The organism is Pseudomonas sp. SLBN-26, assembly GCF_006715895.1.
Classification (GTDB): domain Bacteria; phylum Pseudomonadota; class Gammaproteobacteria; order Pseudomonadales; family Pseudomonadaceae; genus Metapseudomonas; species Metapseudomonas otitidis.
Map to the genome: position 1 here is coordinate 1452826 of NZ_VFOB01000001.1, position 57671 is coordinate 1510496.

45 protein-coding genes and 2 pseudogenes (2 of these 47 only partly in view) are annotated in these 57671 nt (G+C 69.1%); 8 read left to right on the top strand and 39 right to left on the bottom strand.

The window, feature by feature from the left end; genetic code table 11:
* Positions 1-299, bottom strand: the 5' portion of a protein-coding gene (locus FBY21_RS06655; RefSeq protein ID WP_142009689.1) for a CitMHS family transporter. It extends 1006 nt beyond the left edge of the window; 299 of the gene's 1305 nt are visible here — the first part of the coding sequence; the start codon lies at positions 297-299; the stop codon falls past the left edge of the window.
* Positions 300-526: 227 nt separating this feature from the next.
* Positions 527-1624 carry a 4-oxalomesaconate tautomerase gene (locus FBY21_RS06660; RefSeq protein ID WP_222119517.1) on the bottom strand — a complete coding sequence of 366 codons (1098 nt, stop codon included), beginning with the start codon at positions 1622-1624 and terminating at the stop codon, positions 527-529.
* Positions 1625-1762: 138 nt separating this feature from the next.
* Here FBY21_RS06660 and FBY21_RS06665 point away from each other — a divergent pair, with 138 nt between their 5' ends.
* Positions 1763-2707 (top strand): LysR family transcriptional regulator, encoded by a 945-nt coding sequence (locus FBY21_RS06665; protein WP_074971267.1) that lies wholly within the window; start codon positions 1763-1765, stop codon positions 2705-2707.
* Positions 2708-2746: 39 nt separating this feature from the next.
* Here the strand turns inward: FBY21_RS06665 and FBY21_RS06670 are convergent, their stop codons facing one another.
* From FBY21_RS06670 to FBY21_RS06685, 4 genes are all read right to left on the bottom strand, one after another.
* Positions 2747-3280 (bottom strand): AraC family transcriptional regulator, encoded by a 534-nt coding sequence (locus FBY21_RS06670; RefSeq protein ID WP_142009693.1) that lies wholly within the window; start codon positions 3278-3280, stop codon positions 2747-2749.
* An 86-nt stretch (positions 3281-3366) separates the two neighbouring features.
* Positions 3367-8778, bottom strand: coding sequence for an AAA family ATPase (locus FBY21_RS06675; RefSeq protein WP_142009695.1), 5412 nt, complete (start codon positions 8776-8778; stop codon positions 3367-3369).
* A complete protein-coding gene (locus FBY21_RS06680; protein WP_142016308.1) occupies positions 8775-9131 on the bottom strand; it encodes a response regulator in 357 nt (118 codons plus the stop codon). The genes FBY21_RS06675 and FBY21_RS06680 overlap by 4 nt, the downstream gene beginning before the upstream one ends.
* A 55-nt stretch (positions 9132-9186) precedes the next feature.
* Positions 9187-10164, bottom strand: a complete 978-nt coding sequence (locus tag FBY21_RS06685) for a response regulator (RefSeq protein WP_142009697.1) — start codon at positions 10162-10164, stop codon at positions 9187-9189.
* A gap of 431 nt (positions 10165-10595) precedes the next feature.
* On the opposite strand from FBY21_RS06685, the gene ycaC reads away from it, so the two are divergent.
* Entirely contained in the window at positions 10596-11219 is a 624-nt protein-coding gene (ycaC, locus tag FBY21_RS06690; RefSeq protein ID WP_074971261.1) for an isochorismate family cysteine hydrolase YcaC, read from the top strand.
* Here ycaC and FBY21_RS06695 read toward each other — a convergent pair.
* The 15 genes from FBY21_RS06695 to FBY21_RS06765 form a co-directional block, all read right to left on the bottom strand.
* Entirely contained in the window at positions 11200-11643 is a 444-nt protein-coding gene (locus FBY21_RS06695; protein ID WP_160158572.1) for a helix-turn-helix domain-containing protein, read from the bottom strand. The genes ycaC and FBY21_RS06695 overlap by 20 nt on opposite strands.
* A gap of 170 nt (positions 11644-11813) precedes the next feature.
* Positions 11814-12764 (bottom strand): GlxA family transcriptional regulator, encoded by a 951-nt coding sequence (locus FBY21_RS06700; RefSeq protein ID WP_142009703.1) that lies wholly within the window; start codon positions 12762-12764, stop codon positions 11814-11816.
* Positions 12765-12877: 113 nt separating this feature from the next.
* Positions 12878-13231, bottom strand: a complete 354-nt coding sequence (locus tag FBY21_RS06705) for a RidA family protein (protein WP_074971255.1) — start codon at positions 13229-13231, stop codon at positions 12878-12880.
* Positions 13232-13322: 91 nt separating this feature from the next.
* Complete coding sequence (locus FBY21_RS06710) at positions 13323-14741, bottom strand: aldehyde dehydrogenase family protein (RefSeq protein WP_142009704.1); 1419 nt, start codon at positions 14739-14741, stop codon at positions 13323-13325.
* Positions 14742-14757: 16 nt separating this feature from the next.
* On the bottom strand, positions 14758-15801 hold the full coding sequence (locus FBY21_RS06715) for a homoserine dehydrogenase (RefSeq protein WP_142009706.1): 1044 nt from the start codon (positions 15799-15801) through the stop codon (positions 14758-14760).
* Between the two features lie 218 nt (positions 15802-16019).
* Positions 16020-16457, bottom strand: coding sequence for an Lrp/AsnC family transcriptional regulator (locus FBY21_RS06720; protein WP_044403893.1), 438 nt, complete (start codon positions 16455-16457; stop codon positions 16020-16022).
* Between the two features lie 13 nt (positions 16458-16470).
* Positions 16471-17841, bottom strand: coding sequence for a pyridoxal-phosphate dependent enzyme (locus FBY21_RS06725; RefSeq protein ID WP_044403895.1), 1371 nt, complete (start codon positions 17839-17841; stop codon positions 16471-16473).
* A 13-nt stretch (positions 17842-17854) separates the two neighbouring features.
* On the bottom strand, positions 17855-18745 hold the full coding sequence (locus tag FBY21_RS06730) for a LysR substrate-binding domain-containing protein (RefSeq protein WP_044403897.1): 891 nt from the start codon (positions 18743-18745) through the stop codon (positions 17855-17857).
* A 38-nt stretch (positions 18746-18783) separates the two neighbouring features.
* On the bottom strand, positions 18784-20166 hold the full coding sequence (locus tag FBY21_RS06735; RefSeq protein WP_142009708.1) for an amino acid permease: 1383 nt from the start codon (positions 20164-20166) through the stop codon (positions 18784-18786).
* Positions 20167-20367: 201 nt separating this feature from the next.
* Positions 20368-21645 (bottom strand): cystathionine gamma-synthase family protein, encoded by a 1278-nt coding sequence (locus FBY21_RS06740; protein ID WP_142009710.1) that lies wholly within the window; start codon positions 21643-21645, stop codon positions 20368-20370.
* Between the two features lie 187 nt (positions 21646-21832).
* Positions 21833-23671, bottom strand: coding sequence for an amidohydrolase (locus tag FBY21_RS06745; protein ID WP_142009712.1), 1839 nt, complete (start codon positions 23669-23671; stop codon positions 21833-21835).
* 115 nt (positions 23672-23786) lie between these two features.
* Positions 23787-24395, bottom strand: coding sequence for an antibiotic biosynthesis monooxygenase (locus FBY21_RS06750; RefSeq protein WP_044403904.1), 609 nt, complete (start codon positions 24393-24395; stop codon positions 23787-23789).
* Entirely contained in the window at positions 24392-25405 is a 1014-nt protein-coding gene (locus FBY21_RS06755) for an alpha/beta hydrolase (protein ID WP_142009715.1), read from the bottom strand. The genes FBY21_RS06750 and FBY21_RS06755 overlap by 4 nt, the downstream gene beginning before the upstream one ends.
* Positions 25406-25418: 13 nt before the next feature.
* Positions 25419-25847, bottom strand: coding sequence for an organic hydroperoxide resistance protein (locus FBY21_RS06760; protein WP_074971238.1), 429 nt, complete (start codon positions 25845-25847; stop codon positions 25419-25421).
* 1 nt (position 25848) lies between these two features.
* The gene (locus FBY21_RS06765; protein ID WP_107330051.1) at positions 25849-26502 is read right to left on the bottom strand and encodes a hydrolase; all 654 of its coding nucleotides are present in this window, start codon (positions 26500-26502) and stop codon (positions 25849-25851) included.
* A gap of 208 nt (positions 26503-26710) precedes the next feature.
* Here FBY21_RS06765 and FBY21_RS06770 point away from each other — a divergent pair, with 208 nt between their 5' ends.
* Entirely contained in the window at positions 26711-27274 is a 564-nt protein-coding gene (locus FBY21_RS06770) for an ankyrin repeat domain-containing protein (RefSeq protein WP_142009718.1), read from the top strand.
* Entirely contained in the window at positions 27274-27681 is a 408-nt protein-coding gene (locus FBY21_RS06775; RefSeq protein ID WP_142009720.1) for a glycerate kinase, read from the top strand. Before FBY21_RS06770 ends, FBY21_RS06775 begins: the two co-directional genes overlap by 1 nt.
* Before the next feature lie 11 nt (positions 27682-27692).
* Here FBY21_RS06775 and FBY21_RS06780 read toward each other — a convergent pair whose 3' ends face one another.
* The 14 genes and pseudogenes from FBY21_RS06780 to FBY21_RS06840 all read right to left on the bottom strand — a co-directional run bounded on the left by FBY21_RS06780 (position 27693) and on the right by FBY21_RS06840 (position 48418).
* Positions 27693-29621, bottom strand: a complete 1929-nt coding sequence (locus FBY21_RS06780) for a hypothetical protein (RefSeq protein WP_142009723.1) — start codon at positions 29619-29621, stop codon at positions 27693-27695.
* A gap of 96 nt (positions 29622-29717) precedes the next feature.
* Positions 29718-30086: a VOC family protein gene (locus FBY21_RS06785; protein WP_142009725.1), complete on the bottom strand. Its 369-nt coding sequence runs from the start codon at positions 30084-30086 to the stop codon at positions 29718-29720.
* Between the two features lie 87 nt (positions 30087-30173).
* Complete coding sequence (locus FBY21_RS06790; protein ID WP_142009727.1) at positions 30174-30863, bottom strand: helix-turn-helix transcriptional regulator; 690 nt, start codon at positions 30861-30863, stop codon at positions 30174-30176.
* A complete protein-coding gene (locus FBY21_RS06795; protein WP_142009729.1) occupies positions 30853-31992 on the bottom strand; it encodes a site-2 protease family protein in 1140 nt (379 codons plus the stop codon). Before FBY21_RS06795 ends, FBY21_RS06790 begins: the two co-directional genes overlap by 11 nt.
* A gap of 15 nt (positions 31993-32007) precedes the next feature.
* On the bottom strand, positions 32008-32505 hold the full coding sequence (locus FBY21_RS06800) for a DinB family protein (RefSeq protein ID WP_142009731.1): 498 nt from the start codon (positions 32503-32505) through the stop codon (positions 32008-32010).
* 122 nt (positions 32506-32627) lie between these two features.
* A complete protein-coding gene (locus FBY21_RS06805) occupies positions 32628-34310 on the bottom strand; it encodes a BCCT family transporter (RefSeq protein WP_044403924.1) in 1683 nt (560 codons plus the stop codon).
* 207 nt (positions 34311-34517) lie between these two features.
* Positions 34518-35024 (bottom strand): annotated as a pseudogene (locus tag FBY21_RS30195) (methyl-accepting chemotaxis protein); the annotation flags it as partial.
* A 348-nt stretch (positions 35025-35372) separates the two neighbouring features.
* Positions 35373-36458 (bottom strand): annotated as a pseudogene (locus FBY21_RS30200) (cache domain-containing protein); the annotation flags it as partial.
* Between the two features lie 185 nt (positions 36459-36643).
* Positions 36644-37267, bottom strand: a complete 624-nt coding sequence (locus tag FBY21_RS06815) for a hypothetical protein (protein WP_142009736.1) — start codon at positions 37265-37267, stop codon at positions 36644-36646.
* A gap of 35 nt (positions 37268-37302) precedes the next feature.
* Complete coding sequence (locus tag FBY21_RS06820; RefSeq protein WP_142009738.1) at positions 37303-37875, bottom strand: DUF1993 family protein; 573 nt, start codon at positions 37873-37875, stop codon at positions 37303-37305.
* Positions 37876-37950: 75 nt separating this feature from the next.
* Positions 37951-39603 (bottom strand): ShlB/FhaC/HecB family hemolysin secretion/activation protein, encoded by a 1653-nt coding sequence (locus FBY21_RS06825; protein WP_142009740.1) that lies wholly within the window; start codon positions 39601-39603, stop codon positions 37951-37953.
* Between the two features lie 2 nt (positions 39604-39605).
* Entirely contained in the window at positions 39606-45575 is a 5970-nt protein-coding gene (locus FBY21_RS06830) for an MBG domain-containing protein (protein ID WP_142009742.1), read from the bottom strand.
* A gap of 114 nt (positions 45576-45689) precedes the next feature.
* A complete protein-coding gene (locus tag FBY21_RS06835) occupies positions 45690-47264 on the bottom strand; it encodes a sensor domain-containing diguanylate cyclase (protein ID WP_142009744.1) in 1575 nt (524 codons plus the stop codon).
* A 191-nt stretch (positions 47265-47455) separates the two neighbouring features.
* On the bottom strand, positions 47456-48418 hold the full coding sequence (locus tag FBY21_RS06840; protein ID WP_142009746.1) for a DMT family transporter: 963 nt from the start codon (positions 48416-48418) through the stop codon (positions 47456-47458).
* 98 nt (positions 48419-48516) lie between these two features.
* Between FBY21_RS06840 and FBY21_RS06845 the strand changes: the two genes are divergently transcribed.
* The 3 genes from FBY21_RS06845 to FBY21_RS06855 all read left to right on the top strand — a co-directional run bounded on the left by FBY21_RS06845 (position 48517) and on the right by FBY21_RS06855 (position 52175).
* Positions 48517-49401 carry a LysR substrate-binding domain-containing protein gene (locus tag FBY21_RS06845; RefSeq protein ID WP_074971212.1) on the top strand — a complete coding sequence of 295 codons (885 nt, stop codon included), beginning with the start codon at positions 48517-48519 and terminating at the stop codon, positions 49399-49401.
* A gap of 64 nt (positions 49402-49465) precedes the next feature.
* Positions 49466-49972, top strand: a complete 507-nt coding sequence (locus FBY21_RS06850; protein ID WP_074971210.1) for a thioredoxin family protein — start codon at positions 49466-49468, stop codon at positions 49970-49972.
* Positions 49973-50096: 124 nt separating this feature from the next.
* Positions 50097-52175, top strand: a complete 2079-nt coding sequence (locus FBY21_RS06855; RefSeq protein ID WP_253543666.1) for a PAS domain-containing sensor histidine kinase — start codon at positions 50097-50099, stop codon at positions 52173-52175.
* A gap of 7 nt (positions 52176-52182) precedes the next feature.
* On the opposite strand, the gene FBY21_RS06860 is transcribed toward FBY21_RS06855, so the two are convergent.
* Positions 52183-53052, bottom strand: coding sequence for a LysR family transcriptional regulator (locus FBY21_RS06860; protein ID WP_142009748.1), 870 nt, complete (start codon positions 53050-53052; stop codon positions 52183-52185).
* Positions 53053-53156: 104 nt separating this feature from the next.
* Between FBY21_RS06860 and FBY21_RS06865 the strand changes: the two genes are divergently transcribed.
* Entirely contained in the window at positions 53157-53582 is a 426-nt protein-coding gene (locus FBY21_RS06865; RefSeq protein ID WP_074971132.1) for a VOC family protein, read from the top strand.
* A 6-nt stretch (positions 53583-53588) separates the two neighbouring features.
* Here the strand turns inward: FBY21_RS06865 and FBY21_RS06870 are convergent, their stop codons facing one another.
* From FBY21_RS06870 to peaD, 3 genes are all read right to left on the bottom strand, one after another.
* A complete protein-coding gene (locus FBY21_RS06870) occupies positions 53589-54614 on the bottom strand; it encodes an AraC family transcriptional regulator (RefSeq protein ID WP_142009751.1) in 1026 nt (341 codons plus the stop codon).
* 90 nt (positions 54615-54704) lie between these two features.
* A complete protein-coding gene (locus tag FBY21_RS06875) occupies positions 54705-56405 on the bottom strand; it encodes an AMP-binding protein (RefSeq protein WP_142009753.1) in 1701 nt (566 codons plus the stop codon).
* Between the two features lie 223 nt (positions 56406-56628).
* On the bottom strand, positions 56629-57671 hold the 3' portion of the coding sequence (gene peaD, locus FBY21_RS06880; RefSeq protein WP_074971126.1) for a quinohemoprotein amine dehydrogenase subunit beta. 79 nt of this gene lie beyond the right edge of the window; 1043 of the gene's 1122 nt are visible here — the last part of the coding sequence; its start codon lies beyond the right edge, outside the window; its stop codon occupies positions 56629-56631.

Below are 57671 nucleotides of genomic sequence, written 5' to 3' on the forward strand. Positions count from 1 at the left end.
CCGATGGCGATCTTCACCGGGTTGCCGTTGACCGTCTGGAGGATGCGGCGGATCAGCGGGTCGAACAGCCCGGCGTCGATCATGATGCCGAAGAACAGGATGGCGAAGAGCAGCAGCGCGGCCGAAGGGGCGACTGTCTTCAGACCGTCGAGCATCATCTTGCCGAGTTCGGGGGCGAAGCCGCCGGCGAGCGCGAAGGCAATGGGGACCAGGGTCAGGGCCACGACCGGGGAAAGGCGTTTGGTCATGATCAGGTAGGTGAACACGACCACCATGGACAAACCGAGCAGAGAAAGCATGGCGTTGGACTCTTGTAGTTATTAGGTTCCTGCCTCGGGCGGGCGGCGCGAACCGCCCGCCATGAAGCCGCTGATCGAGGGAGCGGGCAAGGGCCCGTCAGGCTGTCGCGTCGGGATACGGCCGCAGTGGCCGGCTGGATCGGAAGGGGTGTGCGAAGGCTGTGGCATGCATGTCGGCTACCCGTCTTGTGTTTGTTATGTCGGGGGTGGGAGGTGAGGCCCGGCGGTCAGTGCAGGGCCTCTGGAAGGCGGTAGAACAGGCGCCCGTCCATGATCTTGCGGGCCGTCCGGATCAGTGAGACGCGGGCGATATCCAGGGGATTGCCGCCGCGCAGCTCGACCTGCAGGTCGAGGTGGCCGGCGGGGTGCTCGATGCGCACCGCCTCCAGCGTCCTCCCCGCTTCGGTACGGCCGCTGTCCAGGGCCAGGCGCTGGGCGAGGCTGCCCGGTACGTTGACCGCCGCGCCCAGGGCGATGGCCCCCGTCACCGCCAGCGCCTTGTGGCAGCGCTGGGGCACGAAGTAGCGGGCGCAGAGGGTGGCGTCGCCGTGGCGGGCGGGGCTCAGGAGGATGGGCTTGGGCAGGACCGAGCCGCTCACGTCGCCCATGCCCATGCGCCGGCCGGCTTCCAGGCGGATGCGTTCCAGCCGCGCGAGCAGCGCCCCGTCGGCATCCAGCACGGCGGGGTCGGCATGGCCGTCCACCCCCAGGTCAGCGGCGCGGATCAGCACCGTTGCCGTGGCGGCGTCGATGCAGCTGACCTCCACCCCGTCGATCCACTCCAGGGCCTGGCCGGTGGGCAGCAGCGCACCGGTCTTGGCACCGGCCACGTCGAGGAAGCTCAGGCGGATCCCCGCCGCGCGGCCCGGCACGCCGCTGATGCAGGTTTCGCCCTCGTACTCCACCCGGCCACGGGGCGTCGGCACGACGCACTCGATGATGCGCTGGGTGTTGAGGTTGAACACCCGCACCCGCGTCTCGCCGTAGGTCGGCGCCACCAGGCCGGTCTCGATAGCGAAGGGGCCGACGGCAGAAAGCATGTTGCCGCAGTTGGGGGTGTAGTCGACCCGGCGCTCGATGACGTCCACCTGGGCGAACAGGTAGTCCACGTCAGCGTCCTGCCGGGAGGAGCGGCCGACGATGGCCACCTTGCTGGTGAGCGAGTTGCCGCCGCCGATACCGTCCACCTGGAGCGGGTGGCCGGAGCCCATCAGGTCGAGCAGGACCTCGGTCCGCGCCTCGACGGATTCGGGCAGGTCGTTCATGTGGATGAAGGGGCCGCGGGAGGTGCCGCCGCGCATGATCATGCAGGGGATGCTGTTCATCATCTTGGTCTAACCCATGACCGTTTCAACGATGGACAGAGCTTGTCAGCGCCGTTTTAATGCTTCAAATGCAAATATCGACCCCGATAAATAACCAAATCGGATTAATGCACAAACCAGCAAACGGGCTGATTTTTCATGCATCGAATAGAGTTCCTTGACCTCGCCGCCTTCGTCCGGGTGGCCGAATCACAGTCCTTCCAGGAAGCCGCCCAGGCCCTGCACCTGTCCCAGCCCGCCCTCTCCCGCCGTTTGCAGAAGCTGGAGGAAACCCTCGGCGCCAAGCTGCTGGAGCGCACCACACGGCGCACCTGGCTGACCGAAGTGGGCAAGGACTACCTGCCCCGTGCACGGCGCATGCTGGAGGACTACGAGTCGTCGCTGCAGGGCATCCGCGAGCTGAAGACCCACCAGAAGGGCACCGTCACCATCGCCTGCATTCCCACCGCAGCGTTCTACTTCCTGCCCAGTGTCATCCGCGTGTTCAACGAGGCCTATCCGGGCATCCGCATCCGCATCCTCGACGTCAGTGCCAACGAAGGGCTGGAACGGGTGGTGAGCGGCGACGCCGATTTCGGCATCAACATGATCAGCGCCCAGCACCCGGACGTGAGCTTCACCCCGCTGCTGCGGGACCCCTTCGTCCTCGCCATGCGCAGCGACCACCCGCTGGCCGCGCTACCGGAAGTGGGCTGGCCGGACCTGCAGAACGTCCGGCTGATCACCGTCAGCCGCGACAGCGGCAACCGCATGCTGCTGGACAGCGCCCTCTCCGGCCACGGCATCCGCCTCAACGGCTTCTACGAGGTGCAGCACCTGTCCACCTCCCTGGGCCTGGTGGAGAGCGGCCTCGGCGTGGCCATCCTGCCGCGCATGGCGATGCCCGACGCCGAGCACGAGAACCTCTGCTCACGGGACCTGCCACCCCCGCATATCGAACGCACCATCGGCCTGGTCCGCCGCGACGGCGAGCCGCTTTCCAGCACCGCCGAGCTGTTCATCGAAATGCTGCTCAGGCGCTGGCGCGAGACCGGGGAGCCACCGCAACCCGAACCCCGCAAGGGCCGGCGGCAACGGACGTGAACCGCCACCCTATCCCCAGGGCCATATCCCTGAAGGCAGTCAGGCGCGGGCCTGCTCGCGATTGAGCTGGCGCCAGTGCTTGGGCGTCATGCCCACCAGGCGGCTGAAGGTGCGGCTGAAATGGGCCTGGTCGGCGAAGCCGCATTCCAGGCTGACCTGGGCGATGGACAGGCGGTCCTCGGCCAGCAGCTGCTTCGCGGTGCGCACGCGCAGGTCCAGGGTCCACTCCTGGGGCGAGAGGCCGGTGGTCTTCTTGAACGCGCGGGAGAAGTGGCTGCGGGACATGGCGCACTGCTGTGCCACGTCGGCGATCAGCAGGCGGCTGTGCAGGCTGCGGGCGAGGATCTCCTTGGCCCGCTTCTCCTGCCAGGGCGACAGCGCGGCCCGTTCACCAGAGGTGCGCTCGGCGCCCCGGTAGCGCGCCAGCAGGTGGTCGCAGAGCTGCCGGCTGAGGGACGAAAGCACCGAGCCATCGCCTTGGGGCGTGCCCTCCAGGGCGGACTGCAGGCGTTGGGTCAGGCGGTAGGTTTCGGCATCCAGGGCGGTGTCGGCGACGAGCGTCAGTGCGGTCATGGCGGCTCTCCTTGGGGATGGGCAGAGCCTCGCCCGGCAGCAGCCGGGGCGTCCTTTGGCGAACCTGAAAAACCCTTAAACCGCCCTCACCCGGCCGCCAGCGGCAGGGTGAAGAAGAACAGGCTCTCGCCGCGCCGGCCACGGGTCGCGCCGAGCCGACCACCATGGGCGCAGAGGATCGACTCGCAGATGGCCAGCCCCATGCCCATGCCGCTGGCCTTGGTGCTGAAGAAGGCCTGGAAGATGCGCCCCTGGGCTTCCTCGGCCACGCCCGGACCGCTGTCTTCCACCAGCACCAGCACCTCGCTGCCGAGGACCTGGCTCTCCAGCACCAGCCGACGGGTGCTGGGTGGCTGGCACTGCATGGCCTCCACGGCGTTCTGGATCAGGTTGCGCATCACCTGCTGCAGCTGGATGGCGTCGCCCTCGACGGTGACGCCGCTGGCCAGGCGCAGGCTGACGTCCACGTGCTTGTCGTCCAGCTCGGCGCGGGTGATCGCCAGCACCTGGCGGATGACCTTGGCCAACGCCAGGGGGCGCCGCTGGCTCGGTGCCTGGCGGGCCAGGGCGCGGGTGGCACGGACGATGTCGGCAGCGCGACGGCATTCGGCGAGGATGTCGCGCAGGCCCTCCAGGGCCTCCTCCACCGAGGGCGAGTCGCGCTCCAGCCAGCGGATGCTGGCGCCGGCATTGGAAAGAATGGCGGCCAGGGGCTGGTTGATCTCGTGGGAGATGGAGGCTGCCAGCTCGCCGAGGATGGTGGCCTGGGAGGTGCGGTCCAGCTCGCTGCGCGCCGCACGCAGCTCGGCTTCGGTGCGACGCCGCTCGGTCACGTCGGAGACCACGCCGATGAAGGTCTCGTGCTCGGCGGGCTCCAGCACCAGCTCCAGATAGCGCGGCGAACCGTCCATGGAGACGCTGCGGAACTCCAGGCGCGCGCCCTGCCGCTCGGCCAGGGCGGTTTCCAGGGCCTGGCCGAAGCGCGCACGGTCGTCGGCATGCACCAGGGCGCCGGGCTGGCTGAGGTAGGCGCCGTCGGCCGGGGCTTCCAGGCGCAGTTCGGCCACCAGCGCGGCGGACCAGAACGACGGCTCCCGCCCCACCCGCCAGACGAAGGTGCCGTAGCGGCTCACCTCCTGCCCCAGGGCCAGCAGCGCCTGGGTACGCCGCAGGGTGCTCTCGCTGTCGCGGCGCCGGCGGTTCTCCGCCAGCAGGTCGCCATAGAGCCGGGCATGGCTGAGGGAAATCGCCGCCTGGGCCGCCAGCAACGCCAGCAGGTCGATGCGAGCCGGGTCGATGGCGCCGGTGGTGAGGCGGTTCTCCAGGTACAGCGCGCCCACCACCTCGCGCTGCTTGAGCAGCGGCAGGCACAGCACGGTGCCGTTCTCCAACTGCCCCAGGTAGGGGTCACCGGTGTAGCAGCGCAGGGCGTAGGGGCCTTCCACCAGCACCGGTTCGCGCCGTTCCAGGGCCTCGCGCACCAGGCCCAGGGGCGCCAGCCGGGCGGCCTCCGCCTCGGGCTGCAGGCGCACCGTCACCCCGTCGTGGTCGGCCTGGCCGCAGGCTTCCACGTGCAAGTTCCCCCCCTCGTGGAGCAGCAGCGCGACGTAGCCGGCACCGGCGTGCATCGCGGCGTTGGCCAGCAGCGTCTCGATCAGCGCGGCGGGCTCGATCTCGCGGGACAGCGCCTGGCAGGCGCGGGTGATGGACAGTCGGTCCAGCTGCTCGGCAACCGGTCGGGGCCCATCCCCCACGCTGCTGCCTTCGCAGAGGAAGGGGTGGGCCTGCTCCAGTTGCACCGCCAGGGTGTGGGCGCCCCAGCGCCGCCAGGCGGCATGGGCCTGGCGCAGGTGCTCACGGGCGGTGCCGGGCAACTCCAGCGCTTCGTGGCAACGGGCCGCCAGCTCGTGGCTCAGGCCCTTGAGGTGGATGGCGCCGCAGGCTTCGGCACAGGCGATGGCGCGCTCGTAGAGGCGCAGCGCCCGCACCGGGTCGCCTTCGGCGCGGGCCACCTCGGCCTCGGCCAGGGCCAGGCGGTCGGCGAAATAGCGCGGGTTCAGCCCCGCCCACAGGCGCAGGCGGCGCAGCGGCTCGGCATAGTCCTGCGGCCGGCCGGTGGCGGTCTGCAGGGCGGCGCGGTTGAGCACGCTGAACATCGCCAGGTCGATCTGGTGGATGTGCACCGGCGCGGACCAGGTCAGCGCCCAGGCGGCGTCCAGGTGCACGGCCGCCTCTTCCAGCTGCCCTTCGAGGAAGGCCAGCAGGCCTTCGAACAGGCTCCACCAGAAGCGCAGCGGGCCCATGTGGCTCCACGCCACCCGCTGGCGCAGGATCTCCACGTCCGGGATCGGCAGGTGGCCGCCGCCCTCCCCGGCCAGCCGGCGGATGTAGCGGGCCTGGGCGTGGAGGATGGTCTGCGCGTCGAGGAACTCCAGGTTGCGCGCCAGCTCCAGGCCGCTGTCGATCTGCCCCAGCATGCGTTCGATGGGGGCGCCCAGCACCAGCAGGTCCGAGACGATGTGGTTGTTGGCGTAGCAGGCGAAGCTGGGCGAGCCCTGGGCCAGGCTGGCGCGGTAGGCCTGCTCGGCGCATTCCAGGGCGAAGGGCAGCGACTGGGTCCAGACGCTCACCTGGTCCAGCGCCACCAGGGCCGAGACACGGCTGGCGGCGTAGGCCGGCTGCTCCGCCAGTCGCCGCGCCACGGCACTGAAGGCAAAGCCTTCGGCATGGCATTCGAAGCGCTCGGCCGCTGCCACGCCGAGCCACGCCAGGGCCTGCACGGCCGCTGTGCTGAGCCCGTGCTGCAGGGCCATGCGGGCGATACACGCGGTGGCCAGCAGCATCAGGTTCGGCTGGATGAACGACCCGGGCACCACCAGCGCGGCCAACAGCTCCATCACCGCCAGTGCCTCGGCATCCTGCGCCTCGGGCAGCTCGGCGAAGCACGCCGGCGGACGGCCGTCCAGTTCGGCCAGCAGGGCCTGCCAGGCTTCGGCGGCCTGCTCCGGCGTGGGCGCACAGGGGAACACCACGTCACGCTCGTCCAGGGCGGCGGCGACACACGCAAGGGCACCGGGGTAGTCACCCCGCAGGCAGTGGATCTCCACCCGCAGGCGCTGCAGGGCGATGCGCTCCAGGGCATCCGCCGTGTCGGCCAGCCGCGCTTGCAGGCGGGTATCGGCCGCCAGGTAGTCGGCGCCGAGAATGAGCCCGTGGACGTGCAACAGCTCCACCTCGCGGGCACGGGCCGGGTCGTCCAGCCCCTGCAGCAGGGCCCCGGCCTGGTGCAGGTAGTCCAGCAGCGGGCCGGGGGCGACGGCGTCGGCGGCCAGGCAGGCGGCACGCAGCAGCAGGTCGACGAAGCGGCGCCGGTCCTCGGCATCCAGCGTGGCCGGGGTCACCCGCAGCACCTGGGCGGCCACCCGGAACACCGCCGCAGCGGGGGCCTGCGTGGCCAGCCCGGCCAGCAACTGGCGGGCGAAGCCGGCGTGCATGCCGGCCTGGTGCTGCGCCGGCAGTTGCCCGCGCACCGACTCCAGCAAGGCGTCGTGGGCGAAGGCCAGACCTTCTGCCTGTTCCTCCAGCAGGCCGGCCTCCCGCGCGGGGTGCAGGTGATGGGCCACGGTATCGGCGGGCAGGCCGCTGGCCTGGGCCAGTTCGTCCAGCGGCGTGCGGTTGCCCAGCAGGGCCAGCGCACCCAGCAATTCCCGGGTGCTCTCCGGCAGGCGCCGCAGGCGCACCTCCAGCAGGCTGGCCACGTCCACCACCGGGCCGTCGGCCATCAGTGGCGTATCGCCGGCCTCGCGCAACAGGGCGGCGAACTGGGTGAGGTACAGCGGGTTGCCGTGCCCCTGTTGCTCCAGGTGCCCGGCCAGGCGGGCATGGACCTCGGGCTGCAGGCTCAGACCGGCGCCCAGCAGGTCACCGATGCCCCGTGCGCCCAGGGGCGCCAGGTCGATACGCACACAGCGCTCGCCAAGCCCCTCGCATGCGGCCAGCAACGGCGCGGCAAGGCTGCCCGCCCGGCATTCGGCAGGCCGGTAGGCGAGCACCAGCAGGCAGTGGTCGAAGGCCGACGGGGCCAGCTCGCAGAGGAAGTCGCGGCTCTCCTCGTCGATCCACTGCAGGTCGTCGACGAACAGCAGCAACGGATGCTCCCGCCGGGCCAGGGCGCCCAGCAGCCGTTGCAGCACGCCGTGCAGGTAGCGTCGCGCTTCGCTGGGCGGCAATGCCTCGGCCGGCAACCGGCCATCCCCCAGCAAGGGCGCCAGCGGCGGAATGAGGCGCACCACCCGCTGGGCATGGGTGCCCACCACGCCTTGCAGGTGTTCGCGCCAGCGCTGGGCCTGGGTCGGTGTTTCGGCCAGCAGGCGCTCGCACAGGCCGCCGAACAGCCCGGCCAGGGCCTCGTAGGGCGCGCGGCGGCGGGACAGTTCGCATTTGGTGCTGGCGAACAGCACGCTGGCGTCATCCTCCTCGCGGCGGAAGCGGCGCATCAGCGAGGTCTTGCCGATGCCGGCCTCGCCCGCCACCAGCACGGCCCCGCCCTGCCCTTTGCGCAGGCGTTCGCGGGCGGCGGCCAGGGTCGCCAGTTCGGCCTCACGGGCCACCAGCAACGCGGCACCGCCTGCCGTCCGGTGCAACGCGGCGCCTTCGCGCCAGGCCTCCAGGCAACGGCGCAGTTCGCTCTCCACCTGGGCCGCCTGGCGCGGCCGGGCGTCGGCCTGCTTGGCCAGCATGGCGGCCAGCAGCGCATCCACTGCGGCGGGCACGCCGGGCCGCAACTGCGAGGGTGCGGGCGCGGCGACGGCCGCATGGCGGTGCTGCCACTCCAGCGGGTCGCCCGCGACGAAGGGGTAGCGCCCGGTGAGCCACTGGAAGAAGCACACCCCCAGGGCATAGAGGTCGGCCTCGGGCGTGCCGTCGCGCTCCGGCGGCAGGTAGGCCAGTTGCCGATCGTTGAGGGCCGGGCTCCCGGAAACGGCGTTTTCCAGGGCGCCGGCCTGGCCGAAGCCGGTGAGGCGGATGCGCCCGTCGGGCATCAGGAACAGGTTGTCCGGGCACAGGTTGCGGTGCGCCAGGCCGCTGCGATGGACCTTGCCCAGCGCCTGGGCGGCGGCCAGGGCGAGGCGCAGGAAGGGCTCCACCGCCAGGGGCTCGCGGCAGGTGAGGGAGAGCGGCATGCCAGCGTCGTCGTCCAGCACCAGCAGGGTGCCGTCGGCGCCACCCAGGCGTGCCACCGGCAGCAACGCCCAGGCCGGGTCCAGGCGCGAACCGAGTGCGTATTCGTGATCCAGCCCGGCCAGCTCCCAATGGGCGGCCTGGGGGCCTGCACGCACCACCAGCCACTGGCGGCCGGTACGGCTGTCGCGCACCCGCCAGCGGCTCAGCTCGCCGTTGCGGTCCAGGGGCTGCCAATCGACACGGGCCAGCCAATGCTCGTCGAAGCAGGCGGCCAGGGCGTCGGGCAGGTCATGCAGCAGCGGCGGCGGGCTCACGCAGCCCACCCGGGCAGGCCGGCCAGCGCGGCCAGCAACGCCTCGGCACTGAAGGGCTTGGCGAGAAAGGCATGGGCGCCGCGGGCCAGGGCCGACTCGGCGCCCTGCGCGCCCGCCTCGGCGGACATGCAGATGACCGGCAGCGGGCAGCCGCGCTCGACCAGCAGCGCCTGCACCTCAGCGCCCTTCAGGCCGGGCATGCGCACATCGAGCAGCAGCGCATCGGCCTGCTGCGGCCAGCGTGAGGCGAGGAAGGCCTCGCCGGACTCGAAGCACACGGCGCGCAGACCGACCGAGCGCAACAGGTTGTCGAGGCTCTTGCGGACCTTGGGTTCGTCGTCGACGACGCACACGACCTTCATGGCTAGCCCTGGGCAGAGGACAGGGGATGGCGGCGTGCATGCCGGGTCAGGCCGGTTCGGCGACCGGGTCGAACTGGGGCAGCATCCCCAGCGTGCGGCCCGCCACGAGCAGGTGTATCAGGTTGCTCGCGCCGAGTTTTGTCATGACGTGCTTTTTATGCATCTTCACCGTCACGTCCTGCAGGCCGAGCTGCTGGGCGATGTCGCGGTTCTGGCGGCCCTCCAGCAGCAACCGGAACACGTCGCGCTCCCGTGGGGTGAGGCTGGCATAGCGCGCCTGCACCGCCTGCCGGGCATGGCGCTGCTGGTGGAGGATGCAAGCCCGGCCCATGGCCTCGCCCACCGCCGCCAGCAACTGGGCCTCGTCCACCGGTTTGGTGAGGAAGCCCTCGGCGCCGGCCTTCATGGCCTTGACCGACATGTCGATGGTGCCGAAGCCGCTCATGAACACCACCGACAACGGCACGCCGCGCCGGGCCAGCTCGCCCTGCAGGTCGAAGCCGCTGCCCTCGCGCAGGCGCACGTCCAGCAGCAGGCAGCCGGGGCGATCACAGGGGCAGCGGGCGAGGAACTCGGGCGCCGAGGCATAGGCCGTGGCTTCGATACCCGCCGAGCGCAGCTGGCGGACCAGCGCCGTGCGCACGGCCGGCTCGTCGTCGATGACATGCACGTCGGCGCGCCCGACCGGCGCAGCGGGCGCCGGTCGGACAGGCGGCTCGGCGACCGCCACCACGGCTGCCTGCAGGTTGAGGCGATAGCCCCGGCGCGGCACCGTTTCCAGCAGGCGCGCATCCAGGCCCAGGTGCTTGCGCAGGGCCGAGACCTGCACCTGCAGGTTGTTCTCCTCCACCACCAGGTCGGGCCACGCCGCCTGCAGCAACTCGGCCTTGGTCACCAGGCGGTTGGGGGCGGCGAGCAGGGCTTCCAGCACATCGAAGGCGCGGCTGCCCAGGCGCACCGGAGCACCGTTCAGGAAGGCTTCTCTTCGCTCCAGCGAAATCCAGGCGTCACCCAGGCGGATCATGGTGGCAACTCGTCGTCGAACAGGCGGAAACAGGGCCGCTTTTCAGCGGAACTTTTTCAACCTAGATGAAAGAAATTCCCATCTCAAGCGTTAACCACGCGATACGGAAATAAGAACAAATGTACAAGCCAGGGTGTCGCGCACCTGCTTCAATGACGTGCCACCCGAACCATCCAACCCCTCTGGAACGGGCCTTTCAGCCCACCCCGCACGCTTCCGGAAAACGCCGGAACCGCCTCAGGGCACACCCGCCCTCCCCGCGTCCGCCGCCGTCGATCCCCCGCCTTCCCAATCGAGCACATCGATGCAAGCCGACGCCCTGTGCGCTCACCGATAGTGGCGGCAGCGCCCGTACCCACCCGCCGACGACCCGGGGGTGATACGGCGCCCCAATCGCCCCGCTGCGGGCCACCGCCACAAGGAGAAACACCATGTCCAAGCCCTACAACCGCCTGAACAAGGACGATGCGGTCGTCCTGCTGATCGACCACCAGTCCGGCCTGATCTCGCTGGTGCAGGACTTCACCCCCAGCGACTTCAAGAACAACGTCCTGGCCCTGGGCGACGTCGCCAAGTTCTTCGGCCTGCCGACCATCCTCACCACCAGCTTCGAGCAGGGTCCCAACGGCCCGCTGGTGCCCGAGCTTAAGGCCCAGTTCCCCGATGCGCCCTACATTGCCCGCCCCGGCCAGATCAACGCCTGGGACAACGAGGACTTCGTCGCCGCCGTGAAGAAGACCGGGCGCAAGCAACTGATCATCGCCGGCGTGGTGACCGACGTGTGCGTGACCTTCCCGGCGCTGTCGGCCATTGCCGAAGGCTTCGAGGTGTTCGTGGTGACCGATGCCTCGGGCACCTTCGACAAGACCGTGCAGCAGGCCGCCTGGGCGCGCATGAACGCCGCCGGCGTGCAGCTGATGAACTGGTTCAGCGTCGCCTGCGAACTGCACCGTGACTGGCGCAACGACATCGAAGGGCTGGGCAACCTGCTCTCCGAGCACATCCCCAACTACCGCAACCTGATGACCAGCTACTTCACTCTGATCGGCAAGTAAGCCGCGACGGGCGCGGGGCCGGGTGCTCGATGCCCCGGCTCATGCGCGCCCCGCTCTGCTCCCGCAGGCGCGCCAGCCGCCATTGGCTGGGCGGCGTGCCCACATGACGGACGAACACCCGGGCGAAGTGCGCCTGGTCGGTGAAACCGCAGGCCTGGGCCACCTCGGCAACGGTGCGCTCGCCCAGCAGCAACTGCCGGGCACGGTCCAGCCGCGCGCGGGTCAGCCACTGGTGGGGCGACAGCCCCGTGCTGCCCTGGAAGGCGCGGGAGAAATGACAACGCGACAGGCCGCACTCACGGGCCAGCCAGGCCACCGTCAGCGAACGGTCGAGGTGGGCCGCGATCAACTCCCTGGCCCGTTGCAGCTGCCAGGGCGCCAGGTGGATCGCCGTGCGGGCGCGGTCCTGCTCCTGTGTCTCCATGGCCCCTCCTCCCTTTTTCTGCCGACGCCGAAGCCCCATCCGGAAGGGATGGAGGGCGGCGCGCAATCGTGGAAGCCATGATGCCGCCCGGCCCTGCGGGCGAAAACGAAACCATGGGGAGCCAGGCGGACAACGAGGGGCGTAATTCGGACATGCCCCGGGTGAGGCCACTAGCCGAACTGGTGGCGGTACTGCGCGGGGGTGAGCCCGAGGCGTTCGGTGAACAGCTCGCGCATGCAGCGCACGCTGCCGAAGCCGCTGCGGAAGGCGATGGTCTTGAGCGGCAGGTCGGTGCTTTCCAGCAGGCGCCGGGCGTGGTCGATGCGCGCGTCGTGGATGAACGCGGTGGGGGTCATGCCCACCTCGCGGGTGAACAACCGGGCGAAGTGGCGGCTGCTGAGCCCGGCGACCCCGGCCAGCGTCTCGACGTTGAGGTCTTCCGCCAGGTGTTCCAGCACATGGCGCTGGGCACGGGCGATGGGGGTGTCCTCCCGCGCCACCTCTGCCAGCAGCGGGCTGAACTGGGCCTGGCCGCCCTGGCGCTTCATGGCCACCAGCAGCACCTTGGCCACGTCCACGGCGATCTTGCGGCCGTGGTCGTCGGCGAGGATCGCCAGGGCCATGTCGATGCCGGCGGTGATGCCGCCGGAGGTCACCAGCTCCCCGTCCTGCAGGTAGATCCGGTCCACCTCGACCTGGGCCCGGGGGAAGCGCCGCGCCAGGCGTTCGGTGTAGTTCCAGTGGGTGGTGACGCGACGCTCGTCCAGCAGCCCGGCCTCACCGAGGATGAACGCACCGGTGCAGATGGAGCCGTGCCGGGGCGTGCGCGCCACGGTTTCGCGCAGCCAGGGCAGCATCTCCGGCTGGTCGAAGTTGTAAGCGCCGGGACCACCGGGAACCAGCAGCAGGTGCAGGTCGCGGGGCGCATCGTCCAGCAGGTGGTCCGCCACCAGGCGCATGCCGTTGGAGGCCCGCACGATGGCCTCGCGGGTGCTGACGGTGAACACCCGGTACTGCTGCTCGGGCGGCAGGTAGCGATTGGCGATGGAGAACACCTCGACCGGGCCGGAGACATCCAGCATCAGCACGTCGGGGTACACGAGGACGGCGACATTCTTCATGTTCTTTTCGGGGGAGCGTGTGCAACACAAGGAGCGAAAGCATACCTGCCCCTTGTGTTGCCGGCCTCCCCCGGTGTGACCGCGCCGTGCCCTGCGTCACGGCACGCCTCCCGCTAGGCGCCGGGCGACTGTCGATAGGCCAGCACCTGGACCTCCACCGCGTAGCCGCCCAGGGCACTGCCCACACAGGCACGGACCGGCTTCGGACCTGCCGCCAGCCAGGCGTCATAGACCTCGTTGAAGGCGTCGAAGTCGCGGTAGTCGGCCAGCCAGGCCTGCACCCGCACCAGGTCCCGGCGACCGAGGCCGGCCTCCGCCAGCAAGGCGTCGATGTGCGCCAGGGCCTGGCGCGCCTGGGCGCGGATGTCCAGCGTCGGGTCGTCGGCACAGATGCCCGCCGTCTCGAAGAACGGCCCGTAGGCAACGGCCTGGGCCATGCGCGGGCCCTCGTGGAATCGCGTGATCATGCAAGGCTCCCTGAAAAAAACGCACCGGGCGGCGCGGCGAGCGGCGTCGTCCGGTGCAAAGGACGACCGCAAAGGGTCGTCACCTGACGGTTCAGTTGAGGTCGTTGATGCAGACCACCTTGGGCTGCGTCATGTCCTCGTAGGCGAAGCGCACGCCCTCGCGGCCCAGGCTGCCGTACTTGAAGCCGCCGAAGGGCATGGCGTCGAAGCGGTAGTCGGAGGAGTCGTTGATCATCACGCCGCCGGCCTCGATGCGCCGGGCCGCCCAGAGGGCGCGACGCAGGTCGCGGGTGAAGATGCCGGCGTGCAGGCTGTACTCCGGTTCGTTGGCCAGTGCCACGGCCTCCTCCAGGGTTTCGAAAGGCTCCAGCACCACCACGGGTGCGAACACTTCCTGGCGCCACAGGCGGCTGCGATGGTCCACCCCTTCCAGCACCGTGGGGTGATACAGCGCTCCCTCGCAGCGTTGGCCGCACAGCAGGGTCGCTCCCTCGGCGAGGGCTTCGGCCACCACCTGTTCGGTGGTGCGGGCGGCCTGCTCGGTGATCATCGGGCCCATGTCGCTCTCGGCACGGGCCGGGTCCCCCACCACCAGCGCGCGGGTACGGGCGACGAAGCGCTCACGGAATTCGGCGTAGATCGAGGCCTGCACCAGCAGGCGCTGGGTGCCGATGCAGTTCTGCCCGGCGGCCCAGAACGCACCGGAGACACAGGATTCGACGGTGGCTTCCAGCTCGCAATCGTCCAGCACCAGGACCGGTGCGTTGCCGCCCAGGTCCATCGCCAGCTTCTTGAGGCCGGCATTGCGGGCGATGTGCTCGCCGGTGACGAAACCACCGGTGAAGGAAATCATCCGCACCTCCCGGGCCGAGGTCAGCGCCTTGCCCAGTTCCGCGCCGCCGGTGGCGATGGTCACCACGGCCTCCGGCAGGCCCGCTTGGCGCAGGCAATCCACCAGCTTGCAGGCCGACAGCGGAGCCAGCTCGGACGGCTTGAGCAGCACGCCATTGCCCCCGGCGATGGCCGGCCCGAGCTTGTGCGCCACCAGGTTGAGCGGGTCGTTGTAGGGGGTGATGGCGACGATCAGCCCCAGGGGTTCACGGGTGAACCAGCCCTGGCGGGACTCGGAGCCCTCGTAGGATTCGAAGGGCACCACCTCGCCGGCATTGCGCCGTGCCTCCTCGGCGGAAAGCTTGAGGGTGTTGATGCAGCGCTTCACCTCCTTCTGAGCCTGGCGCAGGGTCTTGCCAGCCTCGGCGACGATCAGCGCGGCGAAGGCGGCGGCCTCCTGCTCCACCCGGCGGGCGGCCTCCTCCAGGATGGCGGCGCGACGGTGCCGGGGCAGCGCCGCGCACTGGCGCACACCCTCGCGGGCACTGGCCAGCAGGGCCGGCACATCGGCGGCGCCCAGGCAGGGCACACTGCCGACGAGGCTGCCGTCGAAGGGGTTGTGGACGTCGATGCCGGAGGGCTCGACAGCGGTGGCCAAGGCCAGGGACGAAACGGTCATGGGCAGGCTCCTGGGCTTACGGGCGGCCGTGGGTGGCATGGAGGGCGACGATGTCGGAGAGCAGCGCGAAGGCGGTCTCGATACGGCCGGCACCCGGTCCGGACACGGTGACCGCGCCCAGCAGTTCGGTGTTGAAGGCCACCGCGTTGGTGGCGCCGCTGATCCCGGCCAGCGGGTGGCCGAGGTCCAGCTTGCGGGCCTCCACCCGCGCAGCCACCGAGCCATCGGCCTGGCGCTGGGCAGAGCCGATGAGCTTCCAGCGAGCCCCCTCCTCCCGGGCCTGGGCCAGGTCCGCCGGGGTCAGGGCGCTGATGCCGCTGCAGGCGACGTCGCTCACCGAGAGGTGGGCATCCAGCAGCTCGTTGGCGAGGATCACCACCTTCAGGCGCACGTCGTGGCCTTCCACGTCCGCCGTCGGGTCGGCTTCGGCGTAACCCAGTGCCTGGGCCTTGGCCACCGCCTCGTCGAAGCCGAGGCCTTCCTCCATGCGGGTCAGCACGTAGTTGGAGGTGCCGTTGAGGATGCCCTCGAAGCCGACCATGCCGGCTCCCGCCAGGGTCTGTCGTGCCATGCGGATCACCGGGGTGCCGCTCATCACCGCGCCCTCGTACTCGAAGGCCACGCCGTTGCGCTTGGCCAGGGCCTTGAGCTCGGCGCCATGCAGGGCAATCGGCCCCTTGTTGGTGGTGACCACGTGCTTGCCGCTCTCCAGGGCCCAGCGGCAGAAGGTGGTGGCGGGTTCGCCGTCCACCGGGTTGGTGAAGGTGGCCTCGGCGATCAGGTCCGCGCCGGACTGCTTGATCACGGCCTCGTTGAAGGCCTCGGCGGTGCCGCCCGGCAGGCTGGCCAGCGCCCCCTGGGTGGCGGGCAGGTTGGCCAGCTGGGCGGCGTCGAGGCCGTTGCGGTCGATGAGAGAGCCGAGGAACAGGTCGGTGACCCCGACGATCTTCAGGCTGAAGCCCAGCTCGCGCTGCCAGGCCCCGTTGCGCTCGGCCACCAGGCGGGCCAGGCCACGGTTCACTCCACCAAAGCCCACGAGGGCGATCTTGTATTCGGTCATCAGGTGCCTCCAATCCGGCGTTTGCTCGATGGGGTCAGCCTAAGAGCCGGCCTGTGGCAGTTGAATAGGCCAATCTGCTGTATTCATTGGGCGTTCTGCCCAGTGCCGGAGCGGCCCCACGGCCCGCCCCCTGGGGCCGCGGCGGCGTGCACCGGGCGCAGACGAAAAGGCCCCGGCACGTGTGGCGTGCCGGGGCCCGGGTCGTGGAGCGAGGGGGGTCAGATGACGGCGGAAAGCACGAACGAGGTGACGGTATTGGCCACGCCGGGGATCCCGGCGATCTGCCGCCAGACGCCATGGACGCGATCCGGCGTAGCGGCCTCGACCCGCAGCATCAGGTCGAACTCGCCACTCATCACGTCGCACTGGGTCACCTCGGGAATGGCCCGCAGGTCCCGCAGCACCTCTTCACCGCGCATGCGGTCATGGCGGTAGACGAAGATCACTGCGCTGATCAGTGCCGCTGCACGCCGCCCCTCACCCACCTTGAGGGTGTAGCCCTGGATGACCCCGTCGCGCTCCAGGCGCTCGATGCGCTGGCGCACCGCGTTGCGCGACAGGTTCACCTTGGTGCCCAGCTCGGCGTGGGCGATCCGCGCATTGGCGGTCAGCTCGGCCAGTATCCGCTCGTCCAGCGGGTCGAGGATGCGTTTCATCGCGGTCGCGTCCTCAGGCCCTGGCCAGGGCCTGGCGCAGGCCCTCCAGGTCCGTGCGGGCATGGCAGCGGGCGTGGGCGCGCGGCGCCGCCCGGGCCGGCAGCGGTGCCGGCCAGGCGCCCAGGCGGGCCAGCAGCGCGGCGGACTTCTCCGGCGCGATCTGGCCGAGGGTGACCATCGGCGTCACCACGCTGCGCCGGTAAAGCCGCGCGGCCAGGACGCCGGTGGCGGTGTGCGGGTCAATGGACAGGCCGGTGTCGCGGAACAGCGCGACGATCTCCGCCTCGGTCTGGGCGTCGTCCACGGCGTAGGAGTCGATCAGCATCCGCGCCTGCAGCCAGGGCGCGTTGGCGATGCTCAGTTCGCCGCTCGCCTCCAGGTGCTCCATCAACCGGCGCACGGCCTGGTCGTCATGGTCATAGAGCTCCCAGACCAGCCGTTCGACGTTGGAGAACACCGAGAAATCCATGGCCGGCGACAGCGTCGAGCGGGCCTCGCAGGTGCCATAGCGGTTGCGGTGGATGAACTGGTGCAAGGCGTCGTTGCGGTTGGTGGAGACGATGATCTGGTTCACCGGCAGCCCCATCTTCTGCGCCACGTAACCGGCATAGACCTCGGCGAAGCTGGCGGCGGGAATGCTGAAGCCGATGGGACGCTGGCCGCCGCCCAACTGCAGCGCAGCGTGGAAGTAGAAGACGATCTGCGCCAGCACGCCGACCCAGTTGGAGGAGTTGAAGCCGATGGCCAGGTGCTCGCTGGGCCATTGGCTGAAGAGCCGCGACACCAGGCGCTGGCAGTCGTCGAAACTGCCCGCCACGGCGATGCCCTGAACCCGTGCGGACTCGGCCGCCTGCAACGCCACCAGGCGATCGCCTGGCACGCCCTGCTCGGGATAGAGCATCACCACCCGGCTGCGCGGGCACTCGCCGAAGGCGGCAACCGCCGCCAGGCCGGTGTCGCCGTTGGTGGCGCCGAGCACCAGGGCTTCACGCCCTTCCCGTTCGAGGAAGTGGCGGGCCAGGCGCGCGTGCAACTGGGCGGCGAAATCCTTCGAAGAGCGGGTGGGCCCATGGAACAGCTCGAGCACCCATTCGTTGCGGTCCACCTGGCGCAAGGGGGCGATGGCGCGGTGGCCGAAACCCTGGTAGCAGGCCTTGAGCAGCCCGCGCAGGTCGTCCTCGGCGATGGCCTGGCCGACGAAGGGGGCGATCACCCGCCAGGCCAGCTCCTCGAAGGGCAGCCAGGACCAGGTGGCGATCTCCTGCACGCTGAACACCGGCAGGCTGGCCGGCACGAACAGGCCGCCGTCGGGGGCCAGCCCCGACAGCACGACGCTGCGGAAATCCGCGCGCACCGAAGCGCTGCGGGTACTCACGTAATGCATGTTCACTCCAAGCTCAGGTGGAACGGTGGGCCTGGGCCACCAGCCAGGTGGCGAAGGCCTGGGCGTCCGGATGCAGGTCGGTGCCGGAGCCGCTGACCAGGTAGAAGGATTCGCTGGCCTCGATGCGGCAGTCGAACAGCTCCACCAGGCGTCCTTCGCGCAGCAGGTCCTCGACCATGGAGGAGCGCGCCAGGGCGATGCCCTGCCCCAGCTCGGCCAGGCGCAGGGTCGACACCAGGGTGTCGAACTGCGGGCCGGTGGCGTAGTCGACGTCATCGGCGCCGGCGCGCTGCAACCAGTAGCCCCAGCCCTCCTCGTAGCCCAGCACGTGCAGCAGCGGGTGGCGGGCCACGTCGCGCGGCTCGCGCAGGGGGCCCTGGGCCAGCAGCTCCGGCGCGCACACCGGGAACAGCGTGTCCCAGGTCAGCCGCTGGGAGACCAGCCCCGGCCATTGGCCGTGGCCCCAGCGGATCTCCACGTCGTCCTCGCCGTCCAGCTCCTTCACCCAGAGGTTGCTGATGTAGCGGATGTCCAGTTGCGGGTGGGCGCGGCGGAAGTCCGCCAGCCGGGGCGCCAGCCAGAAGTGCAGGAACGACAGGCTGCCTCGGACCTTGATCGGCCGGCGCTTGTGCTGGCCGAAGATCTCGTTGGTGCCCACCGCCAGCCGGGTGATGGCGTCCTGCACCACCGGCAGGTAGGACTGGCCTTCCTCGGTCAGCCCGAGGCCTCGGGGCAGGCGCTTGAACAGCGCCACCCCGAGGTGGCTTTCCAGCTGCCGGATCTGCTGGCTGACCGCCCCCTGGGTGAGGTGCAGCTCCTCCGCCGCGTGGGTGAAGTTGAGGTACCGCGCCGAGACTTCGAAGGCGCGCAGCCAGTTCAGGGGAGGCAGGGCTTTCGGGTGCATGGTCGGGACCTCGGGACGGCGCAATGGGAAGGCGTGGTTCAGGCCGCCCCCGGTACCCTTGCCGGGGCCACGGGTGAAGCCTGGCGCCGTTCGCGCAGCTTGCAGGTCACCCAGTAGACGAAGTAGCACCAGGCAATGAACGGCACGCCGAAGTAGAGCGCAACTCGCTGGGCCGGATCAAAGGCAATCCCGATGCACGCCAGGGCACAGCACAACAACGCGCCCAGCGGCACCCAGGGGTAGCCACGTACGCGGAAGCCCAGGTCCTCCAGCCGGCCGCCGTTGGCCAGGTAGTGGCGCCGGAAGGCCATCTGGCTGGCGGCGATGCTCATCCACACCACCACCACGGCCAGGCCGGAGATGGACACCAGGGCGAGGTAGACCGTGTCCGGCGCGAACACACTGCTGAGCAACGAGGCGATGCTGCCGGCCATGCTCACGACGATGGCGTTGAACGGCGTGCCCATGCGGCTGAGGGTGGCGAAGCGCTTGGGCATGTGGCCCTGGTCGCTGAGGGTCCAGAGCATCCGCGAGGCGGCGTAGAGCCCGGAGTTGGCGGCCGAGAGCAGCGCGCTGATGATCACGAAGTTCATGATGTCCGCCGAGTAGGGAATACCGATGGACTCGAACACCGTGACGAAGGGGCTCTCCACCAGGCCGGCCTGCTCCCGGGGCAGCAACGTCGCCAGGACGAAGATGGTGCCGACGAAGAACAGCGCCAGGCGAACCACGGTGGTGCGGATCGCCTTCGGTACGTTGCGCTTGGGGTCGCGGGTCTCGCCCGCGGCGATGCCGATCAGCTCGGTACCGGAGAAGGCGAACGCGACCGCCAGCAGGGTCATGGCGATGGACCAGAAACCGGTGGGGAACAGCCCTTCGCGGGTGAAGTTGGCCAGGCCCGCGCTCTGCACGTGGCGGGTCTCGAAGACACCGAAGATGGCGCCGGCACCGACCACCAGGAAGGCCAGCACGGCCAGCACCTTGACCAGCGACAGCCAGAACTCGGTCTCGGCGAACAGCCGCACCGACACCACGTTGCTGATGAAGACGGTCAGGGCGAACAGCGCGCTCCAGATCCACACCGGGGTGTCCGGGAACCAGCGCACCATGAGGATGCCGGCGGCGGTGAACTCCGAGCCGATGGCCACCGCCCAGGTCAGCCAGTAGAGCCAGGCCACGGTGTAGCCGGTGCCCGCCCCGAGGTAGCGGGAGGCGTAGCTGCTGAACGAGCCGGTCTCGGGCATGTGCACGGCCAGCTCGCCCAGGCACATCATCACCATGTACACCATCACCGCGCCGATGACGTAGGCGATGACCGCGCCCAGCGGCCCCGCCTGGTTGACCGTGTAGCCGGAGGTGAGGAACAGGCCGGTGCCGATCACCCCGCCCAGCGCCAGCATGACGATGTGGCGGGTCTGCATGTCCTGTTTGAAATCAGGCCCCGATGTCGCTTTGTCGTTTGTTGTATGTAGGGACATAAGTTGAATCTCATGAAAGTGTGCGGACAAGGACGTTTCTGCGAACAACTTCAAGGCAGAACCAAACTGTTTGCCGTCAGGTTTTTCTTGTTATTCCTTTTCATGAAGGACTCGCTGACTCTCCGGCCAGGAGTGGGGCGAATGTCAGAGTTCCACCTCGGTGCGACATCCGGTCAGTGAAGGTTCGCCCTGGCGAGGTGCCACGGCGGCGAGTTCGGCGCGAACGCCGGCGAATGCGTGCTGCAGGTCGGCCAGCAGGTCCTCGGTCTCCTCGATGCCGACGGAGACCCGTACCAGCCCTTCGGAGATGCCCAGGGCCAGGCGCTCCTCCAGGGTGTTCTCCACGTGGCTGGTGGTGCGCGCGGGGCCGTAGATGGTCTCCACCGCGCCGAGGTTGCCGGCCCGGTGGGCGTAGCGCAGGCGTGGCAGCAGGCGGGTCACGGTCTCCATGCCGCCCCGCAGGACGAAGCTGACGATGGCGCCGAAGCCGCGCATCTGCCCACGGGCGATGGCGTGCCCGGGGTGGCTGGGCAGGCCCGGGTAGTTCACCGCTTCCACCAGGGGCTCGGTGAGCAGGTACTCGGCCAGGGCCTGGGCACTGCGCTGCTGCTGGCGCAGGCGCAGGGCCAGGGTCTTGATGCCGCGGATGATCAGGAAGGCGGAGAAGGCATCCAGCGCGGCACCGTTGATCTCGCGGTAGTGCCGGACGCTGGCCATCAGGTGCTCGGCGCCGCAGGCGATGCCACCCAGGGCGTCACCGTGGCCGGAGAGGAACTTGGTGGCGCTGTGCACCACCACGTCCACCCCCAGGGCCAGCGGGTTCTGGTTGAGCGGCGTGGCGAAGGTGTTGTCGGCCACCACCAGGGCGCCGACGCGCTTGGCCGCTGCCACCAGGCGGCGGATGTCCAGCACCTTCAGGGTCGGATTGGTGGGCGTCTCCAGGTACAGCAGGTCGCAGCCACGGGCGATCTCCGCCTCGATGGCCTGGGTGTCGAGGGTGTCGCAGAGCACCACGTCCACGCCCATGCGCGGGAGGAACTCTTCGAAGATCTTGTTGGTGCCGCCGTAGCTGTCGCGGGTCGAGACCACGCGCTTGCCCTGGCAGAGGAAGGTGTGCAGCACCGCGCTGATGGCGGCCATGCCGCTGCTGAAGGCGACCGCCGATTCCGCCTGCTCCAGTTCGCAGAGCTTGGCCTCCAGGGTGGTCACCGTCGGGTTGCCCATGCGGCTGTAGATGTAGCCTTCGCGCTTGCCCAGGGCGACGTCGTACCAGTGGTCGACGTCCTGGTAGCCATAGGCGGCGCTGAAGACGATGGGCGTCTGGGTGGCGTTGTAGGGGTGGCCATCCTGCTCGCCCGCCCAGACCACCTGGGTTCCGATACCCGCGATGGCGTCGCGGGGGCTTTCTAGGTTCTTGCTCATTTCCATTCCCGATCCGGCTAGACAAGGTCAGCAGCAGTGCTGTGTGCCGGCGAATATAGGGAATGGGCCACCCCCTGAAAAACGATGTTATCCGGGCCTGAGACCCGCTTTTTTTAATGGCTCCACGCCCCGCCCCCGGAATGGAAAAGCCCCGCACGAGGGCGGGGCCTGGAGGCGCGTCCTGGCCTCAGAAGGCGAAGCAGGAGCAGCCGAAGGCACCCCAGAAGGCGGTGAAGTCGCTCACCGGCACCTTCGACTGGCGGGCCCGCTCGTGGCTGTGGGCGTGGACGCTGCAGGCGCCGGCGCACTGGTGCACGGCGGCGAGCGTCGGCGCGCCCGGCCGCCAGTGGCCCGGAACACGGGCCACCGGAGACCAGTCCGGCAGCACCGGCAGTTGCGGCGGGCCGAGGCGGTCGAACTCGGCGGCGGCGTGCACGACCTTGCCGTCGACGACGGTGAGGACCGACTCCAGCCACTTGATCTGCTCGTCCTCGATGCTGAAGAAGTCCGCCGAGAGGGCCACCAGGTCCGCCAGCTGGCCCACCTTGATCTGCCCCTTCTTGCCCTGCTCGCTGGAGAACCAGGCACTGCCCTGGGTGAACAGCTGCAGCGCGGTTTCCCGGGGCAGGCCCTGGGGCTGGAGGGCCAGGCCGCCGACGGTCTTGCCGCTGACCAGCCAGTACAGCGAGGTCCAGGGGTTGTAGCTGGAGACGCGGGTGGCGTCGGTGCCGGCACCCACCGGGATGCCCTCGGCGAGCATGCGCTGGATCGGCGGGGTCTTCTCGGCGGCCTGGGCGCCGTAGCGCTCGACGAAGTACTCGCCCTGGAAGGCCATGCGGTCCTGGATGGCGATGCCGCCGCCCAGCGCCCGAACCCGTTCGATGTTGCGCGGGCTGATGGTTTCGGCGTGGTCAAAGAACCACGGCAGGCCATTGAAGGGGATGTCGCGGTCGACCTTCTCGAACACGTCGAGCATGCGCGAGATGGACTCGTCGTAGGTGGCGTGCAGGCGGAACGGCCAGCGCTGTTCCACCAGGTGGCGCACCACCGGCTCCAGCTCGGCCTCCATGCTGGCGGCGAGGTCCGGGCGCGGTTCGAGGAAGTCCTCGAAGTCGGCGGCGGAGAACACCAGCATTTCCCCGGCGCCGTTGTGGCGGAAGAAGTCGCTGCCCTGGCCGTACTTCACCGAGCCGGTCCAGCGCTTGAAGTCGTCCAGTTCTTCCTTCGGTTTCTGGGTGAACAGGTTGTAGGCGATGCGCACGGTGAGCTGGCCGTCGCGGGCCAGTTGCTCGATCACCTGGTAGTCGTCCGGGTAGTTCTGGAAGCCGCCGCCGGCGTCGATGGCGCTGGTGACGCCAAGGCGGTTCAGCTCGCGCATGAACTGGCGGGTGGAGTTGACCTGGTACTCCAGCGGCAGCTTGGGTCCCTTGGCCAGGGTAGCGTAGAGGATCATCGCGTTGGGCCGGGCGATGAGCATGCCGGTGGGTTCGCCGTTGCCGTCGCGGACGATCTCGCCGCCGGGCGGGTTGGGCGTGTTGCGGTCGTAGCCGACCACCCGCAGCGCCGCGCGGTTGAGCAGCGCGCGGTCGTAGAGGTGGAGGATGAACACCGGCGTGTCGGGCGCCGCGCGGTTGATCTCCTCCAGGGTCGGCATGCGCCGCTCGGAGAACTGGAATTCGTTCCAGCCGCCCACCACCCGCACCCACTGCGGCGAGGGCGTGCGGTCGGCCTGGTCCTTGAGCATGCGCAGGGCATCGGCCAGCGAGGGCACGCCCTCCCAGCGCAGCTCCAGGTTGTAGTTGAGGCCGCCCCGGATCAGGTGCAGGTGGGAGTCGTTGAGCCCGGGGATGACGGTGCGGCGGTTGAGGTCGACCACCTGGGTGGCGGGCCCGCGCAGGGGCATCACCTCGGCTTCGCTGCCGACCGCGACGAAGCGCCCGTCGCGGATGGCCACGGCGCTGGCGGTGGGTTTCTCGCGGTCCACGGTGTGGAACCGGCCGTTGTGGAGGATCAGATCGGGATGCATGGGGGAAGCTCCTTTGCCTTCGCCCGCGAACACCGGGAGCGCGGGCCACAGCGCGCCAGCGGCGCCGAGGATGGACGAGGCGGCAAGAAACCGCCGCCGGCCATTGGGGGTGGATTCATCGGTCATGGGGACCTCCGGGGCCGGGGCCTTCCAGCCAGGGCGCGAGCCAGCGGGTCACGCGCGGCATGAACAGGTAGACCACCAGCAGGACGATGCTGAGGGTGATCACCACGTTGCTCGGCAGGTAGCCACCCAGCCAGGGCCAGGCGGCGAATGCCGGCTGCCAGGCCCAGGGCACCAGCAGGCTGAGCGGCAGGATCACCAGGAAGCTGACGCAGGCCTGCTTCCAGCGTGGTGGCGGTGGCTGTTCGGCGCTGGCCGGGGCGAACCAGAACTCCCGCGCCGGGTTCAGCTCCAGGGCCTCGTCCTCCAGCAGCAGCGGCGAGATTTCCGCCACCAGCTGGCGTCGGGTCTCGGAACCGAGCCAGTCCTGCAGGCACTCCGGCCCGGTGAAACGCAGCACGCTGGTGAACAGCGGCACGCCCTGCTCATGGCTGCGGATCACGTCCACCCCGAGGTGCCCGGGGTAGCCCTGGGCGACACCGACGATGCGCCGCAGCCAGGCTTCGTACTGCGTGGCATGGGCGGCATGGACGCGATGGCGGATAAGCAGGGTGACCGGGTCATCGGCCCCCTGCCCTTCACCGGGCCGGAGGGCGCTCATTGCAGGTGCCGCCGCAGCTCGACCCCGGCCTGGCGCAGCGCGGTGTGCACCGTCGGCACGTGGGCCAGGGGGTTGAGCAGGCCGTAGTCGTGGATCATGCCGTTGTAGCGCACGGCGGTGACCTCGACGCCCGCCGCGTCCAGGTGGCGGGCATAGGCCTCACCCTCGTCGCGCAGCACATCGAACTCGGCGGTCTGCACCAGTGCCGGCGGCAGGCCCTTGAGCTGTTCGGCGCTGGCGCGCAGCGGCGAGGCATGGATGTCGGCACGCTGCTGGGCGTCGGTGGTGTAGTTGTCCCAGAACCATTTCATCATCGGCTGGGTGAGGAAGTAGCCCTGGGCGAACTGGGTGTAGGACGCGTTATCGAAGCGAGCATCGGTCACCGGCCACAGCAGCAGCTGGAAGCGCAGCTCAGGCGCCCCCTGCTCCTTGGCCTTGAGCGCCACCACGGCGGCCATGTTGCCGCCGACGCTGTTGCCGGCCACCGCCAGGCGACTGCCGTCCACGCCCAGTTCCTTGCCGTGCTCGGCCACCCAGCGGGTGGCGGCATAGGCCTGGTCGATGGCGGTGGGGAAGCGGGCCTCGGGCGATGGGGTGTAGCCGACGTAGACGGCCACGGCACCGGAGTTCACCACCAGGTCGCGGATCAGCCGTGCGTGGGTCGGGTAGTCGCCCAGCACCCAGCCGCCACCGTGGAAGTACATGAATACCGGGGGTGTGCCCTTGGCGTCGGCGGGCCTTACCACGGTCAGCTTCAGGGGCTGGCCGTTGGCCTGGATGGTCTTCTCCTCCACCTTGATGCCGGAGAGGTCGACCTTCACCGAGTTCTGCGCGCCCACCAGCACGGCGCGGGCGTCCTGCGGGCTGAGGGTTTCCAGCGGTTTGCCGCCGCCCTTCTCCAGGGCTTCGAGAAAGGTCCGGGTGTTGTGTTCCACGCCGCTGTAGTCAGCGGCCTGGGCCTGGCCGACGGCCAGGGCGATCAATGCGCTCAGCAAGGCTATGCGGGGCATGTTGTCTGCTCCTTCAGTCGATCAGGGTGAGGGTCACGTCGATGTTGTTGCGCGTGGCGTTGGAGTACGGGCAGACGATGTGCGCCCGCTCCACCAGGGTGCGCGCGGCCTCGGCATCGAGCCCCGGCAGGCTGATGCGCAGCTCGGCCTCGATGCCGAAGCCGTTGGGAATGGCACCGATGCCGACCACGCCCTCGATGGACACGTCGGCGGGGATGGCCAGCTTGTCGCGGGCGGCGACGAACTTCATCGCCCCCAGGAAGCACGCCGAGTAGCCGGCGGCGAACAGCTGCTCGGGGTTGGTCCCGACGCCGCCGGCGCCGCCCAGCTCGCGGGGCGTGGTGAGGGCGACGTCGAGCACGCCATCGGAGGAGATGGCGCGACCATCACGGCCACCGGTGGCCTCGGCGGAGGCGCGGTAGAGAACCTGTTCGATGCGCATCTCAGTGACCTTCCGAGGCATTGAACATGGTCTTGGCGTAGATCAGGCCGAGGCCGTAGGCGCCGCCGTTGGCGATGGCAGTCTTCACGGTCTGGTCGTAGGTCTCGCCACGGGCCCAGTCACGCTGCAGTTCCAGCAGGTATTGCAGGGCGGTCATCGGGCGGGCGCCCAGCTGCACCATGCGCTGGATGGCCATCTCGTGGGCTTCGCTGGAGACGTCGCCGCAGGCGTCGGTGATGACGTACACCTCGAAGCCCTGGTCCAGCGCGGACAGGGCCGGGCCGACGATGCACACCGAGGTCCACAGGCCGGCGAGGACGATCCTCGGCTTGCCGATGCGGTTCACTTCCACGGCGATGCGCGGGTCTTCCCAGGTGTTCATGGTGGTGCGGTCGATCACCTGATGATCCGGGAACACCGACTTGATCTCGTCGAAGATCGGGCCGGAGAAGCTCTTCTCCGCGACGGTGGTGAGAAGGGTGTCCACCCCGAACTCACGGGCGGCCTTGGACACCAGCGCGGCGTTGTTGCGCAGGGTCACCGCGTCGATGGACTTGGTGGCGAAGGCCATCTGCGACTGGTGGTCGATGAGGATCAGCGTGTGGTTCTTCGGGTCCAGCAGGGTCTTGCCGGGGGCGGCGATGGCGACGGCCATGGGGGTTCTCCAGGGAGGGATGAATGGAGACTCAAGCTTCCCCCAGGCCGTTTCCCGGGAATTGAAGGCGCGTGCTCGCATTGCAACGGTGTGCGGTTTTGTTTGAAAGGGCCGGGCCAGAGCGGCTGGGTGTATCCACCTCGACACGGGCCCTTGAGGCTCTATAGAGTCGGCGCGCGACTCCTCCCTACTCACTCAAGGAACGAACATGATCCGCCCACTTCTTGCACTGTCAGTGGCCCTTTTCGCGGGGTTTGCCCTGGCTGATACGGAACTCGGCCTGGCGGCCAAGGCAGGCGACCTGGCCAAGGTGCGCCAACTCACCGAAGCCGGCGCTGACGTGAACGCAACGAACGACGACGATCTCTGGGAACGAACCCCGCTGATGCAGGCTGCCCGCCTGGGGCGCACCGAGGTGGTCACCTTCCTGCTGGCCAAGGGGGCTGACGTCACCAAGCCCGGTGACGCCACGGGCGCATCGCCGCTGAAGGAGGCGGCCTACAAGGGGCATATCGAGATCGTCAGGGCCTTGCTGGCGGCAGGCGCGAAGCCGGACTTCAACGCCGATGACCAAGGCCGTACACCGTTGCTTTGGGCGCTCATCGGCAAGGAAACGAACACCCCTGCCGTGGTGGAGGCGCTGCTCAAGGCAGGCGCCAACAGCCAGGCCGTGTTCGAGTCGCTCGACGGCGCCAAGGTGACCGCAGCGGAATTCGCCCACAGGGCCGGCCCGGAGGTTGAAGCGGCGTTCACGCGCAACGCGCCGCACTGATGAACGCCCGTCTCCTGGTCATCGCCGTGACGCCATGCGGGTGTGACGCCGAGGGCGAACTGCTGGCTCAGCACGATGACGGCACACCGCTGCGTGCCTACTACCAGGGCAGCGCCCGGCAGGCGCTTGCGCGCTTTGTGCCGGGTCGCTGGATGGAGATAGAACTGACCGGCCGCCTGTGCCAGGCGCGAGCCACGGAGACCGGCGAGCCCCGCCTGGTCTGCATCGGCAACTCATTCCGCTTTCATGCATACGGCCCTGTCAGCGGATGGACACGGCGTGGCGATGACACACACCCCGTTCTCCAGGCCGGCTTTCCCCTCGCCCTGGACATCGAATCCCCCCCGCCCCGCGTCGAACTCGGGCAGTGGCTGGAGGTGACCGGCGAGCTGTGGGTGGAGGAATAGGCGCGAGGGCCTCAGGGCCTGCCCCCCACCGAGAAGCGTCCACCCGAATAGGTGCCCTGGTAGAGCCCCGTCTGCTGCCCGGTCAGGTTGGTCACCTCGGGCGGCAGTGTCCGGTAGCCGGACGCCTGGTAGTCGTAGCCGACCTTGACGACGATGACCCGTGCGTCCCCGGCGCCCTCCACCGTGGAGGGGTGGTAGCTGGAGAGCAGCACCTGGTGGATGCGGCTTCCCGGTTGGCGGTCCAGCTTCCAGGTAATGGGCTCGTAGGAGGACAGCACCAGCGTCAACGGCTTCTGGCTCTTGCGGACCTCCACGTCGATGACACCGGGATGGTGCTCGCCTCCGCCGTGCTGACCCCGTGCGGATTCGTACACGCCGATCACTTCGACCTGGGTATCGACCACCGGAACCTGAACCGGTGTCGTCCTGGACGGGGACGAGGCATCGCTTGGGGTCGGCAGTTGGGGACGCGGCGGCATCTGCCCAGTCAGCGCGAGCACATCAGGCATGGACGGCGGCACGGGCTGGCGGATGGGTGCAGGCCCCTGGGCTGCGATCTGCTCGATCCTGCGCTGCAACGCTGCCTGGGCCAGGCCATCACGCCAGGTGACGAGGTCGACCTCTTCCCCCACCGGCAACGTCTTGATCAGGCGGTAGCGGCTTGCATCGATGACCCCGAACACGCCCAGGGGCCGCACATAGGACAGCCCGGCAAGGTTCAGCTCCTCGGTCACCGGGGCCAAGCGTTGGAGGGCGGTATCGAGCACGAACGCCCGGACCGTGGCCTGGGAGAACGGCAAGGGGCTCCCACCGAACAGAAACTTGTCCGGGTCTGCGGTCGGTATCACCTTCAGCGCCTTGAAGGGACCGGTCTCGATGACCTCGTTCTTCAGCTCGCCAATGGAGAAGACAGCCAGGTTGTTAGACCTGAGCGGGCTCAGGTACTGCGTGCCATCGAGGCTGAAGGCCCCACCACCAGGCTCGCTGTCCAGGGCTGCGGCCGCCGTGTTGCGTGAGTCCTGGAGGCGTACCACGCGGACCTTCGGAGCGCTGGTGCGCTGCTCCAGGGCCAATTCGACGGCGCCACCCCGTCCGAACGCCACGTAGTGGTCCGGCTTGCCGGGAACGGGCGCCGCACGCTCCGGCTGGCGATAGAGCTCGGTATCGATGATCCGCCCTTGGCTGAAGTCGATGAACTGGGTGTGGGAACGCCCCTGGAACAGGGCGGTCTGCCCGTCCAGCCAGATGAACGAGTTCGGGTACGCACCATGGATCTGCGCGACGGTCCGCCCGGTTTCCGCCTCACGGATACGCAGCGATTTGGAACCATAGGAGACGAACAGGCGGCCATTCTCCGACAGCGAACCCACCCTCAACTGGCCATCGGAGGGCTCCCGGTAAAGCGCCTGGTCCCGTCCGACGTCGATCACCTGCAGGCTTCTGCGGGTCTGCAGCAGCGCAATGCCGGCCCGCTCGGCAAAGACGGCATCGACCAGGGGCGCGTCCCCCTGCAAGGCCTCGGGAAACTGGGCGGGGATTGCTCGCAAGGGCTCCAGACGCAACATCGCGCCGACCTCCAGCAGGGCGAGCCAGCGCTCGATCTTGCGGTCCTGCGCGGCAAAGCACGTGGGGTTTGCCACCCGCTGCCTGACGGTCTCGATGCGCTCGTACCAGGCTGGCAGGTAGCCCGGGGAGCAGGCCAGGGAGCGCTGGCGCATGCGTATCTCCATCTGCGCCGCCAGCCCGGCATTGCCAGCATCGCGCGCCAACGCGTCCACCCGCTGCCAGCGGGCCTGCATCTCGGGCGGCGGGGGAAACGCACGGGTCAGCTTGGCCTCGGGGGCCAAGGGCAGGTAGTGGGCGGAAAGCCAGGAGAAACCCGAGTAGCCCAGCACGGTGAGTACCATGCCGGCCACAAGGGCCAGAATCATTCGCTGCATGAGGTCGGGTCCTTCCGATTCGAGGGCGTGCACACGCTAGCAGAAAGCGCGGTGGCAAAGCAGCGATGCCACCGCAGTTTCAACACCCTCGGGGGATTACATCGCCAGGTGATACACCCGCAGGCGGTGGCCGTCCGGGTCGAGGCCGGTGAAGGTGTAGCCGAAGTCCATGGCCAGCGGTGCCTGGACGATCTCCACGCCCTGCTCGCGCCAGCGCTGGTGCAGGCAGTCCACCTCTTCGTCGCTGTCGACATGGACGCACAGCTCGCTGCCGCCGCCACGCACGGTGGTGACCGGCTCGACGCCGGTACGGCCCCAGAGGCCGAGCTTGAAGCCATTGGGGAAGACGAACAGGGCGAAGGTCGGGGATTGCTCGACGATGTCCCCCGTCAGCAGGCGCCGGTAGAAATCGGCGCTGCGGGCCGGGTCGTCGACGTACAGGTTGAGCAGGCTGGGGGCGATCATGGGTGGGACTCCTTGTGTGGAGCGACGGGCGTCGTCACTCGATGCGCACAGGCTAGGCCCCTCCCCTGTCAGTTTCTGGCAGCAGCCTCACTGCTCGGCGATGCCCTCCTGCGCGCGCCACTCACGCAGCAGCACCTGGCGCCGGCGCGGGTAGCGCTGGCCGAGGTCCTGCAGGGCCCCCACCCGGTCGAGGCGGAAGTGCCGCGTGGCCTGGCGCAGCTCGCACCAGGCCACCAGCACGCGGGCCTGCTCGAAGTAGCCCAGGGCGAACGGCCAGACCACCCGCTGCGACGCCTGCCCGTCGGCATCGCGATAGCCGAGCTGCACCCGGTGCTCCCGGCGGATGGCATCGCGGACCTGCTCCAGCAGCGCGTCGGGCACGTCGCTGGTCGGCGCCGGGCCGATCAGCAGGGTGCTGGTTTCCAGCTCCTCGCGCAGGGCCGGTGGCAGCACGGCACCGACCTTGGCCAGCACGTCCCGCGCCGCCCCCATCAAACGGCGGTCGCCACGGCGACCGACCCAGCGCATGCCCAGCACCAGGGCTTCGATCTCCTCCAGGGAAAACATCAGTGGCGGCAGCTCGAAACCGGGGCGCAGCACGTAGCCCAGCCCCGCGCCACCTTCGATGTGCGCGCCCTGTTGCTGGAGGGTGGCGATGTCGCGGTAGAGGGTGCGCAGGCTGATGCCCAGCTCGCCGGCCAGCACGTGACCGGCCACCGGGTAGCGGTGACGCCGCAGGATCTGCAACAGGTCGAGCAGGCGCTGGCTACGGGACATGCAGCGCTCCTTCGGCGGTCCGACCCTTGAACAACGCGCGGACATGCCCGGCGAGTGCGAGCTGCAGGGGATGGGACGAGCGAACCCTGGCGTTGGCCCCCAGTGCCACCGCCGCTTCCAGCTCGCGCTCGGCCCCGGCCTCGTCACCGCTGAACAGCGCCTGCAAGGCTCGGCAGCGGGCCGCCAGGGTCGGTGAGTACCAGGCCACCTCGCGGTTGTTCAGCACGGCGTCGAGGCCGTCGGCACGGCCACTGGCCATGGCCTGGCTGAAGGCCAGCTCGCCCCGCAGCAAGGCCACCACCGCCGCGCACTCGGTACGCGCCTGGGGGTGCGCGGTGAGCAATGCCTCCAGCTGGGCCTGCATGGCTGTCGCCGCCGCCCAATCACCGGCCGCCTGCGCGCGATCCAGGCGGTAGGACAGCGCCACCAGTGGCATGGGCATCGGCTGCTGCTCCAGGCTCGCCAGGTCCGCCTCGGGCAGGGCCTCGGCAGGCACGCCGGCCACGCTGAGGGCCAGCAGGCGGGCGTAGGCAAACGCCGGGCCGGACTCGTCGGCACCCCGCCAGGCCATGAACAGGCGAGCGCCATCGCTGGGCATGGGGCGCAGGGTGGGCACCAGGTTGGCCAGGCCCATGCTCAGGTTGCTGCTGGCCATGCCGAGGGCGATGCCAAAGGCCGGCGGCGAGTCGATGCAGAGCAGCGCGACCAGGGCCGCGAGCGCCGCCAGCAGCAGGTTGGCGCCGGGCCCGAGGGCGATCATGCGCAGGCGCGCACGGGGACCGCGCGGTGGAACGGCGTCGGCACAGAACACGTAGCCCCCCAGCCCGCGCAGGCGCTTCTGACGGGACCAGCGCACCCGCAGGCCACGGCGCATCGGCTGGATTTCCACCGCCAGCACCCGCACCAGCAACACCGTCAAGCCATCCCAGCGGGCGCCCAGCCAGTGGCCGCCCTCATGCACGCACAGCGCCAGGGCGAGGTGCGCGAGGGTGAGCGCCACGGCGGCAATGGGCCCGCCGTCCAGGGCGATGCCGGAGACGATCCCGGTCACCGTGGCGCCGCCCAGGGTCAAGGCAGCCTGCAGCAGCTTCATCAGCCATTCGAACACCTGGGCCAATCGCGCCGGCATCGTCACGGGGAAGCCTCAGCGCACCGGCGCATCAAAGGGTTGTCGACGCTCCGGCTGCACCGCGTGCAGGTACACGGTGTAGGTGTCGGCGGGATGGGGCACGCCGGCCAGGTCCAGGGCATGGGCGATGTTGCCCCGGTGGTAGGTGCCGTGGTTGAGCACGTGGAAGAGCATTTCCTGGCGGCTCATGCGCCCGGCCTGGCCGTCGGTGAAGCGGAAGGTGATCTCGCCATCGGCCGGGTCCTCGGCCTGGGCGGCGTACCACTGGCTGGACGCCAGCAGCCGCTCGCGCAGCACCGCGTAGGGCGGCACGGCCTGGCTGTTGGTGGCCGGGTGCGGCTCGGCCACGCCGCTCAGGCGGGCGCGGAACAGGTCTTCGACGATGACCATGTGGCTGAGCTGCTGCAGGGTGAAGGCCAGCGAATCGGCAAAGCGGCTGGCATCGATCAGGGCGATGGCGTCCAGGGTGCGCCGGTCCGCCCAGCATTTGTAGTGAAAGGCCTGAGCCAACATCCGTGTACCTCGCAGTCGCAGGGGAACGCGGAGGCCGCTCGCCCCCGCCAAGGTGCGGCAGTAGAGCGGAAATCCGCGCCCTCTGCCACCACCCCGTTCACGCCTGCGAGGTCCTGTGCGCCCTACCCGCCTGCCATCGAGCGGCGCACCTGGCCACGGGGCTCGCTGAGCAGGCCCTTGACCACCGCGACACACCCCACCAGCAGGACGAAGGTGAACGGCAGGCCGGTGGACACCGCCATCGCCTGCAATGCCGCCAGGCCGCCGCCGACCAGCAGGACGATGGCCAGCACGCCCTGCAGTACGACCCAGAACACCCGCTGCACCACCGGTGCATTGAGCTTGCCGCCGGCGGTGATGGTGTCGATCACCAGGGAGCCGGAATCGGACGAGGTGATGAAGAACAGCAGCGCCAGGACGATGCCGACGAAGGAGGTGATTGCACTCCAGGGCAGGTGCGCGAGCATCACGAACAGCTTCAGTTCCAGGGCGGCCTCCTGCACCCCGGCGAGGCCGCTGAACACCTGGTGCAGCGCGGCGCCGCCGAAGGAGCTCATCCAGAACACCGACACCAGCGAAGGCACCAGCAGCACCGCGATGAGGAATTCACGCACGGTGCGCCCCCGGCTGATGCGGGCGATGAACATGCCGACGAAGGGCGACCAGCTCACCCACCAGGCCCAGTAGAAGGCCGTCCAGCCCTGGCTGAAGGCGGCATCGCTGCGTTCCAGCGGGTTGGACAGCGCCGGCAGGTACTGCAGGTAGGCGCCGAGGTTGTCCAGGGTGCCGGCCAGCAGCACGCGGGTGGGCCCGGCGAGGACCACGAAGAACAGCAGCGCCACGGCCAGGACCATGGTCAGCTCGGACATGCGCTTGATGCCCTTGTTCACCCCGGCGGCCACCGAGGACAGCGTCACCAGGGTGATGGCCACGATCAGCACCACCTTGGCGGTGAGCGAGGCGCCGGTGCCGAAGAGGAAGTCGATGCCCGCCGCCGCCTGTTCCGCGCCCAGGCCCAGGGAAGTGACCAGGCCGAACAGCGTGGCGAACACCGCGAGGATGTCGATCACATGCCCCGGCCAGCCCCACACCCGCTCACCGAGCAGGGGGTGGAAGATCGAGCGGATCGACAGCGGCAGCCCCTTGTTGAAGGAGAACAGCGCCAGGGCCAGCGCCACGATGGCGTAGATCGCCCAGGGGTGCAGACCCCAGTGGAAGATGCTCGCCGCCATGCTCAGGCGCGCGGCCTCGGCGGGGTTGCCCGGCGCACCGGCCAGCGGTGCCCAGTCGATGCGCGCCCCGCCCTCGCCCAGCTGCGGGCCGGCCAGGGCGGTCTGGTAGTGGGAGATGGGTTCGGCGACGCCGTAGAACATCAGCCCGATGCCCATGCCGGCAGCGAACAGCATGGAAAACCAGCTGCCGTAGGAGTAGTCCGGCCGGGCCTGGGTGCCACCGAGGCGCACCCGCCCCAGGGGCGAGACCACCAGGGCCAGGCACAGCACCACGAACACGTTCGCCGCACCGAGGAAGAAGCCGTTGAGGCGACCGGTGAGCAGGTCGCGCAGGCCGGTGAACAGCGGTTCCACCGCCTCGCGGAATACCAGCGTCAGCACCACGAAGAGCAGCACGGTGAGCGCCGAGGTGAGGAACACTGCGCCGTGGATGTCGAAAGGCACCAGCCAGTGCCCACGGAGATTGTCCTGGCCGACGCGGTAGCCGGTGAGGATCGGGTTGGCGTCACCCGAAGGTGGCGGGATGTCGCTCGACGCGGTATCGGTTCGGTGGGACGCGGTGGCGTGGCTCAAGGGGCTGCTCCGTGGTCGTCGGCCGTGGGCTCGGTCAAGGCCGTCCAACCTAGCAAAGCGCGTTGCCGGGCCAGGGCCGACAAGCGGCATGCAACCAACCAGAAGCGACACCCTGGCAGGAAGCCGGGCGATCAACAGCCATGTTCGCCCGGCCGGAAACGCCACCGCCGGCAGGGTGCCGGCGGTGGAAGGTACGAACTGAAGGGCTCAGGCCTTGAAGCGCCCCACCAGCCCATGCAGCTGCTCGGAGAGCTGGGCCAGCTCGTGGGAGTCGCGCCGCGCCGATTGCGCGAGGTTCTCCACCAGCAGCGCATCGTCCTGGATCTGCGCGATGTGGCGGTTGATGTCCTCGGCCACGTGGTGCTGCTCTTCGGCCGCCGTGGCGATCTGGGTGTTCTGGTCGCGGATGTGGTCCACCGCGCCACGGATCTGCTCGAAGCTCTTGCTGGCGAGGTCGATGCGCTCGACGCTGGCGCGGGACATTTCCAGGCTGTTCTGCATCTGCCGGGTCACGTCCTGGGTGCGCCGGGCGAGGCCACCGAGCAGGCTGTCGATCTCGCCGGTGGACACGGCGGTGCGCTGCGCCAGGGCCCGCACCTCATCCGCCACCACGGCGAAGCCGCGCCCCTGCTCGCCGGCCCGCGCGGCCTCGATGGCGGCGTTGAGCGCCAGCAGGTTGGTCTGCTCGGCGATGGAGCGGATGGTGTCGAGGATGGCGTTGATGTTCTGGCTGTCCTTCTCCAGCTCCTGGAGGGATTCGGCGGACTGCTTCAGGTTCTCGCTCAGGCGCAGCACGCTTTCGGTGGCGCCTTCGATCTGGGTCTGCCCGGTGTGCACCTGGCGCTGGCCGTCGTCGGCGGAGGTGGCCGCCGCGCTGCAGGAGCGGGCCACTTCGTTGGCGGTGGCCACCATCTCGTTGAAGGCGGTGGAGACCATCTCCACGGCTCCACGCTGGCGCTCGGCGACATCGTTCATCTCGCGGGCCACGCGGGTGCTGCCCTCGGAGGTGTGCCGCAGGGCCGCCGAGGCCTCGACGATGCGCTGCACCAGCTGGCGGATGGCGCCGAGGAACTGGTTGAACCAGCCCGCCAGCACGGCGGTTTCATCCTTGCCGGTGACCGAGAGGCTGCGGGTCAGGTCGCCCTCGCCCTGGGCGATGCCTTCCAGGCCATCGGCCACGCTGCGGATCGGGTTGACGATGAGGTTGGCGAACACCGCGCCGACCACCGCGAACAGCACGGCGAGCACCGCCACGATGATGCCGATCTGCCAGGCCAGGGCGTTGGCCTTGGCCATCACCTCGCCGTGTTCGATCAGGCCGATGAAGTGCCAGCCGAGCCCCTGGGAGGCCCAGACGTTGGCCATGTAGCGCTTGCCGTTGAGCTCCACCTGAGCGGAGCCCTGGGTGACCGCCAGTTTGGCGTAGCCATCGCCGAGGTCCTTGAGGGGCTTGAAGTTATGAGCGGAATCGCTCGGGTCGACCAAGACGTTGCCGTTGTCTTCCACCAGCATCAGGTAGCCGGTTTCGCCGATGTGGATCTGCTTGACCAGGTCGGTGAGCTGCTTGAGTGACACGTCCAGCCCCACCACGCCCGAAAGCTTGCCCTGGGCGTCGTTCACGGTATGCACAGTACCGATCAGCACGGCGTCGTCGGGCGCCCAGTAATAGGCGGCGGTGCGCACGGTGGTGCCCGGCTTCGCCACGGCGGCCTGGTACCAGGGGCGCACGCGCGGGTCGTAGTTCTTCAGGGTCGGGTCGGCGGGCCAGGTGGCATAGCCCCCGTCGATGCGACCGTAGGATAGGTAGGCGGTGGTCGGGTGGGATTTGGCGAAGTTGCCGAAGAGCGTTTCCAATGCCTTGCTGGTGTCGGTCAGCGGGCGGCTGGCGGCGTCATCGCCGGTATAGATCTTCAGGTCCGTGGCGGCTGCCACTTCCGGCAACGAGGCGATGTACTCGACGTTCTCGCTGATGCCTCGAAAGAACATGGTCATGGCGTTGTCGATCTGGCGGATCTCGCGGTTGCTGCCATCGAGGAAGTCCGCCTCGGCCTGGGACCGCAGGTTGTAGATCACCACCACGGCGACCAGCAGGATGGGCACGCACGCGATGGCCGCGAAGGCCCAGGTCAGCTTCTGCTTGATGTTCATTCCAAGTGCTCTCGAGAGTGGGTGTTCGCCACGTGCGGTACGGCGCGTCGCGGAGGGGAACGACCCGGCTATCGGCGATGCCCTCGCCTCCTTGAGGTCGCATGTCGTCCGTGACAAAACGATGTCGTTTACCGACGACTACCGCTGGAGCATAGGAGGAAATGGCGGGGTTTCCACGGTGGTGCTCAGGACGCTTCCTCACGACGAAGACGCTGCAGAAACGTCTCGGCATCTGCAGCCCAATCACTCTGGGAATGCTGCTCTGGGTACAGATAAACGCCGTAGAGCGCACTTGCACGACAGGGAAGCCGCGAGTAGTCCCAGGCCTTGTCGTCGGAAAAAACAAAACCCTCGGTCAGCTCTGCCAACGCGCCGGCGTACAGACCATGAGCCAGCTGGATCAGCGCAGACGCCCCAAAATACCGGCTGAGGCACCAGTAGTAACCGAGGGACAGGCTGTCCTCAATGCACGAAGTCAATGCCATGGCAGGCGGGTGCTCGGCACACAGCCCACGCCAATACTCACGCTCAACATCGTCGACACGTTCCATCGACAGAGAAAACGCACTTCCATCTCGCTCATCGCAAACCAGCAACTGCTGCCCCACGTTCATGACGGACGCATGAGTAGGCGCGACCTGTGCAAGCAAGGGCTCTCCACCCTCCCAGACAGTAGCGGTCAACGTCCGTATGGCGGGAAGCCCCAGGAGCGCGAGCCGCTCGCGGACACGTCGAGCACCCAACTCCAATAACTCCTCCAGGCAGGGCCGGTAGGGCGAGCCCGGATAAACCTCGAACGAGACAGCCATGAATGCTCCCAGGAACACGAACGCAGACGAAACCGTTACCCCTGCGGCACGGTCCCCGGCCGCAGGTAGGCGAACATGTGCGCGACGTAGTCGGCCTTGCCCAGCGCCACGCCGTGGTGGCGAAGGATGGCGTAGCCGGTGATGGCGTGGAAGTAGAACTGCGGCAGGGCCCAGTCCCGGGCGTACTGCTCGGCGCTCATGTCGAAGACCATGCCATTGGGCAGCTCCAGGGCGATGGGCGCGTCCATCCGGCCATCCAGCGCGGCCGGTTCCAGTGCAGCCAGTTCGGCCAGGGCATCGCGCAGGCACGCCTGGGCCTGCTCCAGCGAGCCGGGGTGGTCATGGGCGACCCAGGCCTGGCGACGGCGTTCCAGCCAGCCTTCCGGGATCGACTGGCCGCGCAGCCGGTAGCAGGGTTCCAGCGCCTGGAAGGCAGCGAAGCGCACCTGGGCAGCCAGCGGGTACATGTCGGGGGCCAGCTTCAGCGCCAGCCAGGCGTCGGCGTCCTCGCCGTGCTCACGGACATGAAGGGAGGCTTTCTCCAGCCATTGGGCCAGGCTGTTCAGCTGGTTCGAGAAGGTCGGGACGAGCAGGTGCGTCAGTGACATGGCGAACTCCTGGTGCAGGGGTTCGCCACTCTACGCCGCCCGCGTTGCCCCTGCCCATCAGGCGGGGGCAACGGCTCAGAAGGCGCGCACCACCTGGGCCCAGACCCGCGGCGTGCGTTCCACGTCGCTCTCGGCTTCGGCGTTGCCCAGCTTCCAGGCCGCCACGGCGTTGACCTGCCAGCCATGGGCCGCCCACAGGGCGCCGAAGCCGGCGCCGGAGAGGCTGCGGTGGTTGTCGCCCGAGGTCCAGGTGTCCTTGTTCAGGCGCACTTCGCCGTGGTCGACGAAGGTGGACAGCTGCCAGGCCTCCGTGAGGGCGTAGCGCAGCTCGACGTTGGCCAGCCAGCCCCGGTCGCCGGAGGCCTCGCCCTGGGGGTAGGCGCGAACGCCGTAGGCGCCGCCCAGGTAGAGCTTCTCGGAGCTGTCCAGGTTGCCGTCGGCCCACTGGCCCTGGAGCTGGGTGTAGAGGCTGAAGCGGTCGCTGAGGCGCTGCAGGCGCACCAGGCTGGGGTTGAGCTTGTGGAAGCGTCCACGGGTGCCGGCGGTGGCGTCGTCGGTGCGCTGGGCCTGGGCGCCGTCGAGGGTCAGGCTGCCCTGGCTCCAGCCGAGCGCGAAGCTGTTGACCCCGCCGCCGAGCAGGGCGTCACGGCTGTTGCCGTTGAGGGTCAGGGTGACGACGCGGGCGTGCTTGTCGCTCTTCTCGTCGAACAGGTCGATGTCGTCCTTCAGGCGCTTGTCGTCGAACTGCAGCTGGGTGAACAGGCTGAAGTCCCGCGAGCGCACCAGCGGCTGGATGGCGTAGACGCTGGCGATGCGCGCGTTGCCGTGGGCGCGCAGGTCCTCGAAGTCCTTGCCCAGCTCGTAGTCCATGTCCGAGTAGGCGACACCGAACTGGGTGGCCCAGGGGCCGAGCGGCAACTGGTAGGCCACGCGGCCGTAGTGCTGGTCCTGGTCGCTGCCCATGGCCCGCAGGCTGAGACGGTCGCCGAGGTTGAGCGGGTTGTTCAGGTTCAGGGTGCCGCCCAGGCGGTACTGGCCGACGAAGCGGTTGCCGTAGTTGTCCATGTCCACCGAGCCGGTGACCAGGGGCGCCTGCTGCAGGCCCACCAGCAGGTCGGTGGTGCCGGTGCTGGCACCGGGGCGCAGGGTGGACTTCACCTCCACGCCGGGGGTGTCCTGCAGCAACAACAGGCTGCGTTCCAGCGGCTGGCCCTGTACGGCATCGCCGGCCTTCAGCGCGGACAGCGGCGCCAGGGCGCTGCCGCCCAGGCCCACCGGGTTGTCCACCTTGATCTCGCCGTAGCGCCCTTCCAGCACGGCGATCTTCACCACGCCGCCCTCGATCTCCTGGGCCGGCAGGTAGGCGCGCGCCAGGGGGTAGCCCTGCTCGCGGTAACGCCGGGTGATGCGGTTGGCGGCGGCCTGCAGCTGGCCGACGCTGAGCTCCTTGCCGGGCAGGTCCGCCAGCAGGCCCAGCAGCTCCTCGCTGCCCAGCGCGCTGTTGCCTTCCAGGGTGAAGCCGTTGACCTGCAGGCGCGGGCCGGCGTCCGCCGCCGGGTCGGCGGGTGCGTCCGGCAGGTTGAGCGGCAGGGACTGCCGGGGGCTGAGCTGCAGGGGTTGCTGGTCGAGGCCCTGCTGCACCTGGCCGGCATCCGGCGCGGTGGCGGCGGAGACGGACAGGCTGATCAGTGAGGCGGCAAGGCCGGCCAGCACGGGTGTCGAACGCATCTTCAGATTCCTTCGGGAAGACGAATGCCGTTGTTGACGAGGTTGAGCTGCGCGCCGAACTCGGCCGGTGCGAAGAGTGCCGGGGTGACCACCACCAGCGGCCGCTCGGTTTCGCTGCCAGGCTGTTTGCCGGTCATCTGCGCCACCTGCACGCGCGGATCGCTGACGGTGCTGGAAGGCAGGGTCCCGGTGACGGTGAGCAGGCCGTCGACATAGCTGATGTCGTAGTTGGCCAGGCCACTGCCCAGGGCGTTGCTGGCGACGATGGCGTAGTTGCCGGCCGCAGCCCCTGCCCCGGCACCGCTGCTGGCCAGGCTGACACCGCTGACCTGGTCCCCCGCCACCAGCCCGGCGGTGGTGAAGCCGCTGAGGTTCGCCACCTGGCCGGCGGTCTTGCTGGCGTCGCTGGCGGTGATGGTCAGCGCGGCCTTGTCGATGGCCAGGGTGCCGTTGCCGTAGGTGATGTCGTAGTTGCTCAGTCCGGTGCCCTGGGCGTTGCTGGCAACGATGGCGTAGTTGCCGACGCCAGCATTGAAGACAGAGCCCAGGCTGGCTAGATCCACGCCACTGACCTGGTCGCCCGCTACCAGGCCCGAGGTGGTGAAGCCGCTCAGCGAAGCAGTTTGGCCGTAGGTCTTGCTGGCGTTGCTGGCGGTGATGGTCAGCGCCGCCTTGTCGATGGTCAGGGTGCCGGCGAGCATCTCGATGTCGTAGCCGAACTGGCTGGAATAGAGCCCGCTCGCGCGCAGGTTGGCGCCGCTGTAGGTGCCGGCGTTGGCGCTGTTGGCCGTGTAGAGGGCGCTGCCGGAAACCAGGGCCGGGTCGTAGCCGATGGGGTACACCAGGGCGCCGGTGCTGCTGGTGGCGCTGCCGTCGTAGGTCTTGCTGGCGTTGCCGACGTTGACGCTGAGGGCAGTCATGAAGCTGCGCAGCAGCGGCGCGCTGTGGCCTTCGTACATGCGCCAGGTGGCGCCCGTGCCACCGGCATCATCGATGCTCCAGCCGGCCGCCACGAAGGGCGCCAGGCTGGTGAGCTGGGCGCTGGTCAACCCGGAGATGCCGCTGGCATTGCCGGCCCCGGCGCCCTGGGCCAGGCCGCTGGTGGTGGTGTTCCAGAAGCTGCCGGTGGCGGTGCCGACATTGCTGCCCACCAGGCCGCCGACCGCGCCGACGCTGGAGCTGGGCGTGCCTGTGGAATAGACACGCAGCAGGCTGCCGTCGTTGAACCCGACCAGGCCGCCTGCCGTGGCGCTGCCCTGGGCGCTGCCGGTGGCGTAGCTGTCGCGGATGGTGCCGGTGCTGGCGTTGCTGCCGGCCAGGCCGCCGCCATTCAGGCCGCCGCTGGCGCTGCCCGTGGCCAGGGACTCGCTGAGGGTCCCGGCGTTGGTGCCGACCAGGGTGCCGACGTTGCCCGTGCCGGTGACGGCGGTGTCGCTGCTGACCCGCTCGACCACCCCGGCGGCGGCGTTGTAGCCCACCAGGGCACCGGTGTAGCTGCCACCGGCCACGCTGCCACCCACCAGGTTGAGGTTGCCGACGTAGCCGGCGTTGTAGCCGAACAGGCCGCTGTAGGTGCTGCCGGGACGGTTGATGGCCAGGCCGCTGATGCGATGCCCCTGCCCGTCGAACCGGCCGGTGAAGGGGTTGGCCAGGCTGCCGATGGAGAGGAAGCCGGCGCCGCTGTTCCACAGCGCGCTGCTGGAGGCATTGATGTCGTTCGCCAGGACGAAGCGGCTGCCCGCCAGGCTGGTGGAGGCCAGGCCCTGCAGGCCATAGACATCGGTGATGCGGTACGGCGTGGCGAGGCTGCCGTCACCGCCCAGGGCGCGCACGAAGGTGGCACCGGGGCTGAGGCGGAAGTCGGTGACGCTGAAGCTGGGCAGGCTGGCGGCCACCTGGCTCCAGGTGCCGCCGGTGAGATTCAGCACGCCGAGGTTGACGCCCCCGTTGCTGGTCGCGGTGCCGGCAGCAGAGAGGGTCAGGCTGCCGCTGGCGGCGTCGATGCCATCCCCCAGCAGGACGTTGCCGCCATTGCTGGTGCTGAGGGTCAGCCCGGCGTTGTCGCCCCAGGTCAGGCGGTCGGCCACGTTGAGGTTGCCGCCTGCCGACAGCTGGCGGGTGCCGCTGATGCCGAAGGCACCGCCGCTGTCGAGGCTGAGCAGGCCGCCGGAGCCGAGGTTGGTGTCCAGGCTGTAGTTGGCGGCGCTGGCAGCCAGGTAGAGGCCGTAGCCGCTGCTGGTGAGGGCTGAGAAGTCGCTGGACGAGAGGAACGCCAGGTCGGCATCGGCATAACTGCCGCGCGCGGCCAGGTAGCGGCTGCGGGTCGCCGAGAGGCTGCCCTGCCCCGTGGCCAGGCGCGCGGCGGAGCTGTAGACGTCCAGCCCCTGGATGCCGTTGGTGCCGATCACGTCGCCGAAGCCGGCGCCGGTGTCGACGTTGCCATCCAGGTAGGCGATGGCGCCGTTGGCATCCAGACCGCTGGCATCGCTGAGGATGTAGTAGTAGCCGTCCGCCCCGCTGCTGCCGCTGCCGATGGCAACGCCGCCGGATACGGCGGTCAGCGTCACGCCCGCCAGGGCCGTGCTGCCGCCATTGCTGAAAGCCTTGCCGCTGATGGCGATGGGCGTGGTGCTGTAGCGCCATGTGAAGTACGGGTAGAGGTTAGCGCCGGTGCCCCATATGGACGAGGAGAAGCCGGACGGCAGCCCACCTTGGAGCTGCGCGGTGGTACGCCCGGTGATGCCGGTCATCAGGCCGCCGAACGCGGCCTGCGACTGGCCACTGGTCTGGGTGCTCCAGTAGGCGTTGCTGATGGCGCCGTTGGTACCGTTGTTGTAGCCGACGAAGCCACCCAGCTGGGTGCCGCCGGCGACGTAGCCGGTGGAGTAGCTGTTGCTGATGGTGCCGTTGATGAAATTGACCCCGGCGAAGCCGCCGATGTTGCTCGCAGAGCCCTGGCCGATCACCGCGCCGGTGGCGTAGGAGTCGGTGATGCTGCCTTCGTTGTGGCCGACGAAACCGCCGACCGGCCCCGACGACGCCCTCACCGTGCCGGTGGCGTAGGACTGGCTGATGGAGCCACCGTCGCCGCTGTAGCCGTTGGCGCCCACCAGACCACCGACATAGCCGAGGTTTGCGGTCGTGTTGGTGCCGGTGACGTTACCGGTGGCATAGGAGCGGGTGATGCTGCCGCCGTTGACGTTGAAGCCGACCAGGCCACCGACCTGGTAGCCGGCCCCGGTGACATTGCCGGTGGCGGAGGCATCGGCGATGGCGCCGCTGTCGTTGGTGCCTATCAGCCCGCCGGTATTGGCTTCGCTGGTGCTGGTGCCGTTGACCGTGGTGCTGGCCGATGCGTTGCCGAGGGTGCCGCCCTGCATGTAACCGACCAGGGCACCGACGTTGTCTCTGCCGGTGACGTTGCCGCCCACCAGCTTGACGTTGGCCAGGGTCGCGCCGGAGGTGTAGCCGAACAGGCCGACATAGTCGGTGGCCGCGCGGTTGATGGCCAGGCCGCTGATGCTGTGGCCCTGCCCGTCGAAGCTGCCGGTGAATTGCTGTGCGTTGCTGCCGACCGGGCGGAAACCCGACGCGCCCCATACCTCGCCGTAGTAGCCGCCGCTGGCGGCCATGGCGCTGGCCAGGCTCAGGTCGGTGCCCAGGCGGTAATTGGCTGTCAGGTCCAGCCCCATCAGTTGCAGGGCGTGGGGGGTGAAGAGGGTCGTGGAGTATTCGTTGCGCAGCATCGGCCGGGTATCGCCTTCGAACATCACCCACATGTTGGTGAAGTCGAAGCCGGTGTAGGCCGACTGGTTGCGCACGGCGCTGGTCAGGCCGGTACCGCCGCCCAGGGAGCTGGACTGGCCGGTGCTGTTGATGTCCCAGTAGCTGGTGTTGACGGTGATGGTGGGCAGGTAGCCGCCACCGATCAGGCCGCCCGTGGTGGTGTAGCCGGTGACCTTGCCGCTGGCGTAGGTGTTGGTCAGCGTCGCGCTGGAGATCACCTCGCCCAGCAGCCCACCCGCAAACGCACTGGTGTTGCTGACCGTGGCGGTGACCGAGCCGGTGGCATAGGAGTCGGCCATGGCAATGCTCTGGACGCTGCCCGCCAGCCCGCCCACCACGGTCAGGCCGGTCACGTCGGCGGCCGAGGACGAGTAGCGGATGATGCCGTTGTTGACCGTGCCGGCCAGGCCGCCGACGAAGGCCCCGGAGCCGGACACGCTGCCGGTCATGTGGACGTTGCTGAGGGTGCCGCCAAGGGTGGCGGCGATACCGCCGACGTTCATCTGGCCGGTGATGCGGGCATTCGACAGGGTCAGGTCACGGACGTTGCCGCTCACGGTGCGGAACAGCCCGACGTCGCTCTCCGACCCGCGGTTGATGGTCAGCTTGTCGATGCTGTGGCCAAGGCCGGCGAAGTTGGTGCTAACCCCGTCCAGCGGGTTGAAGCCGGCGCCACCGTTCCAGCCCGCGGTGGCGCTGGCGTCGATGTCGTTGCCCAGGGCGTAGAAGCCCGTGCTGGTGATGTTCTGCAACGCGCCGATGTCATGGATCAGGACGTAGCCGGTGCCCGCCAGGCTGAGGCTGGCATTGCTGCCGGACAGGGTCACGCGGGCGCCCTTGTTCAGGCTGTAGCTGCCGCTGTAGGACATGGACAGCCCGGCGTTGTTGCCAGTGGCGGTGATGTCCTTGTTGATGATGATGCTGCCGGCGGCGTTGAGCGCCAGTACGGTGTTGGCGTTCCAGCTGATGGGCGCGTCCACGGTGATGTTGCCGGCCTGGCTGCCGCCGACGCCGGTGGTCACCGTCACTCCGGTGCTGGCCAGGGCGTTGGTGAGTGTGGTGACGTTGAGCACGCTGTCGTTGGCGTTGCCGTTGAAGCCGCCCATTCCGGAGCTGGTGGCGTTGGAAATGGTCACGTTGTAGGGGTCGATCAGCCACTCGCCGGTCTTGCCCTTGGGCGCCAGGGTGGTGACCTTCACGTCGTCGGCGATCTGCACGTGGGCACCACTGGTCTCGATGAAACCGCCATTGCCGCCGTTGGGCGCGCTGGCATCGAGGGTGCCGGCCACCTTGACCACGCCGCCGTCGAAGTCGCCCATGAGCATGATCTTGCCGTCCTTCTGGCCCAGGGTGCGGGCCTCGATGACGCCGGTGTTGTTGACCACGGTCTTGAGCAGCGCATCGCCCGCGTCGGCGGTGAGCAGCACCTTGCCGCCGTCGGCGCGGATCAGCTTGTGGTTCTCCACCAGCGCATCCGCTGCGGCCTCGTCCACCTGGACCTTGAGCAGGCCGTCACCGGCGAAATCCAGGGTCATGGCATTGCCGGCCGCCAGGGCCACGCTGCCCTGCTGGGCGACGATCACCCCCTGGTTGCTGACGGTGCCCCCCAGCAGCGCCACGGCGCCGCCGTCGGCTGCGCTGAGGGTGCCCTGGTTGACCACGGCCGCCGGCGTGCCGTCGCCCTTGAAGCGGTAGTGGCCGCGTTCGAAATCCTGCGGGTCGATGTCCAGGGTCGAGGCCACCAGGCCGCCGACCTGGACCTGGGCACCGCTGCCGAACAGCACGCCGTTGGGGTTGACCAGGAACACCCGGCCGTTGGCATCCAGCTGGCCCATGATCTTCGAACCGTCGCTGCCAACCACGCGGTTGAGGGCGATGGCGTCACTGCCGGGCTGGTTGAAGGTCACGCGCTTGCCGGCACCGATGTCGAAGCTCTGCCAGTTGATCGCCAGCTTGTTGCTGGACTGGTCGATGACCATCTGCTGGGCGTTGGGCTGGCTGATGGCACCGCTGCCGGAAACCACCTGGCCACCGGTGGGCAGGTCGGCCGCCAGCGCCGCCACCGGAGCCAGCAGCGCGCACGCCAGGACCGCGCCGGACCCCGCCTTGCGCCGCCGGGCATGCTCATCGGCGACACACCAGGCACGCAGACGGGGATTCCAGACCAGCGAGAAGGCTCGATTCATGGCAGCAGTCCTTTGACGGCAAGAAAGGGCTCGGGAAAACCGCCGCTGTATACCACGCCGACTTTTTTGTAGGAATTGGCTGTCAGAAATTTTTTACAGTTAATATTTTTGACGTCAACTGATTGACTCGAACACCCGCGCTTCGTCCGCCATCACCCGGTTACGCCCGGCCTGCTTGGCCTGGTAGAGCAAGGCGTCCGCGCGCTTGAGCACGTCCTGCACGCTGCGCCCACCTCGAGGTGACCAGTGCACCACACCGAGAGACACAGTGATCTGGCCGACAGGCGCGATCGGCGTGGCCTCCTGCCGGGCGCGGAAGCGCTCGGCCACCTCCGCCGCCGTGCGCAGGGGCGCCTCGGGCAGCAGCAGGATGAACTCCTCGCCGCCGACACGACACGGCAGGTCCCGCTCCCGGCAACCCTGGCGCAACAGGTCGGCGAACTGGCGCAGCACATCGTCACCCGTGTCGTGGCCGAAGGTGTCGTTGACCCGCTTGAAGTGGTCGATGTCCAGGCTGATGACGGAGAACGGCGTGCCCAGCCGCTGCCAGGCCTGCAAACGCTCTTCCATGGCGCGCCGGTTGGCCAGCCCGGTGAGGGGGTCGCTCTTGGCCTGCAGGTCCAGTTGGCCGAGCTTGGCCCGGGTCACCTCCAGGCCCGCCAGCAGGGCCTGTTTGATCATCCACGCTTCGGCATACCAGGCCTTCACCCGCAGGGCCTTCTCCGCCCGCTCCGGCTGCGCGGCACTCTCGGCCAGTTGCCGCAGCGGGTGGCTGATGCGCGCGGAGATCCAGAGAATCAGTCCCACACCCAGCAGGCTCATGGGCAGCAGCCCGGCCAGCAGGCGCTTCATCAGCTCTTCCACGGCCGCCTGAGTCTCGGCCAGGGGCTGCTGCGCCACCACGCCCCAGCCACTCAACGGCACGCTGGCGTAGCCGGCGAGCATTTCCACGCCCCGCGTGTTGACCGCCTGCATGGCGCCGCTCTCGCCCTTGAGCACCGCGTCGACGATGGGGTTGGCGCCCAGGCGCTCGCCAACGCGGCTGGCGTCGGGGTGGAACAGCACCTTGCGGTCCGGGTCCACTAGGTAGACGTTGGACGCGTCGTGGTGGAAGTGCTGGCTGACGAGTGAATCCAGGGCATTGGGCTTGCCCAGGTAGATGGTGCCGCCGATCAGCCCCAGGTACTGGCCGTCGCGCCCCCAGATGGGGTGGGAGACGAAGACGATGAGGTTGCCCGCCAGGGAGCGGAATGCCGGGCTGACCATCGCCCGGCGCTGCTGCAGGGCCTCCCGCGAGCGCAGGGCCTGGCCGTTGATGCCCAGGCTGTCTGGCTTGGAGGCCACCACGGTGCCCTCGGCGTTGGCCACCAGCACGGTGTTGAAGCCGTGGTCCTGCATCAGCAGGCGCTCGGCCTCCAGAGCCATCTGCTTCGTGTCGCCCGGCACGTTGCCCAGCAGTGTGGCGCTGAAGCGCAGGCGTTCCAGGTCTCCGGACAGGCTTTCATTGATGCTGGCGGCGAGCTTGGCCGCGTAGGCACGGTTGGCTTCCAGGGCGTTCTGCACCAAAGCCTGGCGCTGGATGCCGTAGGTCACCAGCAGGTTATTGGCGAGCGTCGCCAGGGTCGCGGCAAGGGCGAACAGGAGAATGAGGCTGCGCAGATTGAGCTTGGGGGGCGGCCCGAACGGCATGGGTCATGTCCCGATGGGCGATCACTCGAAGGGGACTGCGATCCGTGCAGCAGGTCCTTGGGGCAATCGCATCGTAAAGGTGGGCAAGCGGGCTTTGGACGAGGCCATCACAGGCCCGGTAAAAGCCCGGAAAACGTGTGGATTTTACGCTTCGGCCAAGGCGAAACCAAGGCCGAAACAGCGCAGTGCCATCACCCACGCGCCACAGAAGTCGGCGCTGCCGCTACGCTCGGCGCAGGGCTGGCAGGCCGGAGACGGGATACGCCGAACAGCACCAGGGCCAACCCCGCCACCTGGTAGAGCGAGACCGCCTCGCCCAGCACCGCCCAGGACGCGAGGATGGTCAGCACCGGCCCCAGGTTGCCCACCGCCGCCGTCTGGGTCGCGCCCATGCGCTGGATCGCCAGGGCCATCCAGTAGATCGGCAGCACCGTCGAGAGCAGCGCCATGAACGCGGCATAGAGCCACACCTGCGCCGGCAGGTGCGTCAACTGGGTGATATCGGCCGTGATTGCGTAGTGCACCAGCACCATCAACGCCGAGGCGCTCCCGGCCAGGCCGGCCAGGCGCATCGAGCCCAGGCGCCGCAGCATCATCCCCGCCCCCAGGTAATAGAGGGCGTAGGTCACCGCGCTGGCGAACACCCAGGCCGAGCCCACCAGCACCTGGCTGCCCAGAGTCGAGGTGCTCACGTCGTGGAAAAGCGCCACCCCCAGCCCGGCATAGCAGATGCCCATGGCCAGCAAGGTGCGGCTGCCGGGGCGCTCGCGCAGGGCAACCATCTGGAACAGCATCACCAGGGTCGGGTAGGTGAACAGGATGAGCCGCTCCAGGCCGGCACTGATGGACTCCAGCCCATAGAAATCGAACAGGCTGGAGAGGTAGTAGCCCACCAGCCCCAGCAGCAGGATGCGCCCTCCATCGGCGGGCGACAGGCGCGCCTCGCCCGTCCCACGGCTCAGCCACAGCAGCCAGGCGAACAGCGGCAGTGCCAGCCCCATGCGCAGCGCCAGCACGGTGAGCGCATCCACCGGGGCGGCGGCGTAGGACAGCTTGACGAAGATCGCCTTGAGGCTGAAGCCCGCCGCCGAGAGCACGGCGAACAGGCTGCCGTTGCGCAGGCCGCGCTGGTACAGGGAAAACAGAGCGTTCATGAGGCAGGCCATCAGCAGGTAGAGCCTTATTCTGGACAGAACGCGAGAGGGCTAGAATCGGTTTTTCCAGAACCACCCTTTATGGAAATCAGAACGCCATGCACTTCGACCTGTCCGACCTGCGCCTGCTGAGCGCCATCGCCGCCACCGGCAGCCTGAGCAAGGCGGCGGCCACCTTTCCCGTGGCGGTCTCTGCGGCCAGCACTCGGCTGCGCCAGTTCGAATCCCGCTGCGGCATCACCCTCTTCACCCGCCGCGCCGACGGCATGACGCCCACCCCGTCCGGCCGCCTGGTGCTGGAGCGCTGCCACGCGCTGCTCAACGAAGCCCAGGGGCTCAAGGTGCTGCTGGAGGAGCTGGCCGGCCAGCAGCGCGTCGTCGTCCATCTGGCCGCCACCACCGTGGCCAACAGCTCCTTCCTGCCGGGCGCCCTCGGCCCCTTCCTGGCGGACTACCCCGAGGTGGACCTGCAGCTCACCGAGCAGACCAGCCGCGACGTGCTGCGGGGCGTGCAGGCCGGCGACATCGACATCGGCGTGTACGACGGCAACCTGCCCACCGGCGGGCTGATCTCCCTGCCCTTCCGCGACGACCGCCTGGTGATGCTGGTGCCTGCCGGCCACGCCCTCGCGCCGCTGCGCAGCGTCCACCTGCGCGACACTCTGGGCTACCCCTTCGTGTGCCTGCCGGCGGAGCGCTCCATGCAGCGCTTCGTCGAGGAAATGGCCCGGCAGAACGGCCTGCCGCTGATGGTGCGGGTCCGCGCACCGAGCTTCGACGCCATCGCCCAGCTGGTGGCCCAGGGCGCCGGCATCGCCATGCTTCCGGAGGCCGCCGCCCACCGCCTGACCCAGGAGCTGCCGGTGGCCATCGTCACCCTGGAGGACACCTGGGCCACCCGCGAGCTGCGCCTGTGCATCCGCGGCACCGATGGCCTCGGCTCCCACGCCCGGCAATTGCTCGGCTACCTGTCGCCGGGGTGAGGCGCAGTTGCCCCGGGTGGGCTTTTCTGCTGGGATGCCGCCTCACTTTCAACGGAGCATCCCCATGGCGACCTATCGCGAGCTGTTCGACATCGGCCAGTCCTACACCGAGTTCGTCGGCAGCGGCCTGCCGGCCGAGACGGCCGCAGCCGCCGCCATCGCCCAGCGCCTGGAAGACCAAGGGCCGGCCGCCCCGCTGCTGCAGCGCATTGAGCAGATCGAACGCCGCTACCACCTGCTGGTGGTGGGCGAGATGTGGTGCCCGGACTGCCAGATCAACGTCACCGTGCTGGACGACCTGTGCCGCCGCCAGCCGCGCATCGACCTCGCGGTGATCACCAAGGGCCGCGCCGAAGACGACCTCAAGACCCGCCTGGGCCTGGAGCGCATCGCCATTCCCCTGGTGGTGGTACTGGACGAGGCCTTCGAACCCGCCGGGCTGTTCATCGAGCGGCCACGCCTCGTCCGCGAGGGTGACGAGGCCGTGCTGCGCGCCTACAAGGCCGGCGAGCACCTCGACGCCACCCTGGCCGACGTGCTCGAACTCATCGAACAGGCCGAGCAGCGCTAGGCTCTCGCGCCTGCTCGCCGTCACCGCCACGGCGAACAGGCATCGCGGAATCGAATTGTCCGGCCGCTTCGTGGTCAACTCCTCTGACCCGGCCATCCTCGCTGCTGCCCCTCGGAATCCTGACATGGACGCTACCCCCTTCCCCGCCGCCCCCGGGCCGATGAGCCAGCAAGTGCGCCAGCACGACTGGGCCCGCACCCCGCTCGGCCCGATCGAGCACTGGCCCGAGGCGCTGCGCATCAGCGTCGACACCATCCTGTCCTCGCACTTCCCCTGCTGCCTGGTATGGGGGCCGCAGCGCATCTCCATCTACAACGACGGTTTCGTGCCCATCCTCGGCAACAAGCCCGCCCCGCTCGGCCGGCCCTTCGACGACATCTGGCGCGAAGCCTGGGACAGCATCGGCCCCATCGCCGAGCGGGCCTACCAGGGCCAGGCCACCTTCATCGAGGATTTCCCCGTGGAGCTGGATCGCCACGGGCGACCGGAGATGAGCTATTTCACCTTCTGCTACAGCCCGCTGCGGGACGCCGACGGCCGGGTGCTGGGCATGCTCGACACGGTGATCGAGACCACCTCCCGGGTCACCGCCGAGCGCCAGTTGCGCCAGCTCACCCACAACCTGGAACGCCAGGTGGCCGAGCGCACCCGCGACCGCAACCGCCTGTGGAACCTCTCGCCGGACATCATGCTGGTGTCGCGCCTGGACCTGGTGATCACCGCCGCCAACCCCGCCACGCAGAACATCCTCGGCTGGAGCGAAGCCGAGCTGGTGGGCAGCAACTGTCTGGACCTGGTACACCCCGACGACCTCGCCGACGCCTGGTCCGCCATCCACAGCCTGGTCCAGGGCGAGCCCCTGCGGGACTACGCCAGCCGCATGCGCCATCGCGATGGCAGCTACCGCTGGATCAACTGGTCCTCCTCCTCCGGCGACGGCTTCATCAGCGCCATCGGCCGCGACACCACCGAGGAGCGCGCCCGCGCCGACGCCCTGCGCCAGGCCGAGGAGCAACTGCGCCAGAGCCAGAAGATGGAGGCCGTGGGCCAGCTCACCGGCGGCCTCGCCCATGACTTCAACAACCTCCTCGCCGGCATCAGCGGCAGCCTGGAGCTGCTGCGCCTGCGCATCGCCCAGGGGCGCACCGAGGACCTGAACCGCTACATCGACATCGCCCGCAGCGCCGCCGAACGCGCCGCCACCCTCACCCACCGCCTGCTCGCCTTCTCCCGCCGCCAGGCCCTCGACCCGCGCCCCACCGACGTCAACCAGCTGGTCGCGACCCTGCACGAACTGATCAGCCGGACCATGGGCCCGAACATCGAGGTGGAGTGCGTCGACGGCCCCGACCTGTGGACGGTGCTGGTGGACCCGAACCAGCTGGAAAGCGCCCTGCTCAACATCTGCATCAACGCCCGCGACGCCATGCCCAACGGCGGCCGCCTGTGCATCGGCAGCAACAATGTCGTGCTCGGCGCCCAGGCTGCCGGTGAGCGCGGGCTGGAACCGGGGGACTACCTGGTGCTGATGGTCAGCGACACCGGTAGCGGCATGAGCGAGGACGTCATCAGCCGAGCCTTCGAACCCTTCTTCACCACCAAGCCGGTGGGCCAGGGCACCGGCCTCGGGCTCTCGATGGTGTACGGCTTCGCCCGGCAATCCGGCGGGCAGGTGCGCATCGCCTCCACCCTCGGCCAGGGCACCAGCCTCAGCCTCTACCTGCCCCGCCACCACGGCGAGGCAGAGCCCGCGCCAACACCCCGCCCGGTTGAAATCCCCCGCGCCGAGCAGCGCACCACCGTACTGGTGGTGGACGACGAAGCGCCCCTGCGCCAGCTGATGCGCGAAGTGCTGGAAGACCTCGGCTACCAGATGCTCGAAGCCGCGGACGGCCCCGAGGCCCTCGCCCTGCTGGCCAGCGAGCGAGGGGTCGACCTGCTGCTGGCCGACGTCGGCCTGCCGGGGGGCCTGAACGGCCTGGAACTGGCCCGCCGCGCCCGCCTGCAACGCCCGGACCTGAAGGTGCTGTTCATCACCGGCTACGCCCAGAACGCCCCATTCGGCAACGAACCCCTGCCCCCGGGGATGGAGGTCATGGCCAAGCCCTACGCCATCGACGCCCTGGCCAACCGCATCCGCCTGCTGCTCAAGGCCCCGCCGTCCGACCAGGCCATCGCCGAAGCCGGCCTGCGGGCGGTCTAGGGCCCGGCTATCCGGCGTCCTCCCCGGCCAGGCACGCTGCAAACAGGCGCTGCAGCGGCTGGCGGCGCTGGGCGTGGCGCGTGAGCAGGATGATCTGCCGGTGGAAGGTCATCGGGCCGAGGCGGATCACGCGGATGGCGGCGTCGCGCTCCAGCCACAGGCCCGCTTCGGGGATCAGCGCGATGCCGAGGCCGGCCTCGACCATGCGCACGATTGCGTCGAGTTCGTCCAGTTCCAGCGCCACCTTAACGTCCAGGCGCTGCTGGCGCAGGAAGCGGGTGACCAGGCGCCCGCCGAAGGAGGTGCGGTCATAGCGCACCAGCGGCTGTTCGGCCAGCAGGCGCAGCGGGTCGTCGCCCTCCAGGCCGCGCGGCACCACCAGCACGAAGGCTTCCTCCCGTAGCACCTCGGCATGCAGTTCCTTGGGCAGTTCGAATGGCGGGCGGATGAGGATGGCCAGGTCCAGGTCGCCGGCATCCACCTGGCTCAGCAGGTTCAGCGAAACGCCGGGCACCAGCTTCGGCTCCACCGCCGGGGCGCGCTCCCGCAGGCGCAGCAGCGCGTCCGCCAGCAGCCCGGTCTGGGCGGTGGCGATGGCACCGATGCGCAGTTCCCCGGCATGGGCACCCGCCTCGTCCGTGGCCGCCATGCGGGCGAACAGGTCGAGCATCTCCCGCGCCAGGGGCAGCGCCCGCTCACCGGCCGCGTTGAGCAGCGCCTGGCGGCCGGTGCGGTCGAACAGGCGCACGCCCAGCGCTTCTTCCAGGTTGCGGATCTGCGCACTGACGGCGGACTGGGTAAGGCCGATGTGCATGCCGGCAGCGGCGAAGGTGCCATGGCGGGCCACGGCGACGAAGGTGCGGATCTCTCGCAGCATGGAGTGCCTCATTGATCGAAAACGTTCGTGCTCGGCACAAATAATCCTGGCTTTGCATCGAAATCTCCATCTCTAGAATGAAGACACGATCAAAGGAGCACAGCATGCAACTCGCCCCCTTCCACCTCGCAATCCCCGTTCACGACCTGCCCGCCGCGCGGCGTTTCTATGGCGAGGTGTTCGGCCTCGCCGAAGGCCGCTCCAGCGCGCAGTGGGTGGACTTCGACTTCTTCGGTCACCAGCTGGTGATCCACGAACACCCGCCGACCGCCAGCCAGCTCGCCGCACACACCAACCCGGTGGACGGCCACGACGTGCCGGTGCCGCACTTCGGCGTGGTGCTCGCCTGGGAGGACTGGGAGGCCCTGGCCGAGCGGCTGCAACGCCTCGGCACGCGCTTCGTGATCGAGCCCTACGTGCGCTTCAAGGGCCAGGTGGGCGAGCAGGCGACGCTGTTCCTGCTCGACCCGTGCGGCAACGCGCTGGAGTTCAAGGCGTTCCGGGACATCGGCCAGCTGTTCGCCAAGTGAAGGGGCTCAGCCCGCCTCGGGGTGCACCAGCGCCCGGTACTGCCCGGGGGTGGAGCCGGTCCACTTACGGAACGCCTTGTAGAAGGCGCTGGCGTCGGCGAAGCCGAGTTCGAAGGCCAGCTCGGTGAAGTTGACCTCGCCCGCGTCCAGCCGGGCGACCGCCAGGTCGCGGCGCACCTGGTCCTTCAGCGCCTGGTAGGACTGCCCTTCCTGGGTGAGCTTGCGCCGCAGGGTGGAGGGCGCCATGTAGAAGTGCCCGGAGAGCGCCTCCAGGTCCGGCCAGCGCTCGGGGCGGAGGCTGCGCAGGTAGGCCTTGATGCGGGCGGCCAGGCTCTGGGGGTCGCGGTAGCGCACCAGGATGTTGGCCGGCGCACCGGCGAGGAAGCGCCGCAGGTCCGCCTCGTTGCGGCGCACCGGCTGGGCCAGGCAGTCGGCGTTGAACACCAGGCGCGTGGTGTCGCGGCCGAAGCGCAGGTGCGGGGTGAACATCACCCGGTAGTCCTCGATGTAGGCCGGCTGCGGCCCCCGCAGCTCGATGCCGAGGATCGGCAGACGCCGCCCGGCCAGCCAGCAGAGCAGGCCGTGGACCATGAGGAACAGGGTGAAGCAGGCGAAGGCCCGAGGCGGCGCGCCGCTGTCGTCGAGGACGATCTCGGCCAGGCTGCCACGCCGCGCCAGGCGGGGCTGCAGGTCGTCCAGCATCAGGGCGAGGAAGATCAGGCTGGTCTGCAGCGCGTCCCCCAGGGTGGCGGCCTGCAGGGCGGTCCGGCTCATGTGGGCGAAGCTGCCGGACTTGAGCCGGCGGCTGTCCATGCCGAAGAACTCGTCATCCATCACCCGGGCGATCAGCAGCCACAGCTGGGCGTACTGCCTGGAGGCGACCCGGCCGTAGGGCCGAGCCATCTGTTCGGCGGGAATGCCAGCCTGCTCCAGCAGTGCGGCAACGTCGCCCCCCTGCTGGCGAAGCACCTGCAGTGCTTCGTCGACGAGGCGGACGGAGATGGTGCCTTTCTCGGCTGACGTTCCTGTCATGGCGTTCCGGGGGTCATGGCGATTACGGGCGCCCAGTGTAGGAGATGGAAGGCGGATAAGGAGCCGCGCAAGACGCGGCTCCCTGCGGTGCTAGCGGATCGCCGTCACCTTGCCGTCCCGGGGCGGCGTCAGCTCCTCGATGCTGATCTCGCGCATGCGGAACTTCTGGATCTTGCCGGTCACCGTCATGGGGAACTCGTCCACGAAACGGAAGTGCCGGGGCACCTTGAAGTGCGCGATGCGGGTCTTGGCCCAGGCCTTCAGCTCCTCCTCGCCGGCGCTGTGGCCGGGGTGGAACTTGATCCAGGCGACGATCTCCTCGCCGTACTTGCTGCAGGGAATGCCGATCACCTGCACGTCGGCCACGGCCGGGTGGGTGAAGAAGAACTCCTCCAGCTCGCGGGGGTAAATGTTCTCGCCGCCGCGGATGATCATGTCCTTGCTGCGCCCGACGATGCGCACGTAGCCGTCGTCGTCCATGGCCGCCAGGTCGCCGGTGTGCATCCAGCGGCCCGGGTCGATGGCGTCGGCAGTGGCCTGGGGGTTGTTCCAGTAGCCGAGCATCACGCTGTAGCCCCGGGTGCACAGCTCGCCGATGGTGCCGCGCGGCACGATGCGGCCATCGGCGTCGACGATCTTGCTCTCCAGCTGCGGCTGGGTGCGGCCGACGGTGGTGACGCGCAGTTCCAGCCCGTCATCCGGGCCGGTCTGCAGGGACACCGGGCTGGTCTCGGTCATGCCGTAGGCGATCTGCACCTCGCTCATGTGCATTTCGCCGATGACCCGGCGCATCACCTCGATGGGGCAGGTGGCGCCGGCCATGATGCCGGTGCGCAGGCTGGAGAGGTCGAATTCATGCCGCTGCGGGTGGTCCAGCTCGGCGATGAACATGGTCGGCACGCCGTACAGTGCGGTGGCCTTCTCCTCCGCCACGGCGCGCAGGGCAGTGAGCGGGTCGAAGGCGTCGCCGGGGTAGATCATGGTGGCGCCGTGGGTCACGCAGCCCAGGTTGCCCATGACCATGCCGAAGCAGTGGTACAGCGGCACCGGGATCACCAGGCGGTCGTGCTCGGTGAGCCCCAGGCTCTCGCCGACCATGTAGCCGTTGTTGAGGATGTTGTAGTGGCTGAGGGTGGCGCCCTTGGGGAAGCCGGTGGTGCCGGAGGTGTACTGGATGTTGATGGGGTCGTCGAACTGCAGGCTGGCCTGGCGCTCGGCCAGCTCGGCCGGGGTGGTCTCCCCTGCCCGCTGCTGCAGGTCGGCCCAGGCGAGGAAGCCGGCCGGCGGTTCGGCGGCGAGGCTGATCACCCCGCGCAGTTCGGGCAGCACCTCGCTGGCGAGCTGGCCGATGGCTGCGCTGGCCAGCTCCGGCACCAGGCCCTGGAGCATGGCGTGGTAGTCGGAGGTCTTGAAGGCGTCGGCGCAGATCACCCAACGGCAGCCGGACTGGCGCAGGGCGTACTCCAGCTCGCTGCTGCGATAGGCCGGGTTGATGTTGACGAGGATGGCGCCGACCTTGGCGCTGGCGAACTGGGTGATGCACCACTCGGCGCAATTGGGCGCCCAGATGCCGAGCCGGTCGCCGCTCTGGATACCCAGGGCCATCAGCGCGCGGGCATGGACCTCCACCGCCTCGGCCAGGCTGCGCCAGCTGTAGCGCAGCCCCTGGTGGCGCACCACCAGGGCTTCGCGTTCGGGGAATCGGGCGACCGTGGCGTCGAATGCCGCGCCGATGGTCATGGCGAGCAGGGGCTTGTCCTGGCGCCCCCGGGTATAGCTCGGTTGATGCATGGCTGTCCCTTCTTGTCGTTGTGGTGGGATCGGGTCGTTCCGGGTGGCCTCCGATTCGGGCAGGGAGGCCGATTACCTTTACGTAAACGTCAATCTGGGTAAAGGGTTTTGTTCTGTCCAGTGACCCATTGGTCGTAGATGGCGCGGAATGAGGCGTGCGAACGCCTACGGCAGACCCGCCCCGCTCCCGGGCGCAAGCCCGGGCCACGGGGGAGTCACCGGCCTAGCGCACGAATACCTGGGTGGTGGTGATGGCCATGTCGCCACCCGGCAGCTTGATGTTCTTCACCTTCTCCAGGCTGTCCGGATCGAAGACGGCGATGTCGTTGAAGGTGCCGGCCAGGTAGAGCTTGCTGCCCTGGGTGTTGAAGGCGATGCAGTAGTAGGAGTGATCCAGGTTGGCGGCCTTGATCAGCTTCTGCTGCTTGATGTCGTACTTGGCCAGGCGGTTGAGCACGCCGAACATCTGGTTCGGGTCCTTCGGCGAACGCAGGCCGGTGAAGTACAGCTCGGTCAGCGGCGCGAAGTCCTCCACGGTGGGCTTGCCGGTCTTCAGGTCGATGCTCACGTAGCCGTAGACGAAGTCGGCGGTGGCCGGGTCCTGCTTCTCGTCCTTGAACCTGGTGGTGGTGTAGAGCATCGAGAACTCGTGCAGCGGGGTCTGGTGCGGCCAGAAGTACAGCACGTCGGGCGGGCCGTAGTTGGGGCGTTTCCAGTTGCGCCCGGGCACGGCGACTTCGTAGTGGCCGGTCTTCACGTCCATCTTGTAGATGTCGGGCCCGGCGATATACAGGGTGCCGTCGTCAGCGGCGCGCATGATGTACAGCTGGCGCGGCACCGGGAAGCTGCGCACGGGCTGGGCGTCCAGGCCGGCGGCGGTGTCGAACACCTCCAGGCGCGGCTGCTGGACTTCGTAGTGGTCGCTGGCCATGCGGGTCGGGTTGACCACGCTGTACAGCTCCTTGCCGTCCGGGCTGAGGGCGAAGGCGAACATGGAGCGGGCCTTCTCGTCCGGTTTGCGCGAGAGCTTGGCGTGGAACACCGCGCGGCAGCTGTCTAGGTCGATGCCGTAGAGGTCGCCGAAGTGGTTGTTGAGCAGGTAGGCGGTCTTGCGGTCCGGCGACACCATGGCGGTGCCCGGTCCGAAGGCATCGGGCAGGCGGCAGGTCTTGTAGAGGCTGTCGCTGGCCAGGTCGAGCACGTGCAGGTTGTTCGGGTAGTTGGTGGCGATCATGTATTCCTGGCCGGCCTTGAGTGCCAGGCCGG

Bases quoted from the DNA above. Each gene is read 5' to 3' on its own strand.
- FBY21_RS06660 (WP_222119517.1), bottom strand. From the start codon at position 1,624: ATGAACAGCATCCCCTGCATGATCATGCGCGGCGGCACCTCCCGCGGC.
- FBY21_RS06665 (WP_074971267.1), top strand. From the start codon at position 1,763: ATGCATCGAATAGAGTTCCTTGACCTCGCCGCCTTCGTCCGGGTGGCC.
- FBY21_RS06670 (WP_142009693.1), bottom strand. From the start codon at position 3,280: ATGACCGCACTGACGCTCGTCGCCGACACCGCCCTGGATGCCGAAACC.
- FBY21_RS06685 (WP_142009697.1), bottom strand. From the start codon at position 10,164: ATGATCCGCCTGGGTGACGCCTGGATTTCGCTGGAGCGAAGAGAAGCC.
- ycaC (WP_074971261.1), top strand. From the start codon at position 10,596: ATGTCCAAGCCCTACAACCGCCTGAACAAGGACGATGCGGTCGTCCTG.
- FBY21_RS06695 (WP_160158572.1), bottom strand. From the start codon at position 11,643: ATGGAGACACAGGAGCAGGACCGCGCCCGCACGGCGATCCACCTGGCG.
- FBY21_RS06700 (WP_142009703.1), bottom strand. From the start codon at position 12,764: ATGAAGAATGTCGCCGTCCTCGTGTACCCCGACGTGCTGATGCTGGAT.
- FBY21_RS06705 (WP_074971255.1), bottom strand. From the start codon at position 13,231: ATGATCACGCGATTCCACGAGGGCCCGCGCATGGCCCAGGCCGTTGCC.
- FBY21_RS06710 (WP_142009704.1), bottom strand. From the start codon at position 14,741: ATGACCGTTTCGTCCCTGGCCTTGGCCACCGCTGTCGAGCCCTCCGGC.
- FBY21_RS06715 (WP_142009706.1), bottom strand. From the start codon at position 15,801: ATGACCGAATACAAGATCGCCCTCGTGGGCTTTGGTGGAGTGAACCGT.
- FBY21_RS06720 (WP_044403893.1), bottom strand. From the start codon at position 16,457: ATGAAACGCATCCTCGACCCGCTGGACGAGCGGATACTGGCCGAGCTG.
- FBY21_RS06725 (WP_044403895.1), bottom strand. From the start codon at position 17,841: ATGCATTACGTGAGTACCCGCAGCGCTTCGGTGCGCGCGGATTTCCGC.
- FBY21_RS06730 (WP_044403897.1), bottom strand. From the start codon at position 18,745: ATGCACCCGAAAGCCCTGCCTCCCCTGAACTGGCTGCGCGCCTTCGAA.
- FBY21_RS06735 (WP_142009708.1), bottom strand. From the start codon at position 20,166: ATGCAGACCCGCCACATCGTCATGCTGGCGCTGGGCGGGGTGATCGGC.
- FBY21_RS06740 (WP_142009710.1), bottom strand. From the start codon at position 21,645: ATGAGCAAGAACCTAGAAAGCCCCCGCGACGCCATCGCGGGTATCGGA.
- FBY21_RS06745 (WP_142009712.1), bottom strand. From the start codon at position 23,671: ATGCATCCCGATCTGATCCTCCACAACGGCCGGTTCCACACCGTGGAC.
- FBY21_RS06750 (WP_044403904.1), bottom strand. From the start codon at position 24,395: ATGAGCGCCCTCCGGCCCGGTGAAGGGCAGGGGGCCGATGACCCGGTC.
- FBY21_RS06755 (WP_142009715.1), bottom strand. From the start codon at position 25,405: ATGCCCCGCATAGCCTTGCTGAGCGCATTGATCGCCCTGGCCGTCGGC.
- FBY21_RS06760 (WP_074971238.1), bottom strand. From the start codon at position 25,847: ATGCGCATCGAACAGGTTCTCTACCGCGCCTCCGCCGAGGCCACCGGT.
- FBY21_RS06765 (WP_107330051.1), bottom strand. From the start codon at position 26,502: ATGGCCGTCGCCATCGCCGCCCCCGGCAAGACCCTGCTGGACCCGAAG.
- FBY21_RS06770 (WP_142009718.1), top strand. From the start codon at position 26,711: ATGATCCGCCCACTTCTTGCACTGTCAGTGGCCCTTTTCGCGGGGTTT.
- FBY21_RS06775 (WP_142009720.1), top strand. From the start codon at position 27,274: ATGAACGCCCGTCTCCTGGTCATCGCCGTGACGCCATGCGGGTGTGAC.
- FBY21_RS06780 (WP_142009723.1), bottom strand. From the start codon at position 29,621: ATGCAGCGAATGATTCTGGCCCTTGTGGCCGGCATGGTACTCACCGTG.
- FBY21_RS06785 (WP_142009725.1), bottom strand. From the start codon at position 30,086: ATGATCGCCCCCAGCCTGCTCAACCTGTACGTCGACGACCCGGCCCGC.
- FBY21_RS06790 (WP_142009727.1), bottom strand. From the start codon at position 30,863: ATGTCCCGTAGCCAGCGCCTGCTCGACCTGTTGCAGATCCTGCGGCGT.
- FBY21_RS06795 (WP_142009729.1), bottom strand. From the start codon at position 31,992: ATGCCGGCGCGATTGGCCCAGGTGTTCGAATGGCTGATGAAGCTGCTG.
- FBY21_RS06800 (WP_142009731.1), bottom strand. From the start codon at position 32,505: ATGTTGGCTCAGGCCTTTCACTACAAATGCTGGGCGGACCGGCGCACC.
- FBY21_RS06815 (WP_142009736.1), bottom strand. From the start codon at position 37,267: ATGGCTGTCTCGTTCGAGGTTTATCCGGGCTCGCCCTACCGGCCCTGC.
- FBY21_RS06820 (WP_142009738.1), bottom strand. From the start codon at position 37,875: ATGTCACTGACGCACCTGCTCGTCCCGACCTTCTCGAACCAGCTGAAC.
- FBY21_RS06825 (WP_142009740.1), bottom strand. From the start codon at position 39,603: ATGCGTTCGACACCCGTGCTGGCCGGCCTTGCCGCCTCACTGATCAGC.
- FBY21_RS06830 (WP_142009742.1), bottom strand. From the start codon at position 45,575: ATGAATCGAGCCTTCTCGCTGGTCTGGAATCCCCGTCTGCGTGCCTGG.
- FBY21_RS06835 (WP_142009744.1), bottom strand. From the start codon at position 47,264: ATGCCGTTCGGGCCGCCCCCCAAGCTCAATCTGCGCAGCCTCATTCTC.
- FBY21_RS06840 (WP_142009746.1), bottom strand. From the start codon at position 48,418: ATGAACGCTCTGTTTTCCCTGTACCAGCGCGGCCTGCGCAACGGCAGC.
- FBY21_RS06845 (WP_074971212.1), top strand. From the start codon at position 48,517: ATGCACTTCGACCTGTCCGACCTGCGCCTGCTGAGCGCCATCGCCGCC.
- FBY21_RS06850 (WP_074971210.1), top strand. From the start codon at position 49,466: ATGGCGACCTATCGCGAGCTGTTCGACATCGGCCAGTCCTACACCGAG.
- FBY21_RS06855 (WP_253543666.1), top strand. From the start codon at position 50,097: ATGGACGCTACCCCCTTCCCCGCCGCCCCCGGGCCGATGAGCCAGCAA.
- FBY21_RS06860 (WP_142009748.1), bottom strand. From the start codon at position 53,052: ATGCTGCGAGAGATCCGCACCTTCGTCGCCGTGGCCCGCCATGGCACC.
- FBY21_RS06865 (WP_074971132.1), top strand. From the start codon at position 53,157: ATGCAACTCGCCCCCTTCCACCTCGCAATCCCCGTTCACGACCTGCCC.
- FBY21_RS06870 (WP_142009751.1), bottom strand. From the start codon at position 54,614: ATGACAGGAACGTCAGCCGAGAAAGGCACCATCTCCGTCCGCCTCGTC.
- FBY21_RS06875 (WP_142009753.1), bottom strand. From the start codon at position 56,405: ATGCATCAACCGAGCTATACCCGGGGGCGCCAGGACAAGCCCCTGCTC.